Raw genomic sequence first — 54,178 nt, forward strand, 5'->3', positions numbered from 1 at the left:
GTGGGAGATCCGCTGGCCCGAGGAGATCTCCGGTCTGCGGATCGACTGTCTGGAGTCGGTCGCGGGCAGTCCGGCCGCCGGGGCCAACGCGGGCCTTGGTGACCACGGGGTGTGGATCGCCCCTCGCATCAGCGGAATCGGACGGTTCCGGCACACCGCCGGAACCGAGGAGGAGCAGGAATGACCATCCACGAAGGGCCGCACGCCGAGCACTACCGGGTCCGCGAGGGCCTGGTGTCCCGGCTCCGCCGGGAGCTGCTGGGCCCCGACGGCGGAGACTCCGCCGAGGACCGGGCCGAGGTCCTGGACCAGGACGCCCCGATCACCCGCTACCCCATCGGTGTGCTGTACCCACGCCCGGCGGACGCGGAGGCGAACCGCCGTCTCGAGGAGGACCGCGAGGAGCAGAAGGGCCTCGACGGGGAGCCGCTGCCCAGGTCGGCAGGCCTGGACGAGTCCGGTCCGACTGTCGACCGCCCCGACTCCGGTGGCCGGCGGCCGTCCAGTGTCGGCCTGACCTTCGCGGTCGACCCCACCGAGTGCCAGGAGATCGTGGTCTCGGCCCGCGCCGCCGTGTACGAGCCGGAGGACGCCGAGGGACGCAAGGTCTCGGCACGCCGCACCGAGGCCCGCACCACCTCCGAACAGCGGGAACACTGGCGCCGGGTGGAACTCGACCTGGCGGACGTCAGGATCGACCTCGCCGTCCCCGGCCGTCGCGAGGAGTACTACCCGATCGACCGCCCGGTCCGACTGGACGTACACGTCCGCCGCCCGTCGCAGGAGACCGGCACGGTCACCGTCACGGTCACGCTGGTGAACGAACAGCGGGTCGGCGAGCGGGAACTCCAGGACGCCTTCGCCCTGTTCCAGGTCGGGTTGACGGTCCGTGCGGCCGACGGGTCGAGTGCCTTCGTGGAGCGTCCGACCACCCTGGCCGCCGTGGACTCCGAGCTGGAGAGCAGTCGGCTGCTGCACCGGCACGCCCCCACCTTCGCCACCGGCCACGGCTGCGCGGCGGTATGGGACTGGACCCCGCCCCCGATCGGCCTCACCGACGTGGTGCCCGCGGGCGTGCGCGAGGTGCGCACCGAGTTCGTGCCCACCCACGAGGTGCTGCTCACCGATTCCAACCGGACGATCGACGCGAGCGCCCTCACCATGCTCGGTCTCGCCGAGGCCGAGGACGCCGAGGTGATCGCCGCGCTGGACGGGCTGGCCGACGGCTACGAGCGGTGGATCGAGCGGAAGTCGGACGAGGCCGCCGAACTCGCGGGCACCTCCTACGAGACGGCCGCCGCAGACCAGGTCCGCGCGTGCCGCGAGGCCCTGGAGCGGATCCGGGAGGGCATCGCGCTGCTGCGCGACAAACCCGACCTGATGTGGGCATTCCGTCTGGCCAACCGGGCGATGGCGACCCAGCGGGCACGCAGCGCCTGGGTCAAGGACGGCCGGACCGGCGAACCCGAACCGGCCAAGGCACGCTGGCGACCGTTCCAGATCGCCTTCGTGCTGCTGTGCCTGGCCGGGGTGAACGATCCGGAGCACGCCGACCGGGGCGTGTCCGACCTGCTGTGGTTCCCCACCGGTGGTGGCAAGACCGAGGCGTACCTCGGCCTGATCGCCCTGACCACCTTCCTGCGCCGAAAGCGGCTCGGGGCGGCCGGCGGTGGCGTCACCGTCCTGATGCGCTACACACTGCGCCTGCTGACCCTCCAGCAGTTCGAACGCGCCGCGATCCTGATCTGTGCCATGGAGCGGATGCGTTTGGAGAACCCCGAGGAACTGGGCCACGAGGAGATCTCCGTCGGCATGTGGGTCGGGCGCTCCGCCACGCCGAACACCCTGGAGGTGGCCTCCCGGCAACTCGCCACCGCCCGATCCGGCCGGGTGCTCCAGACGGAGAACCCCGTCCAGCTGCACGCCTGCCCGTGGTGCGGGACCGCCCTCGACGCCCATCACTACGCGGTGGACGAGGAGGCGAAGCGGATGGACGTGCGCTGCCCCGGCACGGACTGCGCGTTCTCCGGCGGGCTGCCCGTCCACCTGGTCGACCAGGCCGTGTACGCGGCCCGGCCCACCCTCGTGATCGCCACCGTCGACAAGTTCGCCTCGATGCCGTGGCGGGAGCAGACCGCCGCCCTCTTCAACCGGGACCGTCAGGACTCCACCCCTCCCCCGGAGTTGATCGTTCAGGACGAGCTGCACCTGATCTCCGGACCGCTCGGCACCCTGACCGGCCTGTACGAAACCGCCGTCGACGTGCTGGCGGACCGCCCCAAGGTGATCGCCTCCACCGCGACCATCCGCCGGGCCGCCGACCAGGGCAGGGCGCTGTTCTCGCGCGAGGTGAGGCAGTTCCCACCCGCCGGACTGGACGCCCGCGATTCCTGGTTCGCCGTGGAGACCCCCGCGAGCGAGAAGGCGTCCCGCCGCTACGTGGGCCTGCTCACCCCCGGAACCAGCCAGTCCACCCTGCTGATCCGCACCTACGCCACGCTGCTCCACCAGGCCCTGCGCACCGACGCGGACCGGAAGGTACGCGACGCCTACTGGACCTTGGTCGGCTATTTCAACAGCCTTCGTCTGCTGTCCGCCGCCGAACTCCAGGTCCACGACGACGTCGTGGCCTACCTGGACCACCTGGCCGAGCGCGACGGCAGCGAGCCGCGCTCCGTCGGCAACTACTCCGAGCTGACCAGCCGGGTGGACGCCAGTGACATCCCGGCCCGCCTGAAGCAGATCGAGCGCAGGCTGACGGACGGTGACCCGGCGGACGTGGTGGACGTGCTCCTGGCCACCAACATGATCGCCGTCGGCGTGGACGTGGACCGGCTCGGCCTGATGGCCGTCATGGGCCAGCCGCAGACCACCGCCGAGTACATCCAGGCGACCAGCCGGGTCGGCCGCGCCCACCCCGGCCTGGTCGCCGTGATGCTCAACTCGGGGCGCTCACGGGACCGTTCGCACTACGAGAACTTCCAGCACTTCCACTCCGCGCTCTACCGTGAGGTCGAGTCCACCTCGGTCACGCCGTTCTCTGCCCGGGCCCGCGATCGCGGGCTGCACGCGGTGATCGTCGCGCTGGCCCGCATCCTGATCCCGGCGGCCCGCAAGGACGAGGACGCGGGGAGGATCGACCTCTTCCACAAGGAACTGCGGGAACGGATCCGTCCGCTGATCCTCGACCGGGTCGCGAACGTCGCCCCGGAGGAGGTCGCCCACGTCGACGCGGCCTTCGACGAGTTCGTCGAGTGGTGGTACGACGAGGCCGAAGCGAACGACGGCCTGTGCTACGAACCGAAGCGCGGGCGCTCCACCCCCTCGCTGCTCAAGCCCTACGACGACGCCCTGGAGGACGTCGAGGCGTGGGAGACCCTGTGGTCCCTGCGCGACGTCGACGCCGAGTCCGCCCTGTTCATGGAGGCATCCCGATGACCCCGCCCCCGTCCCGCCGCCGGCGCACCGACGGCTCCGCCGCTCCGGCCCACAATCTGCCCCGCCGCGGCGCGGTCCGTCGGGCCCAGGCCATCACCACCTACGGGGTGGGTTCGTTGGTCGCCGTGGAGCAGGAGTCCTTCATCGTCTCGGGCATCGACGGTGCGGCGGAACAGTGGCCGCGCGACGAGGCCCCGGTGATCCACGAACCCCGCCTCGCCCGGGTGTTGGGAGTGACGCACTTCCGCCTGCCACCCGCTTCCGGCGACGGCAGCCGCGACGGCATCCGGGTGCGCCGCTTCCCGCTCTGGCACCACTGCCCCGAGTGCCACGCGCTGGATCACGTGCGGAAGTTCAACTCGCCGCCCGGACGCAACGAGTGCGGCGAATGCGCCGAGCCGCTGGTGCCCTCCCGTTTCGTGGTCGCCTGCGAGGACGGGCACATCTCCGACTTCCCGTACCGGGGGTGGCTGCACCGACGGCGTCGAGGCGAGGGCACGACCGTCGCCTGCGACGGCCGGATGAGCCTTCGGTCCTCGGGCCGCACCTCGTCGCTCCGCTCGGTGGTGCTCTCCTGTTCCTGCGGAGTGCCCGAGGTGTCCATGGAGGGCTCCTTCCGGGCCGGCGCCCTCCAGGAGTTGGAAATCAAATGTCTTGGCGAGCGCCCCTGGCTGAAGGGAGCCGATCGGGTTCCCTGCTCTCGGACTCCCCGTACCCTCCAGCGCGGTTCCTCCTCCGTCTGGCAGCCCGTACTGCGCTCGGCCCTGTCCATCCCGCCATGGAGTGACACCCGGGTACACGCCTTGGACGAACACTGGGACGATCTTCGTGCTTGTTCCGACCTCGCCCAGATCGAGATCCACCTGAAGTACATCTTCAAGGGGTCCACGTCCCCGGTCAGCCCTCAGCAGGTCCTGGACCTGATCGCCGCGATGGAGGCCGAGGACCCCTCCTCCGAGGACGCCCCCGATCGCGACCAGGAGCAGCGCTACCGGGCCCTGCGCGACCTGGAGTACCAGCGCCTGTGCGCCGGCAACCCGGAGGAATCCGGCCGGCACACCGAGCAGTTCGTCTGTGAGCCGCCGATCGGCGACGAGGAACCCCTTACCGACCTGGGCCTGGTCACCCCGATGCTGGTGAAGAAGCTGCGCGAGGTCCGTGCCCTCAAGGCCTTCACCCGGGTCATCGATCCCGAGACCTCCTCCGAGAGCCACGAGGCGGAGTTGTCGCTCGCTCCCACCGGCTGGCTGCCCGCCATGGAGGTCCACGGCGAGGGGGTCTTCCTCCGGTTCGACGAGGAGCGGCTGGGCGCCTGGGCCGAACTGCCCGCCGTCGTCGACCGCGTGGCACGCATGCGACACCGCCACCAACAGGTCCTCACCGAGCGGGCCTCAGACCCGGCTCGGGTCCCGGAGTCTCCCGCCACCCCCCGCATGGCCCTGCTGCACACCTTCGCGCACGTGATGATCAACGAGTGGAGCCTGGAATCGGGCTACCCGGCCGCCTCGCTGCGCGAACGGATCTACTCGGGCGAGGAGATGGCCGGCGTGTTGATCTACACGGCCACCAGCGACTCGGCCGGCAGCCTCGGCGGCCTGGTCGCCCAGGGTGAGATCGACCGCCTCGCCCAGGCCGTGCGCTCGGCGGTCCACCGGGCCGAGTGGTGCTCCGCCGACCCGCTCTGCATCGAGACCGACATCTCCGGCGCGGGAGGCACCAACCTGGCCGCCTGTCACGCCTGCGTGATGCTCCCGGAGACCAGTTGCGAGCACAACAACGGCCTGTTGGATCGGGCCATGCTCGTCGGCACACCGGAGGACCCGTCGATCGGTTTCCTCTCGCACCTGCTCACCCGCTGAGCGCCGGGAGGTGACGTGGCGGGCGGGACGACACAGCCGGTGCCGTCCCGCCCGGCGCGGGGCTCAGTTCACTTCACCCCGGTCCCGCGGCACCGGTGCGGGGTGGCCCAGCGCGGACCGGATCGCGAGCCCGAAGGCCCGGGCCACCGGGGGCGGCGACGCGTGGCCCACCTGTCGGTAGCGGTCCGTCTTGCCGCCGGCGAAGGACCAATCCTCGGGAAAGCCCTGCAGTCGGGCCGCCTGCTCGACCGTCAGCTTCACCATGTCGGTGCCGTCCGGTGACGGGTCCCAGCGGTCCTCGGGCCCGGGCACCTCATTGGCGACGGTGCCGCCGTTGACGCGCATGCGGGCCCAGGATCGCTTCGTTCCGGTCGGCCCCAGATCCGGCCCGCCACGCTTCCAGGAACCCCCGACCAGGGTCGGGGCGACCTCGTCGGCCTGTGCGGCCCAAGCCGCGGCGTGCGGCCACCCGCGGGTGGCCATCGAGGCACCCAAAGCCTCCCCCACCGTCAGCGGGGGCTCGGCGTCCGGCGCCGGGGGCACGAAGTCACGCATGGAGCCGTCCTTCAGCGCCACCAGGATCCCCTGCTTGCGGTCCTGGGGCACACCGTGCCACTTCGCGTTGACGACGAACCACGCGTACTCGTACCCGAGGTGTTCGAGCTCGGTCCCGACCTCCGAACGGATGGATTCGTACGCGGGCTTGGAGGCCAACTCGGAGAGGTTCTCGATGAGCAGGGCACGCGGCTGTACGCCGTGCAGGAGCATGACCGTCGCATCGAGCAGCCGGAGTTCCTCCGCGCTGTCCTCGCGCCGCACCGCGGCGTTCGCCTTCACCCGGGGCAGACCGGCGGCCAGGAGATCCACGTCGTAACACTCCCGGTGCTCCTCCGGGACGAAGTCGAGGAGGTCGGCCTCGAGGACGTGCCAATCCGGGCGATTCAGCCGCAGCGTCGCGCAGGCCACCGGGCGGTTGTCCAGGAGCAGCACGGGATCGAAACCCGCCTGTTCGAGACCGAGCGCGAGGCCGCCCGCACCGGCACACACGGCAAGGGAGGTCAGACGGTCGGGACGGGACACTTCCATGATCACCATTCGTGCTCGTCGGAGAACTCGGCAACGGCCGGGGCCCTGGGCACCGATGGCCGCGGGGGCCGGGGGGTCAGAGCTCGTCGAGGGGGTCGTCGAGGACGCCCTGGCGGGCGATGATGTAGCCGAGGTGGCCGCGGCTGCGGCTGCCGAGGAGTTCGCTGGCCTTCTGGATGTGGCTGGAGACGGTACGGGTGCTCATGCCGAGGCGGGAGGCGATGGCCTCGTCGGTGTAGCCGTTGACCATCAGGCGCAGGACGTTCTGCCGGGTGCGGGTGGTCAGCAGCCGGGGGCGGTGGTGGCCCGCCTGGTAGATGACGGGCTCGGCGCGCTCCCACATCAGCTCGAAGATCTTGAGCAGGTACTCGACCAGCGGCGGGAGTTGGACGAGCATCGCCGCGGCCTCGCGGTCGGCGCCGGCCGGGATGAAGGCGGTGGTGCGGTCGCAGATGATGACCCGGTCGAAGACCTCGTTCAGGGTGCGCACCTGGGCGCCCTGCGCGGTGACCTGCTCGATGTAGGCGAGCGTCGGGCCGTGCGAGCGCACGGTGTGCTGGTAGAGGGTGCGCTGGCGCACGCCGCGGCCGGCCAGGGCGAGGTCGCGCGGGAGCGCGTCGGCCAGCTGGTCGGGGCCGCGTCCGCCGCCCGGCTGGGCGGTGAGCAGTTCCTCGGAGCAGTCGGCGACGGCCTTCTCCAGCGCCGGATTGATCTCGTCGCCCGCCAGCAGGCGGATCGGCAGCCTGGAGCGCCGCATGACGTCCCGGTAGGCGTGCTCGGCGACGGTGAAGGAGGTGTGCAGTTCGGCGAGCCGCTCCTGGTGGGCCAGTACGGCGAGTTCGAGCGGCCGGGCCAGTCCGGTGGCCGCGACGTCCGGGGGGACGGCGGCCAGCCGGTCGCCGGAGCCGGGCAGCGGGCGCAGCAGGCCCATCGCCAGCAGGCACTCGGGGGCCTCCCCCCGTGCCTCGCCGTCGGCCAGCGCCGAACGGTAGAACTCGATGCCCAGGTCGCAGAGCCGGGGTGTCCCCGTTTCCGCGCAGTTGTCCTGGGTTGGGCACATCTGGGCATCCTTCCGGCTTCGGCATTGCGGCTTCACGAATGCCCGTACCGGTCACAGCCGGGCATCCGGACCGGCAAGATGGTGGTGACTGCCGTTCAGAAGCCGCCCCCCGGGCTCCGACAGCCGTGAGTGTACGCCCAATGGGCGCGGAAATCACCGGCTGACGGTAGTCGAACGAACACGGGTACGGGGGCGTCGGCGGTGACGGTCCCGGACACGACCGCACCCGGCGACGGCGACCGGGGAACCGCCGGGAAGCCGCGCCCGCCGCCCCGCCGGGGCGTCCGGAGCGGGGGATCGGCGGGGCGGAACGGCCTACAGACGGAGGGCATCCCCAGTTGCGAGCTGAGTCCGACCCGGCGGCACCGTCCGCCACCCCCGCCGGTCTGGTGGACCAGCGCCTGGTACGGCAGTTGGCGGAGGCCGCCGCCGCACAGGTCGGCTCCGGCGCGGTACGGCTGCTGGGCGAGGGCGGGCTGCTCCAGGCCTACGCCAAGCAGCTGATCGAGGGCGCCCTGGAGCTCGAACTCCGGGAGCACCTGCGCGGCTCCGGCGCGGGTGCGGGAGCGGGTGCGGGAGCAGGAGTCGGTGCGGGGAGCGGCGGCAACGGCCGCAACGGGAGCCGGGCCAGACGGCTGCTCACCGAGGTCGGCCCGGTCGAGGTGAGGGTGCCCAGGGACCGCGAGGGCACCTTCTCCCCCAAGGCCCTGCTCCCCCGGGCACGCCGGCTGCCCGGGCTCGACCGGCTGGTGATCTCGCTGACCGCGCGCGGCCTCAGCTCGGGCGAACTGGTGGCGCACCTGGCCGAGGTGTACGGCGTCGAGCTCAGCCGGGAGACCGTCTCGGCCATCACCGACCAGGTGCTCGACGAGCTCTCCGAGCGGCGCGCGCGGCGGCTCGACCCGGTCTACCCGGTGGTCTTCGTGGACTCGGTGCGCAGCGGCCGCTCGGGCGGGCCGCTGGTGCACCTGGCGCTCGGGGTCTCCGTCGAGGGCCGGCGCGAGGTGCTGGGCCTGTGGCCGGCCGCGGACGGGGAGCAGTGGCCGCGGGTGCTGGCCGGGCTCGCCGGGCGCGGGGTGCGGGAGGTCTGGGTGCTGGTCGGCGGCACCGGCGCGGTCCTGGCCGAGGCGGCGGCCGCGCAGTGGCCGCGCACCGTGGTGCACGGGTCGGTGGCCCACCTGCTGCACGCCGCGCTGCGGCACGCCCCCGGCGAGGACTGGGGGGCGCTCGCGCGGGCGTTGCGCGAGACCTGTACGGCGCCGACCGAGCGGGCCGCGCTGGAGGGGCTGTCCCGGGCCGAGCGGGAGTGGGGGCCGGGCCACCGCGAGGTGTTCCGGGTCTGGCGGTCGGCCTGGCCACTGCTGTCCCCCGGTTTCCGGTTCGGGCCCGAGGCGCGGCGCCTGCTGACGGGCGGGGGCGCGCTGGAGCGGTTGCACGCCCGGCTGCGCCGGATCGAGCAGGCCTCGGGCCGGGTGCAGGACGAGCGGGCCGCGCTCAAGCGCGCCTACCTGGCGACCCTCGCCCTGGAGTCGCCGGCCGGAGCCGGACGGCCGTGGGTGGAGGACTGGCCCGCCGTCCGGGAGGACCTGCGCCGGGGCTCGGATCCCGGCGCGGCGGAGTGACCGCCTCCCCCGTCCGCGGTCGCGGCTCCGCGCTGGTCCCCCACCACTGATCTGACAGAGCCAGGTGTGCTTTGGATCGCTTCTGTCTGCGTTTGACATCATCTGCCCGGGCTTCCGGTTCCCGCATTGCGTGTTCACGATCACAACCAGAGCTTCCAAGCCCGTTTGGGCCTTCGGCAGGATGCGGGGCAGAGCGAAGAGGGCAGACCGCCCTCCTCAGGAAGAGGATTCGCGATGACCAACCCTGCCGTTCGCATTCACAAGATGCTCGGGATTCTCGCCGTTCTGCTGACCGCCGTGGTGGGCCTCCAACTCCAGCTCCACACCCAGCCGCACCCGGCCGCGGGCTTCGTCACCGCCGTCGCCGGGCCGCAGGCCGACTCCGGCTGGGGTCCGTGAGCCGAGGCTCCTGCCCGCTCCTCCGCTCCGTCTCGCCACCATGCCGCCGCTCAGCCCCGTCCCGCAGTGCTCCGAACAGAACAGTGCTCCGAACAGAGAGGAATCCCGACCATGGCGAACCCGTTCGAGGATGCCGAGGCCAGTTACCTCGTCCTGGTGAACGACGAGGGACAGCACTCGCTCTGGCCGGCCTTCAGCCCGGTGCCCGCCGGCTGGCAGCAGGTCTTCGGCACCGCCGGACGGCAGGACTGTCTCGACTACGTCGAGCGGAACTGGCAGGACCTGCGGCCGAAGAGCCTGATCGCGCACCTGGCCGAGAGCTGATCCCGGCCGCCGCACACCGCCCACCGGTCCGCCGGCACCACCGCGCTTCCGTCCCCCGGCCCTGAGCCGCGAGGCCGCTCACCCGGCCGTCCCCGCTCCGGCACGGCACGGAACGGCACGACGCTGCACGGCACGGCACGACGCGGCGCAGCCCCGCCCTCCCGAGCCGCCGCTCACCCGGAGCCCGCCGGCACCGGCACGCCACCGCAGCACCCACACCTCCGCAGCACCCACACCACCGCAGCACCCACGCCACCGCAGTGCCCACACCTCCGCAGCACCCCACGCCGCGCGGCCGCACCGTCACGCCGCCGGCGTCGTCCCGTGCCCCGCGTCTACGCGCGTGTATCGGCCGACACCGTCGCGCCCCGCCGCCACCCGGCACCGTCGGCACCGTCCTGCCCGCACCACCCCAGCACCGGCACCACCGCACATCACAGCACAACGCAGCACACCACCGCACCACGACCAGAACATCGCTCCGCCGACCACCGGGCCGACCGCCCGAGGTCAACCCAGCCAGCCCCTCCCGCCACCGCGGGGGCCAGCCGCACGAGGGAGAGAGTCACATGTCCGGGGTCCAGCAGACGCACAGAACCGACCAGCGGCCGAATCCGGCCGAGGTGCTGTGCCGACTGTTCGCGGAGGTGCTCGGCCGCGAGTCGGTCGACCCCGCGGCGGACTTCCACGGCCTGGGCGGTGACCGGGCCGCCGCCGAGCGGCTGCTGGACCGCGTGCACGCCGGGTTCGGCGTCCGCCTGACGCCGTCCGCCCTGCTGGACGCGCCCTCCCCAGCCGCCCTGGCCGCCCGCCTGGCCGAGGCACGGACACCCCGTCCCGACACCCGTCCGACCCTCACCGAGCTGATCGACGCCCAGGTCGCCCGCACCCCGGACGCCCCCGCGCTGTACGCCGAGGACACCACCCTCGGCTACGCCGGACTGGACGCCCGCGCCAACCGGCTGGCCCGGGTGCTGGCCGCCCGCGGCCTGGGCGCCGAGGACGTCGTCGCGCTGGCCCTGCCCAAGTCCCCCGAGGCGATAGCCGCGATCCTCGCCGTCGCCAAGACCGGCGCCGCCTGGCTGCCCGCCGACCCGGCCTACCCGGCCGAGCGGCTGCGCCACATGCTGACCGACTCCGGGGCCGCCCTGGTGCTCACCACCGCCGAGGCCGCCGGGCAGCTGCCCGGGACCGGCACCCCCCGGCTGCTGCTGGACTCCGCCGAGCACCGCGCCGAGCTCGAAGCCCGCCCCGGCACGCCCTTCACCGCCGCCGAGCGGGTCCGGCCGGTGAGCGCCCTGAACACCGCGTACGTCATCTACACCTCCGGCTCCACCGGCCGGCCCAAGGGGGTGGCCGTCACTCACACCGGGCTGCCCGGCATGGTCGCCACCCAGGTCGCCGCGACCGGGGTCGGCCCCGGCAGCCGGGTGCTCCAGGCCTCCTCGCTCAGCTTCGACGTCTCGGTCTCCGACCTGTCCGTGGCGCTCACCACCGGCGCCGCGCTCGTCCTGCCGCGCGAGCAGAGCGAGCTGGTCGGCGAGCCGCTGGCCGCCCTGATCGACCGGTACGGCGTCACCCACGCCGACATCGCCACCGCGATGATCTCCACCCTGCCCGACCTGCCGATGCCCTCGCTGCGCACCCTGATCGGCGGCGGCGAGGCGGTCTCCCGCGAGCTGGCCGCCCGCTGCGGCCGCGGCCGGCTGATGCTCAACAGCTACGGGCCGACCGAGGCCACCGTCATCGTCAGCATGAGCGAGCCGCTCACCGGTGCCGAGCAGCCTCCGATCGGCCACCCCTGCCGGGACGTACGCATCCACCTGCTGGACGAGCGGCTGCGCCCGGTCGAACCGGGCACCGCCGGCGAGCTGTACGTGTCGGGACCGCACCTGGCGCGCGGCTACCTGGGCCGGCCCGGCCTGACCGCCGAGCGCTTCGTGGCCTGCCCGTTCGGCGAGCCCGGGAGCCGGATGTACCGCACCGGCGACCTCGGCCGCCTCCGCCCGGACGGCCAGCTGGACTTCCTCGGCCGGGCCGACGACCAGGTGAAGATCCGCGGCTTCCGGGTGGAGCCCGGCGAGATCGAGCAGACCCTCTCCGCCCACCCCGGGGTGCGCCAGGCCGTGGTGCTGGTGCGCGAGGACCGCCCGGGCGAGCGCCGGCTGGTCGGCTACACGGTGGGCGCCACCGATCCGGCCGAGCTGCGGGCGCACTGCGCCGAGCGGCTGCCCGACCACATGGTGCCGGCCGTCGTGGTGCTCGACCGGCTGCCGCTCACGCCCAACGGCAAGGTGGACAGGCGCGCCCTGCCCGCGCCGGCGTTCGGCGCCGGCGAGGAGGGCGGCCGGGCCCCCGCCGGGGAGCGGGAGCACACCCTGGTCCGGCTGTTCGCCGAGGTGCTGGGCCTGCCCAGGGTCGGCGTCACGGACTCCTTCTTCGAGCTGGGCGGCGACTCCATCGTGGCCATCCAGCTGGTCTCCCGGGCCCGGCGGGCGGGCCTGCGGCTGACCCCGCGCGAGGTGTTCCTCGCCCCGACCGTCGAGGCGCTGGCACGGATCGCCCGGCCGCTGGAGGGGCCGGCGGCCGCCGAGCCCGCCGGGGCCGGCCTGGGCGAGGTGCCGCCGACGCCGATCGTGCACTGGCTGGCCGCCCAGCACGGCGCGGTGGAGAGCTTCTACCAGTCCACCCTGCTCACCCTGCCCGCCGGCACGCCCGGGGAGCACCTGACCACCGCCGTCCAGGCGCTGCTCGACCACCACGACCTGTTCCGCGCCCGCACCTCCCCGCTCGCCGAGCGTCCCTGGACGCTGCACGTGCCCGGGCCCGGCGCCGTCCTGGCCGCCGACGTGCTGAGCCGGGTCGACGGCCCGGCCACCGCCGAGGCGCTGCGCGCCGAGACCGCGGCCGCCCGCGAGCGCCTGTCGCCCGAGGACGGCCGGATGGTCCGGGCCGTACACTTCGACGCCGGCCCCGGACTGCCCTCGCGGCTGCTGCTGGTGATCCACCACCTGGTGGTGGACGGCGTCACCTGGCGCATCGTCGAGGAGGACCTGCTCGGCGCGCTCGCCGCCCTGCGCGAGGGCCGCGCCGTCGGACTCGCGCCGGTGCCCACCTCCTTCCGCCGCTGGGCCCAGCGGCTCACCGCCGAGGCGCGGAGCGGCCGCCGGGACGTCGAACTCCCGCTCTGGGAAGCCGCGTTGGCCACCCCGGACCCGCTGCTCGGCGACCGCCCGCTGGACGCGGCGCGGGACACCTACGCCACCGAGGGCGTGCTGCGCCTCGTGCTGCCCGCCGAGACCACCGGGGCGCTGCTCACCAAGGTCACCGCCGCCTACCACGCCCAGGTCAACGACGTGCTGCTGACCGGCCTGGCGCTGGCCCTCGGCCACTGGCGCGGCCTGGAGACCACCGGCCCCGACGGCGCCGTGCTGGTCACCGTGGAGGGCCACGGCCGCGAGGAGGTCGTCGACGGCGTCGACCTGCACCGCACCGCGGGCTGGTTCACCTCCGTCCACCCCGTCCGGCTCGCCCCCGGGGCGCCTGCCTGGTCCGAGGTCACCGCGGCCGGCCCCGAGCTGGGCCGGGCCCTCGGCCGGGTGAAGGAGCAGTTGCGCGCCGTCCCGGACAACGGCATCGGCTTCGGCCTGCTGCGCCACCTCAACCCGGACACCGCCGCCGTCCTCGCCGGATACGCCGACCCGCAGGTCGAGTTCAACTACCTGGGCCGCTTCGCGCCCGAGGGCGTCACCGCCGAGGACGTGCTCGCCGGCAGCGAGGCGATGACCGAGGGCGCCGCGACCGGCCTCGCGCTCGGCCGGGTGCTCGGCCTGGACGCCACCACCGTGGACACCCCGCAGGGCCCGCTGCTGGTCGCCCAGTGGTCGTACGCGGGCGGGCTGCTCTCCGAGGAGCGGGTGCGCGCCCTCGCCGAGGCCTGGTTCGCCGCGCTGGGCGCGCTCGCCGAGCACGCCGAACGGCCGGACGCCGGCGGGCACACCCCCTCCGACTTCCCGCTGGCCGCCCTCACCCAGGGCGAGCTGGACGAGCTGGCCGCCCACCACGCCCCCGCCCGCCTGGCCGACGTCTGGCCGACCTCGCCGCTCCAGCAGGGCATGGCCTTCCACGCGGCGTACGACGCCGACGGCGCGGACGTCTACACCTCGGTCGTCACCTTCGACCTCACCGGCCCGGTGGACGCCGACCGGCTGCGCGCCGCCGCCGAGGCGCTGCTGGTGCGCCAGCCGAACCTCAGGGCCGCGTTCCACCAGCGGCCCGACGGCCCTCCGGTGCAGGCCGTCCCGGACGGCGTCGACCTGCCCTTCACCGTCGTCGACCTGAGCGCCCACGCCGACCCGGAGGCGGAGGCCGCCCGGATCGCCGCCGCCGAGTACGGCCGCCGCTTCGACCTGGCCCGGCCACCGCTGCTGCGCTACGCCCTGCTCCGGCTCGCCCCCGGACGCCACCGGCTGATCGCCTCCGCGCACCACATCCTGCTGGACGGCTGGTCCACCCCGCTGTTCGCCGAGGAGCTGTGGGGCCTGTACTTCGAGCGGCCGATGGCCCCGGCGGCCCCGTACCGCGACTACCTGCACTGGCTCACCCGGCGCGACGGCACGGCCGCCCGCACCGCCTGGGCGCGGGCGCTGGCCGGCGCCGACGAACCCACCCTGCTCGCCCCCGCCCGCTCCGCCGCTGCCCCGCAGCTGCCGCTGCGCCTGCACACCGGCCTCTCCCCGGAGGCCACCGAGGCGCTCGCCCGCACCGCCCGCCGGTACGGCGTCACCCTCAACACCCTGGTCCAGGCGGCCTGGGGCGTGCTGCTGGCCCGGCTGACCGGGCGCGAGGACGTGCTGTTCGGCACCACCGTCTCCGGCCGGCCGCACGACCTGCCCGGTGTGGAGCGGATGATGGGCCTGCTGATCAACACCGTGCCGGTGCGGGTGCGCCTGGACTCGGCGGAGAGCTGGGGGCAGCTGCTGCTGCGCCTCCAGCACGAGCAGTCAGCGCTGTTGGACCACCAGCACCTCAGCCTCACCGAGATCCAGCAACTCGCCGGGATGGGCAGCCTGTTCGACACCGTCACGGTGTACGGCAACTACCCGGACCCGTCCGCCCTGGACGACGCCGACCCGAGCGGCGCCACCCGCGTCACCCTGGTCGAGGACGTCGACAGCGCCCACTACCCGCTGGTGCTGGCCCTCACCCCCGGCGACGGCCTCCAGCTGCGCCTGGACCACCGGCCGGACGCCTTCACCGCCGACGAGGCCCGCGCCCTGCTGGACCGCTTCCTCGCCCTGCTCGACCGGATCGTCGCCGACCCGGCCGAACTCGTCGGCACCGTCGAGGTGTTGACCGCGGCCGAGCGCACCCGGCTGATCGGGTGGAGCGGCACCAGCGCCCCCCTGCCGGCCGGCTCACTGCCCGGGCTGTTCGAGGCTCGGGCCGCCGAGACCCCGAACGCGCCCGCGCTCACCGCCGAGGACGCCGAGCTGACGTACGCCCGGCTCAACGCCCACGCCAACGGGCTGGCGCTGCGGCTGGTCGAGGCCGGGGCCGGCCCCGAGACGCCGGTCGCGCTGATGATCGGCCGCTCGGCCGCCCAGGTGGTGGCGATCCTGGCCGTGCTCAAGGCCGGCGGCTGCTACGTGCCGCTGGACGACGCCCAGCCCGCCGACCGGCTGCGGACCGTCCTCGCGGACACCGGCGCCCGGCTGGTACTGGCCGACGCCGCGCACCGCGACCACCCCGCGCTGGCCGGGCTGTCGGTGCTCGACCCGCACGCGGACGAGCACCCCGAGAACCTCGGACTGCCGCTGGACGCCGAGCAGTTGGCGTACGTGATGCACACCTCGGGATCGACCGGCAGACCCAAGGGCATCGCCGTCACCCACCGCTCCGTGGTGGACCTCGCTCTCGGCGGCACCTTCACCGGGGGCGGCCACGAGCGGCTGCCGGTGCACGCCCCCTCCGCCTTCGACGCCTCCACCTACGAGATCTGGACGCCGCTGCTCTCCGGCGGCCAACTGGTGATCGCCCCGGCCGGCCGGCTCGGGATCGCCGAGCTGGCGGCGGTGATCGGCCAGGAACGGACCACCTCCGCCTGGATCAGCGTCGGCCTCTTCAACGTGCTGGCCGCCGAGGCCCCGGAGACCTTCGCCGGGCTCCGGGAGGTGTGGACCGGCGGCGACATCGCCTCACCGGCCGCCATGCGGCGGGTGCTGGACAGCTGCCCCGGGCTGCGGCTGGTCAACGTCTACGGGCCGACCGAGACCACCACCTTCGCGACCCGCTTCCCGATGGCCTCCGCCGCCGAGGTGCCCGACGTGGTGCCGATCGGCCGCCCGCTGCCCAACACCCGGCTGTACGTGCTGGACGCCGGGCTGCGCCCGGTGCCGGCCGGCGTGACCGGTGAGCTGTACATCGGCGGGTCCGGCCTGGCCCGCGGCTACGTCGGCCGCCCCGGCCTGACCGCCGAACGCTTCGTGGCCTGCCCGTTCGGCGAGAGCGGCGGCAGGATGTACCGCACCGGCGACGTGGTGCGCTGGACCCCCACGGGCGAACTGGAGTTCGTCGGGCGGGCGGACGACCAGGTCAAGCTGCGCGGCTTCCGGATCGAACTCGGCGAGGTGGAGGCGGCGTTCAGCGCCCACCCGGCGGTCGGCCAGGTCTGCGCGGCGGTCCGCCAGGACCAGCCGGGCGACAGGCGCCTGGTCGCGTACGTCACCGGCGAGGTGGGGGCCGGCGAACTGCGCGCCTTCGTCACCGACCGGCTGCCCGGCTACATGCTGCCGGCCGCGATCGTCGTCCTCGACGCGCTGCCGGTGAACCCCAACGGCAAGGTGGACCGCAAGGCCCTGCCCGCGCCCGACTACCACGGCGCCGACGGCGGACGCGAGCCGCGCGACGCCACCGAGCGGGCCCTGTGCGAGCTGTTCGCCGAGGTCCTCGGGCTGGCCAGGACCGGCATCGACGACAACTTCTTCGACCGCGGCGGGCACTCACTGCTCGCCACCCGGCTGATCAGCCGCATCCGGGCCGGGCTCGGCGCCGAACTGCCGATCCGCGCGCTCTTCGACAACCCGACGGTGGCCCTGCTCGCCGCCGCGCTGCCCGACTCCGCCACGGCCCGCCCGGCCCTGCGCCGCGCCGAGCGACCCGAACGCGTACCGCTCTCCTCCGCCCAGCAACGCCTCTGGTTCATCGAGCAGTTCGAGGGGCCGAGCGCCCTCTACAACACCCCCGTCGCGGTCCGGCTGACCGGCGCCGTCGACGCCCCCGCCCTGGAGCGGGCCGTCCGGGACGTGGTGGAGCGGCACGAGGTGCTGCGCACCGTCTTCCCGACCACCGACGGGCAGCCGCGGCAACTGGTGGCCGAAGCGGGAGAGTTGGCCCTTCGGCAGGTCACGGTGGCCGACGAGGAGGAGCTGCGGACCGCGCTGCTCGCGGCCGGCGAGGAGCTCTTCGACCTCGCCCACGACCTGCCGGTGCGCGCCACCCTGGTCTCGCTGCCGCACGACGAGCACGTCCTGCTGGTGCTGATGCACCACATCGCCGGCGACGGCTGGTCCGTCGCCCCGCTGTTCCGCGACCTCGCCGAGGCCTACCGGGCCCGATCCGCCGGCACCGCACCGCGGTGGGAACCGCTGCCGGTGCAGTACGCCGACTACACCCTCTGGCAGCGCGAACTGCTCGGCGCCGACGAGCGGCCCAGTGCCCTGCTGAGCGAGCAACTCGCCTACTGGCGGCAGACCCTGGCCGACGCCCCGGAGGAACTGGCGCTCCCGTACGACCGTCCGCGCCCGGCCGTGCCGGGGCACCGGGGCGGCCTGGTGGAGGTCACCGTCGACGCCGGACTGCACGGCGCGCTCACCACGTTGGCGACCGCACGGAACGCCAGCCTGTTCATGGCCCTCCAGGCCGCCGTCGCCACCCTCTACACCCGCCTCGGCGCCGGCACCGACCTCCCCCTCGGCACCCCCGTCGCCGGCCGCACCGACGAAGCCCTCGACGACCTCGTCGGCTTCTTCGTCAACACCCTCCCCCTACGCACCGACACCAGCGGCGACCCCACCTTCCACCAACTCCTCGACCGGATCCGCCGCACCGACCTGGACGCCTACGACCACCAGGACATCCCCTTCGAACGCCTCGTCGAACACCTCAACCCCACCCGCACCCCCGCCCGCCACCCCCTCTTCCAGACCCTGGTCGCGCTGGAGAGCCGGGCCACGGTGCCCACCGAGTTCGGCGACCTGGGCTGCTCGGAGCACCCCTTCGAACTGGACGTGGCCAAGTTCGACCTGTCGTTCCGCTTCACCGAGCAGGGCCCCGGGGCGGGCCTGACGGTGGCGGTCGAGTACGCCGTCGACCTCTTCGACCACGCCACCGCGACCGCCCTCGGCGAGCGGCTGCTGCGGGTCCTGCGCGCCGCCGCGGCCGCCCCGGACGCGCCGATCGGCGCCATCGACATCCTCGGCCCGGCCGAGCGCGAACAGCTGCTCACCGGCTGGCAGGGACCGGTGGCGCCCGTCACCGAGCAGAGCCTGCCCCGGCTGTTCGAGGCCCAGGCCGCCGCAACCCCCGACGCACCGGCGGTGGTCTCCGAGGACGGCACCCTCAGCTACGCCGAACTGGACTCCAGGGCCGAGCACCTGGCCGCCCGCCTGGCCGCCGCCGGGGTCGGCGCCGAGGCGCCGGTGGTCCTGCTGATGGACCGCTCCGCCGACCTGCTCACCGCGATCCTCGCGGTGGCCAAGGCGGGCGGCTGCTACGTCCCGCTGGACGACCGGCACCCGGCCGAGCGGCTGCGGCGGATCACCGCCGACACCGGCGCGGCACTCGTCCTGGTCGACCCGGCGCACCGGAGCCACCCGCTGGCCGCCGACGCCCCCTGCCCCGTCCTGCCGCTCACCGCGGGCTGGTCCGACGGTCCGCGCGAACGGCGCGCCCACCGCGGCGCACCGCACCCGGAGCAGCTCGCGTACGTGATGTTCACCTCCGGCTCCACCGGGGAGCCCAAGGGCATCGCGATCAGCCACCGGGACGTGGTGCAGCTCGCCACCGACCCGTGCTGGCGGCACGACGAGGGCCTGCGGGTGCTGTTCCACGCGCCGCACGCCTTCGACGCCTCCACCTACGAGATCTGGGTGCCGCTGCTCTCCGGCGGCCAGGTGGTCGTGGCACCGCGGGGCGACCTGGACGCGGCCTCGATCCGCGAGCTGGTCCTGGTCCACGCGCTCACCCATGTGCACGTCACCGCCGGCCTGTTCCGGGTCGTCGCGGAGGAGGACCCGGGCATCTTCGCCGGCGTGCGCGAGGTGCTGACCGGTGGTGACGTGGTCTCCGCCCCGGCCGTGCGCCGGGTGCTGGAGGCCGTCCCCGGCATCGCGGTGCGGGCCCTGTACGGGCCGACCGAGACCACCCTGTGCGCGACCCAGTACCCGATGCCGCTCGCCGCGGCGGTGCCGGGCACGGTGCCGATCGGCCGCCCGCTCGCGAACACCAGGCTGTACGTGCTGGACGCCGGGCTGCGCCCGGTGCCGGCCGGCGTGACGGGCGAGCTGTACATCGCCGGAGCCGGCCTGGCCCGCGGCTACGTCGGCCGCCCCGACCTGACCGCCGAACGCTTCGTCGCCTGCCCGTTCGGCGAGAGCGGCGGCAGGATGTACCGCACCGGAGACCTCGCCCGCTGGACCGCCGACGGCGTGCTGGAGTTCCTCGGCCGCGCCGACGACCAGGTCAAGATCCGCGGCTTCCGGATCGAACTCGGCGAGGTGGAGGCCGCGTTCACCGCCCTGCCCACCGTCGGCCAGGCCTTCGCGATGGTCCGCGAGGACCAGCCGGGCGACAAGCGCCTCGTGGTGTACGCCACCGGCAAGGCCATGCCCGGCGAACTGCGCGCCGCCGTCGCCGACAGCCTGCCCGGCTACATGCTCCCGGCCGCCGTGGTCGTCCTCGACGCCCTGCCGGTCACCGCCAACGGCAAGGTCGACCGCCGCACCCTGCCCGCCCCCGACTACACCGGGACGGCCGAGCGCCGGGCCCCGCGCACCGACACCGAGCGCGTGCTCTGCGAACTCTTCGCCGACGTCCTCGGGTCGGCCGGGGTCGGGATCGACGACAGCTTCTTCGACCTCGGCGGCCACTCCCTGCTCGCCACCAAGCTGGTCAGCCGCATCCGCGCCACCCTCGGCGCGGAGCTGCCGATCCGCACGCTGTTCGACGCGCCCACGGTCGCGGCCCTCGCGGCCGTGCTGCCCGGCGGCGAGCGGGCGCCCGCGCCGAAGAAGGCCCGCCCGGCCCTGCGGCCGATGCGCCGCCCCGGCGGCGGGGCCTGACCGGCCGCGGCGCGCGGGACCGCCCACCGGTGGCGGCCCGCGCCCGCCGCGCGCCCGCCTCACCGCCCGCCACAGAGCAGCCACCCGCCACAGAGCAGCCACCCGTCACAGAGCAGCCACCCGCCACAGCAGCCGTACGTCGCCAGTCGGAGGCAGACCTTGATCCCGTTGTCGTTCGCCCAGCAGCGGCTCTGGTTCATCGAGCAGTTCGAGGGCCCGAGCGCCCTCTACAACACCCCGTTCGCCCTCCGGCTGACCGGTGCGCTCGACGCCGCCGCCCTCGAAGGCGCACTGGGGGACGTGGTGGACCGGCACGAGGTGCTGCGCACCGTCTTCCCGACCACCGACGGCCGGCCCCACCAGCACATCCTCGCCGAGGGCCGCCCGCCGCTGCACCGGGTGCCGGTGGCCGACGAGGCCGAGCTGCCCCGGCTGCTGCGCGAGGCGGCCGGGCAGGTCTTCGACCTCGCCGCCGACCTCCCGGTCCGGGCCTGGCTGTACGCCCTGCCCGCACCGGACGAGCACGTCCTGCTGCTGCTCACCCACCACATCGCCAGCGACGGCTGGTCGGTCACCCCGCTGTTCCGCGACCTCGCCGAGGCCTACCGGGCCCGATCCGCCGGCACCGCGCCGCAGTGGGAACCGCTGCCCGTGCAGTACGCCGACTACACCCTCTGGCAGCGCGAACTGCTCGGCGAGGAGGACGACCCGGAGAGCGTTGTCTCCACCCAACTTGCCTACTGGCAGCATGAGTTGTCCGGCCTACCGGAGGAGCTGGCGCTCCCGTACGACCGCCCGCGCCCGGCCCTGCCGAGCCGCCGCGGCGGCGCCGCCGACTTCGGGATCGACGCCGGACTGCACGGCGCGCTCACCACGTTGGCGACAGCACGGAACGCCAGCCTGTTCATGGCCCTCCAGGCCGCCGTCGCCACCCTCTACACCCGCCTCGGCGCCGGCACCGACCTGCCCCTCGGCACCCCCGTCGCCGGCCGCACCGACGAAGCCCTCGACGACCTCGTCGGCTTCTTCGTCAACACCCTCCCCCTACGCACCGACACCAGCGGCGACCCCACCTTCCACCAACTCCTCGACCGGATCCGCCGCACCGACCTGGACGCCTACGACCACCAGGACATCCCCTTCGAACGCCTCGTCGAACACCTCAACCCCACCCGCACCCCCGCCCGCCACCCCCTCTTCCAGACCGTCGTCACCCTGAACGCGGAACAGGCCGGCGACCTCGCCTTCGGCGCCGCGGTCGGCACCCCGCTCGAAGTCGGCGAGGCCCAGGCCCAGTTCGACCTCAACTTCAACTTCGTCGAACGCCTCGCCGCCGACGGCAGCTGCCTCGGGGTGCGCGCCGCCGTCGACTACGCGGCCGACCTGTTCGACCACGCCACCGCGACCGCCCTCGGCGAGCGGCTGCTGCGGGTCCTGCGCGCCGCCGTGGCCGCCCCGGACGCGCCGATCGGTGCCATCGACATCCTCGACCCGGCCGAGCGCGAACAGCTGCTCACCGGCTGGCAGGGACCGGTGGCGCCCGTCACCGAGCAGAGCCTGCCCCGGCTGTTCGAGGCCCAGGCCGCCGCAACCCCCGACGCACCGGCCGTCGTCTCCGACACCGAACGGCTCGACTACGCCGAACTGAACGACCGCGCCAACCGGCTCGCCGCACTGCTGCTGGAGCGCGGCCTGACCACCGAACAGCCGGTCGCGGTGCTGACGGAACGCTCCGCCGCCCTGCTCACCGCCGTCCTGGCGATCGCCAAGGCGGGCGGCACCTACGTCCCGCTGGACGACCGCTACCCGCTGGACCGGCTGCGGCACATCCTCGCCGACACCCGTACCGCCCTCATGCTCACCGACCGGGCCCACCAGGGGCATCCGGTGCTCGCCACCGAGGGCTTCGACACCGTCGAGGTCACCGAGGCGCTGCTCGCCGGGGCCCCGGCGGCGGGCAACCCCGCCACACCGGTCCTGCCCGGCCAGCTGGTCTACGTGATGTACACCTCGGGCTCGACCGGCGTGCCCAAGGGCGTCGCCGTCACCCACCGCAACGTGGTGGACCTGCTGGGCAACCCGCACTTCAGGGCCGGCCACCACGAACGCGTGCTGCTCCACTCGCCCACCGCCTTCGACGCCTCCACCACCGAGATCTGGGCGCCGCTGGTCACCGGCGGGGCGATCGTCCTCGCCGAGCCCGGCGAACTGGACATCCGCCGCCTCGCCGGGACCATCACCGCCCACGAGGTGACCCTGGTCCAGGCCCCGTCCGGGCTGCTGCGGCTGATGGCCGACGAGAACCCGGCCGCCTTCCGGCGGGTCCGGCAGGTGTGGACCGGCGGCGACGTCGTGCCGCCGGAGTCCGTCCGCCGGCTCCTGCGGGCCTGCCCGGACACCTCCGTGCTCGCGGTCTACGCGCCGACCGAGACCACCGCCATCAAGACCACCTTCACCATGGGCGCGAACGATCCCGTCCCCGCCGTGGTGCCGATCGGCCGACCGCTGGCCAACACCAGGCTGTACGTGCTGGACGCCGGGCTGCGCCCGGTGCCGGCCGGCGTCGCGGGCGAGCTGTACATCGCCGGAGCCGGCCTGGCCCGCGGCTACGTCGGCCGCCCCGACCTGACCGCCGAACGCTTCGTCGCCTGCCCGTTCGGCGAGAGCGGCGGCAGGATGTACCGCACCGGAGACCTCGCCCGCTGGACCGCCGACGGCGTGCTGGAGTTCCTCGGCCGCGCCGACGACCAGGTCAAGATCCGCGGCTTCCGGATCGAACTCGGCGAGGTGGAGGCCGCGTTCACCGCCCTGCCCACCGTCGGCCAGGCCTTCGCGATGGTCCGCGAGGACCAGCCGGGCGACAAGCGCCTCGTGGTGTACGCCACCGGCAAGGCCACGCCCGGCGAACTGCGCGCCGCCGTCGCCGACAGCCTGCCCGGCTACATGCTCCCGGCCGCCGTGGTCGTCCTCGACGCCCTGCCGGTCACCGCCAACGGCAAGGTCGACCGCCGCACCCTGCCCGCCCCCGACTACACCGGGACGGCCGAGCGCCGGGCCCCGCGCACCGACACCGAGCGCGTGCTCTGCGAACTCTTCGCCGACGTCCTCGGGTCGGCCGGGGTCGGGATCGACGACAGCTTCTTCGACCTGGGCGGCCACTCCCTGCTCGCCACCAAGCTGGTCAGCCGCATCCGCACCGCGCTCGGCACCGAACTGCCCGTCCGGACCCTGTTCGACGCCCCCAGCGTGGCCGCGCTGGCCGCCGCGCTGCCCACCCCCGGCACCGCCCGCCCGGCCCTGCGGCCCACCGGGCGGCCCGCCCGCGTCCCGCTCTCCCCCGCACAGCAACGCCTCTGGTTCATCGACCAGTTCGAGGGCCCGAGTCCGCTCTACAACACCCCCTGCGCCCTGCGGCTCGCCGGCCGGATCGACACCACCGCCCTCCAGGCGGCGCTGACGGACGTGCTCGACCGCCACGAGGTGCTGCGCACCGTCTACCCGACCACCGACGGGCAGCCGCACCAGCTGCTCCTGGAGCACCCCGAACTCCCGCTGCGCACCGCGCCGGTGGCCGGCGAGGAGGAACTCGGGGCGGCCCTGGCCGAGGCCTGCGCGGAGGTCTTCGACCTCGCCCGCGACCTGCCGGTGCGCGCCACCCTGTTCTCCCTGCCGGGCGACGAGCACGTCCTGCTGGTCCTGACGCACCACATCGCCACCGACGGCTGGTCCGTCGCCCCGCTGCTGCGCGACCTCGCCGCCGCGTACCAGGCCCGCCGCGCCGGCACCGCCCCCGACTGGCCACCGCTGCCGGTGCAGTACGCCGACTACGCCCTCTGGCAGCACCGGCTGCTCGGCACCGACGAACGGCCGAGCGAGCTGCTGACCGGCCAACTCGCCTACTGGCAGCAGGCCCTGGCCGACCTCCCGGAGGAGCTGGCACTCCCCTTCGACCACCGCCGCCCCGCCGCCCCGAGCCGCCGGGGCGCCACCGTGGAACTCCGGATGGACGCCGGACTCCACACCGCGCTCGTCGAGTTGGCGCAGCGGAGCCGCGCCAGCGTGTTCATGGTGATGCAGGCCGCCCTGGCCACCACCCTGGGCCGGCTCGGCGCGGGCACCGACCTGCCGATCGGCACCGTGGTGGCCGGCCGCACCGACGAGGCGCTGGACGACCTGGTCGGCTTCTTCGTCAACACCCTGGTGCTGCGCACCGACACCAGCGGCGACCCGACCTTCCGGGAGCTGGTGGAGCGCGTCCGGGTCGCCACCCTGGACGCCTTCGCGCACCAGGACGTGCCCTTCGAGCGGCTGGTCGAGCTGCTCAACCCGGTGCGCTCGACCGCCCGGCACCCGCTCTGCCAGGTGATGCTGACCTCGGGCGGCGACGCCGGGGAGATCAGCCTCGGCGGTCTGCCCGGCCGGGTCGAGCAACCGGACTCCGGCCTCGCCAAGTTCGACCTGACCTTCGCGTTCGGCGAGAGCTTCGACGCGGCCGGCGCGCCCGCCGGGCTGGGCCTGACGCTGGAGTACGCCGTCGACCTGTTCGACCGGGCCACCGCCGAGGCGACGGCCGCCCGCTTCGAGCGCGCCCTGCGCGCGGTGCTGGCCGATCCGGACCAGCGGGTGGGCCTGGTGGAGGTGCTGGCGCCCGAGGAGCGGGAGCAGCTGGTCGACGGGTGGAACGACACCGCCCGGCCGGTCGCGCCCGCCACCTTCCCGGCGCTGTTCGAGGCGCGGGCCGCCGCCCACCCGGAGGCCGTCGCGCTCTCCTTCGGCTCCGAGCAGGTCGGTTACGGCGAGCTGAACGAGCGCGCCAACCGCTTCGCCCGGCTGCTGGTCGAGCACGGCGCGGGCCCCGAGCGGTTCGTCGCGATCGCCCTGGAGCGCTCGATCGAGCTGATCGTCGCCCAGCTCGCGGTGCTCAAGGCCGGCGCGGTCTTCCAGCCGTTGGACCCGCGGTACCCGGCCGACCGGCTCGCCCACATGCTGGACGACGCCCGGCCCGCGCTCGTCCTCACCAGCAGGGCGCTGACCGGCTGCCTGCCGGCCGGCAGCACCGTCCCCCGGCTGCTGATCGAGGACCTGGACGCCTCCGGCCACCCGGCGCACGACCTCACCGGAACCGCGATCACCCCGGACTCGGCCGCGTACGTCATCCACACCTCGGGGTCCACCGGCCGTCCCAAGGGCGTGCTGGTCACCCACTCCGGCCTCGCGAGCATGGTGGAGAGCCAGCGCGAGGGCCTGGCCGTCACCCCGGACAGCCGGGTGCTGCTGTTCGCCTCGCCGTCCTTCGACGCGGCCGTCTGGGAGCTGGGCATGGCCCTGCTCACCGGCGCCCGCGCCGTCCTCGCCGACGCCGACCGGCTCCTGCCCGGCCCCGCCCTGGTGGAGCTGATCGCCGACCAGGGCGTCACCCACCTCACCCTGCCGCCCACCGCCCTCGCCGTGCTGCCCCCGGACGCGCTGCCCCTGGGCACCACCCTGGTGGTGGCCGGCGAGGCCTGCCCGCCCGACCTGGTCGGGCAGTGGTCGGCCCGGGTGCGGATGGTCAACGCCTACGGCCCCACCGAGTCCACCGTGTGCGCCAGCATGAGCGGCCCGCTGCACGGCCGGACCACCCCGCCGATGGGCCGTCCCGTGGCCGACACCCGTCTGTACGTGCTCGATCCGGGCCTCCAGCCGGTCCCCGCCGGGGTGGTCGGCGAGCTGTACATCGCCGGCGCCGGCCTCGCCCGCGGCTACCTCGGCCGCCCCGGCCTCACCGCCGAGCGCTTCACCGCCGACCCGTACGGGGCCCCCGGCAGCCGGATGTACCGCACCGGGGACCTCGCCCGCCGGACCGCCGACGGTGTGCTGGACTACCTCGGCCGCACCGACCACCAGGTCAAGGTCCGGGGCTTCCGGATCGAACCCGGCGAGATCGAGGCCGTACTCGCCCGGCACCCCGACCTGGCACAGGCGTTCGCGCTGGTCCGCGAGGACCGCCCCGGCGACCGCCGGCTCGTCGCCTACGCCGTCCCCCGCCCCGGCCGGACGCTCGACCCGGCCGCCCTGCGCCGCCACGTCGGCGGGACCCTGCCCGACTACATGGTCCCCTCCGCCGTCGTCGCCCTCGACGCCCTGCCGCTGACCGCCAACGGCAAGGTCGACCGCACCGCCCTGCCCGCCCCCGACACCGCCTGGCCCGGCTCCGGCCGGATACCCGCCACGCCCCGGGAGGAACTGCTCTGCGGCCTGTTCGCCGACGTCCTCGGGCTGGACAGGGTCGGCGTGGACGACAACTTCTTCGAGCTGGGCGGGCACTCGCTGCTGGCCGGCCGGCTGGTCGCGGGCCTGCGCGAACTGCTCGGCGAGGGCGAGGGGATCGGCGTCCGCGCGCTGTTCGAGGCACCGACCGTCGCCCTGCTGGCCGAGCGGCTCGCCCTGGGACCGGCCGCCGAGAGCTTCCCCGTCCTGCTGCCGATCCGCACCCGGGGCTCGCGCCCGCCGCTGTTCTGCGTCCACCCGGCCGCCGGCATCAGCTGGGTGTACACCGGGCTGCTGCGCCACCTCGACGCCGAGCAGCCGATCTACGGCCTCCAGGCCCCCGGCCTGGCCGATCCGGCCGCCCGCCCGGCCTCGGTGGAGGAGCTGGCCAGGACCCACCTCGCGCAGATCCGCGCCGTCCGCCCCGAGGGCCCGTACGCCCTGCTCGGCTGGTCCTTCGGCGGGACCGTCGCCCACGCGATCGCGGCACTGCTGCGCGAACAGGGCGAGGAGGTACGGCTGCTGGCCCTGCTGGACGCCTACCCGGGCACCGGCGAGCCGGGGCCCGAGCGGTGGCGGGACGACCCGGCGCAGCTCGCGGTGATCCTCGACTCGCTCGGCCACCCGGCCGGGGAGACCGCCGCCTGGCCCGCGGACGAGGACGGCTACGCGGCGCTCGTCCGGGACGGCGAGGGCCCGCTCGCCGGTCTCAGCGGCGCCGGGGTGGCCCGGGTGGTCGCCGTCTTCCAGGCCAACGCCGAGCTGTCCCACACGCTCCCGCTGCCCGGCTACGACGGCGGCGCGGTGTTCTTCACCGCCGCCAAGGACCGGCCGGCCGACGCCCCCGACCCCGAGAGCTGGCGCCCGCACCTGGGCGGCCGGCTCGACATCCACGAGGTGCCGAGCACCCACGGCGCGATGACCGGCTCCGAGGCGCTCGCCGTCATCGGCCCGGTGCTCGCCGCCCGCCTGACGCCCTGACCCCTCCGCCCCACCCGTCCCACCCGCTCGCCACTCCCCGCTCCCCGCTCCCCGCTCCCACCGACCGCAGGCGACCGACCCTGCGCACACCACGCGGGCCGCACCCGGCCCGCCCACGGAGAAACGGACCCCACCATGACCACTGCGGCCATCCCCGACACCTGGCGCGGCATCACCCCGGCGCCGATCACCTCGACCGACGCCTACAACGGCTTCATCGCCGCGAACGTGATCTTCGCCCTGGACCGGATCGGCCTGCTGGAGCGGATCGGCCGCGGCGAGCCGCTCTCCGCCGCCGAGGCCACCGCCGGCACCGGTGACACCGCCCGCACCGAGGCCGTACTGCGCGCCGCCACCGACTACGGCTACCTCAAGGCCGACGGCGACACCTACCTGCCCACCGAGGCGGGGACGGAGATCGCCGCCGCGCGCGGGTACTTCACCTGGGCCGTCGGCGGCTACCACGACGTGTTCGGCCGGGCCGGCCACCTGAGCACCGGCACCCACCGCTACGGCGAGGACGTCCTCCGCGACGAGGCGATGGTCGCCCTCGGCTCGGCCCAGTGCGACCAGTCGATGTTCGCCGCGCAGCTGACCGACGTGCTGAGCGGCATCGACTTCCGCACCATCGCCGACCTGGGCTCGGGCACCTCCGCCCGGGTGCGCCGGGTGGTCTCGCAGCGCCCTGGCACCCGGGGCCTGGGCATCGACATCAGCCGCCCGGCCACCGACATCGCCCGCCGCGACATCGCCGAGGCCGGGATGCTGGACCGGGTCACCGCCGTCCGCGCGGACGTGCTGGGCCTGCTCGGCACCCAGATCGACAACGACGCCGAGGCCGCCGAGGTGGCCGAGGTCGACACCGTGATGAGCTTCTTCCTGCTGCACGACCTGCTGGCCGACCCGACCACCCGCTCCTCGATCTTCACCCGGATGCGGGAGGCGTTCCCGAAGGCCCGCACCTTCGTCCTCGGCGACACCATGCTGCGCGACCCGGGCACCTCCGAGGGCGCCCAGCCGGTCTTCTCGGTCGGCTTCGAGCTGGCGCACGCGATGATGGGCGTCCCGCTGCACACCAAGGACACCTACGAGACGCTGTTCACCGACGCCGGTCTGCGGATCGAGCGCGTCGAGGCGCTGGCCACCCCGTCCTCCTGGCTCTACGTCCTCCAGGCCGACTGATGGCCGCCGCCTCCGCCGCCAGACACCTGCTGGCGCAGAACGAGCACCCGTACCCGCCGCCGCCCTCGGTGCCGGCCGCCCTCGCCGAGGCCACCGCCGACCTGCACCGCTACCCGGACTTCCGTCCGGAGCGGATCGCCGGGATCGTCGCCGACTGGCAGGGCGTCCCGGCCGGGCAGGTCGTGGTCGGCCACGGCTCGGCGGGCGTGGCGCTGGACCTCTTCCACACCGTGGTCGAGCCCGGCGACAACGTGGTGCACTCGGCGCCCTGCTTCGACGCGTACCCGCTGTTCTGCGGGATCACCAGGGCCGAGGCCCGGCCGGTCCCGCTCGGCCCCGACGCCAGGCACGACCTGGCGGCGATGGCCGGGCGGACGGACGGGCGCACCCGGATCGTCGTGCTGTGCAACCCGCACAACCCGACCGGCACGGTCTACTCCTGGGCCGAGCTGACGGACTTCTTCCGCCGGGTGCCGGCCACCGCGCTGATCCTGCTGGACGAGGCGTACGTCGACTTCGCCCTGGGCTGGGAGGCCCCGGACGTGCCGGCCAGGATCGCCGAGTGGCCGAACCTGGTGGTGCTGCGCACCCTGTCCAAGTCGCACGGGATCGCCGCGCTGCGGATCGGCTACGCGCTGGCGGCGGAGTCCGTGGCCCGGCGGGTGCGGGAGCACCAGGTGCCGTACGCGGTGAACCGGCTCCAGGAGGCGGGCCTGCTCGCCGCCGTCGCCGCCCGGGACGAGGTGGAGCGGCGGATCGCCGCCATCGCCGCGGAGCGGGAGCGCACCGGGGCCGAACTGCTGCGGCTCGGCTGGACGGTGGCGCCCAGCGTCACCAACTTCCTGTGGGTGGACGCCCCCGGCGACCACGCCCCGCTGCGCGCCGAGCTGGAGCGCCTGGGCGTGGCCGTCCGCTACTACCCCGGCCAGGGCGTCCGGATCGCCGTCGGCGAGAAGGACGCCAACGACGCGGTGATCGAGGGCTTCGCGGCCGTCGCGCCGCTCGCCCCGGCCCACCCCGCCGCGCCCTGACCGTCCGGCGCCCCGAGCGCTCCGAGCACCCCGAGTGCCCCGGCGCTCCGAGCACCCCCGCACACCCCGAAGCGCCGTCGGCGCAGCGAAGGAACCGCCATGCACCCGCTGTTGGCCCGCCCGGAGTTCCGGCGCTACCTCGTCGGGCAGACCCTGTCCGTCCTCGGCGACAGCGCCCTCTCCATCGCCCTCGGCATCTGGGCCAAGGTGCTGACCGGCAGCAACTCCGCCGCCGGCCTGGTGCTGTTCTGCTTCTCCGCGCCCCTGCTGCTGCTTCCGCTGGGCGGTCTGCTCGCCGACCGGGTCCGCCGCAAGCCGCTGCTGGTCGGGGTGAACCTGGCGGTGGCGGTGTCGCTGCTGCCGCTGCTGCTGGTCGACGGCCCGGGCACGGTCTGGATCATCTACGGCACCGCCACGGTCTGCGGTCTGGCCGGGGCCGTCCTGGCCCCGGCGCAGAGTGCGCTGCTGCGCGGCATTCTGACGGAACGTCAGGATTTCGGGGCGGCGGCCGGGCTGACCCAGAGCGCCCGGGCCGGCACCACCCTGGTGGCGCCGCTGCTCGGATCCGGGCTCTACGGCTGGTTCGGCGGGCACGTGGTCGCGATGGCCGACCTCGGCGTGCTGCTGCTGGCGGCCCTGAGCTTCCTCACCCTGCGGGTGGAGGAGGCCGAACCGGAGCCCTCGGGCCTGCGGTGGCGGACCGAGGTGCTGGCCGGCTTCGTCCACCTGCGCGGCTCGGTGGGCCTGCGCCCGCTGGTGGTGGCCACCGCCGCCGCCGGTTTCGCGCTGAGCCTGCTCCAGCCGGTGCTGTTCGCGCTGACCCAGCACGGACTGCACCGCTCACCGCAGTTCCTCGGCGTGCTGGAGACCACCGAGGCCGTCGGCGCGCTGGGCGGTTCGGTGGCCGGCGGACTGCTGATCGGCCGGCTCGGGCCGCGCCGGACGGTCATGGCGGGGTCGGCGGTGTTCGGCCTCGGGACCGTCCTGCTGCTCGCCCCGTCGCTGTACGCGGTGTCGGCCGGCCTGGTGATCGCGGGCGCGGGCATCCCGGCCGCCCTGGTCGGGCTCGCCACCGCCGCCCAGGCGTCCACCCCGCCGCGGTTGATGGGGCGCGCCCAGGCGGCCGTCAACCTCTCGCTCACCGCGCCGCAGGCGCTGGCCGTCGGCGTCGGCTCCGCCCTGGTGGCCGCCCTGGACTTCCGGGTGGTGCTGGGCGTGATGGTGGCCGGCGCGCTGCTCGCCGCCGTCCACCTGATCGGCAAGCCGGAGGCCCCGACGGAGCCCCCGGAGGCCGCGGCCGGCGCCGGCGCCGGGCCCGGGGACCAGGCCGAGCCGAAGGACGCCAGGGACCTCCAGCCCAGCTGAACCGGCTCCGGCCCGCCCGGCCCGCCCTCACGTCCCCGTCCCGCCCGCACACCCTCCCGTTCACCTGAACACCCTCAGCCCCTCCCGTCTCCTCACGAGAGAGCTCCTCAGATGACCGACCGTTCCTCTCCCCCCGCCAACCCGATCCCCGCCAACCCGATCCCCGTCGAGCTGGACCACGTCGAGTTCCACGTCGCCGACGTCACCGCCGAGACCACCCGGCTGACCGCGGAGTACGGCTTCGAGCTGCTCGTCCCGCCCACCGAGCGCGGCGGGCCCGCCGAGCGCTGCCTCTCCGCGCTGGTCGGCCAGGCCGGCATCCGGCTGCTGGTCACCCAGCCGCTGGCGGCCGGCCACCCGGCCACCGACTACCTGGAGCGGCACGGCGACGGCGTGGCCGCCCTCGGCCTGCGGGTGCCGGACGCCGCCGGGGCGTTCCGGACCCTGACCGACCGCGGCGCCGCCGCGCTGCGCCCGCCGCAGGCCGAGGACGGCTGCGTCACCGCCGTGGTCGACGCGTTCGGCGACGTCGTGCACACCCTGATCGAGCGCGGCCCCGGGGTCTGCGCCGGCCGCATCCCCGGCCTGCCGGACCCGGCCCCGCTGACCGGCGCCGGCGAGGTCGGCCTGCGCTCCGTCGACCACTTCGCGGTCCTGGTCCCGTTCGGTGAACTGCGCTCCACCGAGCGCCGCTACCGCGAGGTCTTCGGCTTCCGGACGATCTTCGAGGAGCGGGTCGAGGTCGGCGCGCTCGGCATGGACTCGGCGGTCGTGCAGAGCGCCGACCACAGCGTCACGCTCACCCTGATCGAGCCGCTCGGCGCGGACGCGGGCGGTCAGATCGCCTCCTTCCTGGCCGGCCACGGCGGCGCCGGGGTGCAGCACGTCGCCTTCGCCGCCGGGGACGCGGTGCACTCGGTCTCCACCATGGCCGAGCGCGGCGTACCGTTCCTGCACACCCCGCAGACCTACTACGACGCGCTGCCCGGCCGGCTGACCCCGCTGCGGCACTCCACCGACCGGCTGCGCGAGCTGAGCCTGCTGGTCGACCAGGACCACGACGGCCAGCTGTTCCAGATCTTCACCCGCTCCCGGCACCCGCGGAACACCTTCTTCTTCGAGGTGATCGAGCGCATCCGGGCCCGCAACTTCGGCAGCAACAACATCCGCGCCCTCTACGAGGCCGTGGAACTCCAGCGCAACGCCAGCGAAGTGGCCGGATGAGCGCGTCCGTCCGCAGCGTTCCACCGGCCGCCCCGGCCACTCCGACCGGCCCGGACAGCCCGGACAGCCCGGACAGCCCGCCCGACGGACGCCCGGCACTGTGCGTCACGGAGTACGCCGAGCGCGCCAGGGCCGTCCTCGCACCCGAGGTCTGGGAGTGGCTGGAGGGCGGCGCCGAGCGCGAACTGACCCTCGCCGCCAACCGGACCGCCTTCGACCGGGTGGCCCTGGTGCCCCGGGTGCTGGCCGACGTCACCACCAGGGACACCGCCGCCACCCTGGTGCGCAGCCGGGCCGCCCTGCCGGTGGCGGTGGCGCCCGTCGCCTACCACCGGCTGTTCCACCCCGAGGGCGAGCTGGCCTCGGCCCGCGCCGCGGCCGCCGCGGGCGTGCCGTTCACCGTCGGCACGCTCAGCAGCGTCGGCTTCGGGGAACTGGCGAAGACCGGGGCCACGCTCTGGTTCCAGCTGTACTGGCTGCGCGACCGCGGCCGGCTGCTCGACCTGGTCGGGGCCGCCGAGGAGGCCGGCAGCGAGGCCCTGGTGGTCACCGCCGACGTGCCGTACATGGGCCGCCGGCTGCGCGACGCCAGGAACGCCTTCGCGCTGCCCGAGGACGTCCGCGCCGTGCTGCTGGAGGGCGGCGCCGCCGGGCGGGCGCACCGGGCCACCGCCGCCGTCTCGGCGGTGGCCGCCCACACCGCCGAACTGCTCTCCCCCGGCGTCACCTGGGCCGACCTGGAATGGCTGCGCGACCGGACCGACCTGCCGCTGGTGGTCAAGGGCGTGCTCGACCCGGCGGACGCCGTACGGGCCGCCGGGCTCGGCGCCGCCGCCGTGGTGGTCTCCAACCACGGCGGCCGCCAGCTCGACCGGGCGGTGCCCGCGCTGACGGTCCTGCCCGCGGTCGCCGAGGCACTGGCCGGCCGGGACTGCCAGGTGCTGATGGACAGCGGGATCCGCGGCGGCTCGGACGTGCTCACCGCGCTGGCCCTCGGCGCGTCCGGGGTGCTGCTCGGCCGCCCGCTGATCTGGGGCCTGGCGGCCGGCGGCGAGGCGGGCTGCACCGAGGTCCTCGACCTGCTCGCCGCCGAACTGCGGCACGCGCTCGGCCTCGCCGGCTGCGCCGGCCTGCGGGCCGCCGCCGACCTGCGCACCACCACCCTCGCCTGCCCCACCTGGAGCACCCCGTGACCACCGCCGCCGCACCGCACGACCTGCTGCTGACCGGCCTGCACCCGTCCCTCGCCGATCCTGCGATGACCTCGATGAACCTGCTCAACGAGATCTCCATCCGCTACCCGGAGGCGGTCTCCTTCGCGGCCGGCCGCCCGGCCGAGCAGTACTTCGAGCTGGCCGCCGTCCACCGCCACCTGGACCGCTACGTCGAGCACCTGCGCACCGAGCGCGGGCTCACCGAGGAGGCGGCCCGGCGCCTGGTGCTCCAGTACGGGCGGACCAAGGGGATCATCCACGACCTGATCGCCGCCCACCTCGCGGTGGACGAGGGCATCGCGGTGCCCGCCGAGTCGATCGTGGTGACGGTGGGCTGCCAGGAGGCGATGTTCCTGGTGCTGCGGGCGCTGCGCCGCGGCCCCGAGGACGTGGTGCTGGCCGTCTCCCCCACCTACGTCGGGCTGACCGGCGCGGCACTGCTGGCCGACCTCCCGGTCCTGGCGGTGGCCGACGGCCCGGACGGCGTCGATCTCGCCGACCTGCGCCGCCGGCTGGCCGCCGCGAGGGCCGAGGGGCTGCGCCCGCGGGCGCTCTACCTGGTGCCGGACGTGGCCAACCCGAGCGGGGCCAGCCTGCCGCTGGAACTGCGCCGGGAACTGCTGGAGTTGGCCGCCGAGGAGGACTTCCTGCTGCTGGAGGACAACCCGTACGGCGTCTTCGCGGGCGACGAGCGGCTGCCCTCGCTCAAGGCGCTGGACACCGGACGCCGGGTGGTGCACCTCGGCTCCTTCGCCAAGACCGCCCTGCCGGGCGCCCGGGTCGGGTACGTGGTGGCGGACCAGCTGGTGGCGGACGGCCGGGGCGGCACCGCGCTGTTCGCGGACCTGCTCGGCATGGTCAAGAGCATGACCACGGTGAACACCTCGCCGATCGCCCAGGCCGTGATCGGCGGCGCGCTGCTGGAGCACGGCCACAGCCTGCGGGCCGCCAACACCGGGGCGGCCGCGCTCTACCGGCGCAACCTCGCACTGGTGCTGGAGGGCCTGGCCCGGCGCTTCCCGCCCGGCGGCGGGGTGACCTGGAACGAGCCGCGCGGCGGGTTCTTCCTGGTGCTCACGGTGCCGTGCGTGGTGGACGACGCGCTGCTGGAGCGCTCGGCCTCCGAGTACGGGGTGATCTGGACCCCGATGTCGCACTTCTATCCGGGCGCGGGCGGGGAGCACCGACTCCGGCTCTCCGTCAGCCAGGTCGACCCGGCCACCCTCGACCGGGGCCTGGACGGGCTGGCCGCCCTGCTCGCGGCGGAGGGCCTGCGCGGCTCCGACAATGCTGTCCTTGGTCGGGGCGGTCCCGGCTTGACGCGCGGTCAGCTCCCGGGGTAGCAAGCACTGTCGGGCCCCTCCGGCCGGCCCAGGACTCCCGAGGATGCCCATGAACGAGCGTTTCGCCCCGCTGGACGGGCTGGTCGCGCAGCGCGGCCTGAGCGGCCTTGAACTCGTCGGCAAGGGGCTGGAGTTCACCGTCTTCCGGGCCGTGGGGCCGGACGGCGGGCCGGTCGCCGTCCGGCTCGCGCACCGCCGGTTCGACACGAACGCCAACGACCCGCACGTGGACACCCGGGCCCTGCTCGTCCAGGAGTACGCCGTCCTGCGGCACCTGGCCGAGCACGGCCTGCCGGTCGCCCGGGCCCGGGAGCTGGTCCTCGCCGACGACCCCGGCGCCCCGGACGTGCTGCTCAGCGACTTCGTCCCGGACGACGGGTCCCCGCTCGACCCGCACGGCCTGGGGCGGCTGCTCGCCCGGCTGCACCGGGTGCCGCCGCCCCGGCTGCGGCCGGTCGCCGCGGAGGGCGGCGGCACGGCCGGGGTGATCGCCGCCCGGATGGCCCGCCGCTGGGCCGGGATCGCCCGCCGCGCGGAGGGCTGGCCCGAGGCCCCGGACGCCGCGCTGTTCGCCCGGCACCTGGCCGGCCTCACCGAGGACAGCCTGCTCCACCTCGACGTCCGCGACGCCAACATCCGCCGCGACCGGGGACGGACCACCGCACTGCTGGACTGGTCGAACGCCCTGCTCGGCTCCCCGGCCGTGGAGTTCGGCCGGCTCGCCGAGTACGCCCGCCATCCGGAGAACGGGATCGACCTGGCGGCGGTCCGCGCCGGTTACGCGAGCCTCGCCCCCGTCCCGGACGAGGACGACCCGTGCCTGCTGGTCTGCCGGCTGGACGCCGCGCTGATGCTGGCGCTGGTGTTCCTCTCCGAGGCCGCCGATCCGGCCCGCGGACCGGCCGCCGCCGACCACGCCCGCGCGCTGGCCCGCCGACTCAGCGCCGAGCTGTCGTAACGCTCCGCACAGGCCACCGGGCCGGGCGCCGCGCCGCCGAGGCCGGCCCGCCGGCCCGGCCCGGGCCTGCCCGGACCCCGCCGACCCGCGTCTGTCCTGCACATTCTTGTCGGGTCCGCGGCGGTCAGAGCGGATCCCACGTGCCGGAATCCACCGCCGGCACAAGAAGGCCACCCGGCGAATTCCGTTACCAAGCGTGACGAAATCACGGTACAGTGCCCAGGGCGGTTTACCCGGAGGGCGGTGACCGGCTCGCGATTGCGCCCCCGGTGACGGGAGTGGTCCCGGCCGGGTGGAATCCCGGCGGGTTCCGTGGCCCCCACCCCTTCTCCGCAAACCGGTGGCGCGGTTTTCGTGAAGAACGGCAATTCCCGAATGCGGTGATCGTTTCCGGCCAACTTGATGGCCGGGAATTGCGCCCGCGTGGCACTCCCCGCGACGGCGCCCGACAGGCCCGGCCGCGGAGCCGGGGCACCGGACGGTTCCCGGTTCACCGGGAGCGCACCCGCGACAGGGCCGCCGCCCCCCTCCCACCGGACCACACCGCACGGCGGCACCGAGAACACCGCCCAGCGCCGACCGCCGACCCGGGCGCACCACCCGGCGGCCGTCCGGCACGCCCCGCCTCCGCCGGCTGCGGCGCCCGCACGGCTCCCCGCGCCCGCCTCCGCCGCCTCCGCCGGACGCCCCCCGCCGACCCGCCCGCACCGCGCGCCACGCCGGCGGCCGGCCACCTCCACCGAACCTCGACAGAACCCCCGACGCCAGGCCACACGACCTCTGCACGACAGCGCCGACGTCCGCTCACCGCCCGGCGGCGAAGGGGAAAGCCGCCGGTCCGGCCGGGTGCGGGCGGCCGCAGGGACGCGCCGGGAGCCGCGCACAGGGGGAGGTGACTTTCCCCACAGCCGGACGCCGATGCCGGTCACCCGCGGTCACCAGCGGGCCCCACCGGCCCCATCCGGCCCATCCACCTCGCGGGACCACCGGAGTCACTTCCGCACCACCGCCACCCGCGACCCGCCCCGATTGGCATGATCGGGACCGCCATCGGGCGGGGACCTCAGGCGACGAGGGCGGGAGGGGGTCGGGTGCCGCGGTGCGAGCACCAAGCGGAATGGAACTTTCCGTTAAACCTGCAACAAAAAGCGGCTGGACGGAGCCTGTCGGGACAGGGGCTCATCAGGGTCATTCGGCACCGATTGAACCGGTGCAGACCGGGCAGTTCCGACACGGAGCGAGATCGGCGCGTGTCACGCACAGCACAAAAAGTAAGGGGTACCCCCTACTTTCCCCCCACTGTCTAACATGCCACAGCAGAGACCCCTAGTAGCGTCTCGACTACTGTCGAGCCCCATGACCGGGGGATCTCCACGAATCAGGCGGATGGCCATGCATGAACCGTGCACGACTTGAAGGCGGCGTGTAAGTATGATTGAACAGACAACAAATAGCCCGTGGCTGATCCGATTCCACCCCACTCAGGGCGCCGAGGCACGGTTGGTGTGTCTCCCGCACGCGGGTGGATCCGCTTCGTACTACTTCCCGATGTCCCGGACACTAACCCCGCGTGCCGATGTGATCGCCGTCCAGTACCCGGGCCGACAGGACCGCCGGGCCGAACCCTGCATCACCGACGTCGGTGAGCTGGCGGACGCGATCGCGGCCGAGCTGAAGGGCCACCTGGACCTTCCGCTGGTGCTGTTCGGCCACAGCTTCGGCGCGATGCTCGCCTTCGAGGTGGCCAGGCGGCTGGAGCAGGACGGCCACACCGGCCCGCTGCACGTCGTAGCCTCCGGCCGGCGGGCGCCGTCCACGCACCGCGAGGAGTCCGTGCACACCCGCGACGACGACGGGGTCATCGCGGAGATGCGGCTGCTGAGCGGCACCGACGCCCGCCTGCTGGCGGACGAGGAACTGATGCGGATGGCCCTGCCGGCGATCCGCGGCGACTACACGGCGGTGGAGACCTACCGGGCGGAGCCGGGCGCGAGCACCCGCGCACCGATCACCGTGCTCACCGGCGACGCCGACCCGCGCACCTCCGCGACGGAGGCGGCGGCGTGGCAGGACCACACCAGCGGAGGCTTCGCCCTGCACACCTTTCCGGGCGGCCACTTCTTCCTCGGCGACCACGCCGACGACGTGGTGCGGATCGTGGCCGGCTGTCTCGGCTGACCACCGGCGCGGCACCGAATCCATAGCTCGACGACCGCCTTCGCGCGGTGTTCCACAATGCATTCCGGACGGTCTGCCAGGCGGGCGGAGGCCGGACTCTCGGGGGAGAGTGAGACATTTGGCCACTCAAATATCGGAACGTACAGAACAACTCGCGCTGTTGGGGAAGCTCCTGGCCGGCGCGCGGCAGGGCCGGGGACGCGTGGCCCTGCTCAGCGGCCCGGTGGCGAGCGGGAAGACCGCGCTGCTGACGGACTTCGGCGACACGGCGCCGGCGGGTGGGGCGGTCCTGCTGGACTGCACGGGAGACCCGGCCGAGAGCGCCCTGCCGTTCGCCCTGGCGCGGCGGATCTTCGAGAGCGCGCCGCTGACCTCCTCCGCCCGTGCGGAGGCGACCCGGCTGCTGGACGAGGCCGGGGCCGAACCCGAGGCCCACGAGCAGATGCTGGCGATGCCGAAGCTGGTCACGCTGCTGCTCGGCACGGCGAAGGAGCAGCCGCTCGTCATCGCCGTCGACGACGTCCACGCCAGTGATCCGGCGTCACTGCGCTTCCTGCTCTACCTGATCCGGCGGATCAGGCACGCCCGCGTCCTGGTCGTGCTCAGCGAGCCGGCCCGGCCCGGGCCCGAGCAGCGCAACCTGCACGCCGAGCTCGCACACCTGCCGCACTGCACCCGGCTGCGGATCAGGCTGCTGTCGCCGGCCGGCACCGCCGAACTGCTGGAGGAGTTCCTCCCGCCGGCGGCCGCGGCCGCGCACGCGGCCGGGTTCCACGACCTCACCGGCGGCAGCCCGCTGCTGCTGCGGGGGCTGATCGAGGACCACCTGACGGCGGTCGAGGCCGGCGAGTCCACGCCGTCCGTCGTACGCGGCGAGCACTACGCCCAGGCCGTCATCGACTGCCTGCGCCGGCTCGGGCCCGAGGCTCCGGCCGTCGCCCGGGGCATGGCGGTGCTCGGCGAGGCCGGCACCCCGAAGTTCGTGGCGCAGCTGCTCGACATCCCCGGCAAGACCGTCGAGAAGGCGGCGGCTGACCTCTCCCGCAGCGGTCTGCTGCACCAGGGCGCCTTCCGCGACCCGCGGGCCGGCGCCCTGGTCCTGGACGCCATGCCCGCCGCGGCCGTGACCGCGCTGCGCACCCGGGCCGCCGAGATGTTCTACGCGTACGGCTTCGCGGCGCCCGAGGTGGCCCGCCACCTGGTGGCGGCGGGCGGGCCCGGCGCGGCGTGGACGGTGCCGGTGCTCCAGGAGGCGGCCGAGTACGCGCTCGCCGACGGCGACACGGAGTTCGCCCGGCACGCCCTGGCCCTGGCCCAGGAGTCCTCGCAGGACGACCAGCTGCGTGCCTCGCTCAAGGTGAAGCTGGCCGGGGTGACCTGGCGGGCCAATCCGGCGGACGTCGACGTGCAGGTCGCGCAGCTCCTGCCGGGCACGGCCGCGGAGGCGGACGCGACGGCCGGGCAGCTGTCCACCAGCGACCTCGTCGTCACCGTCGCCTACCTGGCCTGGTCCGGCCGGCTGGGCAAGGCGGCCGGGCTGCTGGACACCCTGGAGCAGCACCCCGACTGGTCCGGCGACGAGGAGCGCACCGCGCTCACCACCGCCCGGCACTGGCTGGCCATGCTCAGCCCGTCGCTGCGCATGCCGGACGGCCTGCGGACCCCGGCGGGCGCCGGCGACGCCATCGCCGGCGCCGCGGACACCGCGCACCGGCACACCGCCTGGGCGGTCACCGCGGCACTGTCCGCGCAGGGCCGGCGCGCCGACGCGGTGTCCGAGGCGACCCGGGTGCTCCAGCGCTACCAGCTCAACGACGGCTTCATCCAGCCGCTGGTCTTCGCGCTGTGGGCGCTGGTCTACACGGACCGCCTCGACCTCGCCCAGCCCTGGTGCGAGCGGCTGCTGACCGAGTCGGCGGACCGTCACGCACCGGTCTGGCAGGCCCTGCTGATGTCGGTGCGGGCCGAGATCGCGCTGCGCCAGGGCGACCTGCCCGCGGCGCGGCGGCACGCCGAGTGGGCGCTGTCCCGGATGAGCCCGAAGAGCTGGGGCCTCGGCTCCTGCCTGCCGCTGGCCACCCTGGTCCAGGCGCACACCGGCATGGGCGGGTACGAGGAGGCGCGCACCCTGCTCGGCTGGGCCATGCCCAAGTCCTTCGACCGGACGCTGCCCGGCCTGCACTACCGCCGTGCCCGGGGCCGCTGGAACCTCGCGATGGGCCGCTACCACGTGGCGCTGGAGGACTTCCTCGGCTGCGGGCAGCTGATGGAGGAGTGGGGCTGCGACGTCCCCGAGCTGGTGCCGTGGCGGCTGGACGCGGCGGAGACCTGGCTGGCGCTCGGCCGGGCCGACAAGGCCCGCGAACTGGCCGAGGAGCAGCTCGCCCGCAGCCCCGAGCAGCTGCGCGGGGTCACCCTGCGGGTGCTCGGCTCGGCGACCGGCGGGCGGCACGGGCTCCAGCACCTGCACGACGCGGCGGAGCTGCTGGAGGACGGCGGCGACCGGGTGCAGCTGGCGCTCACGCTGGCGGAGCTGGGCCGGGCGTACCGCTCGCTCGACAACGTCAACCGGGCCCGGATGCTGGTGCGCAAGGCCTGGCACGTGGCCAAGGCCTCCGGCGCGGAGCCGCTGTACCGTCAGCTGATCCCGGGCTACGCGGACGGGGACGGCGAGTTCGACGTGCCGGTCCACGAGCCCGTGCCGCAGCAGGACACCGCCTCGCTGACCGAGGCGGAGAGCCGGGTGGCGATGCTCGCCGCGCACGGCCACACCAACCGGGAGATCGCCGCCAAGCTGTACGTCACGGTGAGCACGGTCGAGCAGCACCTCACCCGCATCTACCGGAAGTTGAACGTGAAGCGGCGCCGTGACCTGCCCACCAAGCTGTCCGCGAGCGACCTCCAGCCGGAGGCGATCCCGGGGCCGTCGGTGGGTGGGCCGGTGGCGGTGCTGGCCTCCCACCCCGTCGGTGCCGGTCTATACAATTAGCTCCTGTCACATCAGCATCACGCGTCACACGGACCGCACTCGGCGGAGGTGCCGGTCCGATCGCAGGACACGGCGCTCCGGGGAACCGCCTCCCGGACGTCACACCACTCGGCGGGAACTTCACGGGGCGCGCGGCCACAGCCGCACTCGGGGCCAGGCCCCGCGGTGGGCGGTCTTCGGGCTGGGACGGCGCACCACAGCGGAGCACGGACGGGCAGGGACGCGGACGACGGTCCGCCCCACCCGTCCGTCCTCGCTGTGAGCAGCGGACGAAAAGGGTACGGGCGATGGTGAGGAACGGAAGCAGCCGCTCGACTGGGCTCCACGCATTTCTGGAAGGGGGCCTCCTGGGGGTCGGCGACGACCCCTGGCCGAGGATCGCGAGCATCGACGGCGCGGCCGGCACCGGCAAGACCACACTGCTCTGCGAGCTCACGGAGCACGCCGCCGAACGCGGGTGCACCGTCGTCGGCGCGGTGGCCTCGCCGGCCGAGCAGAGCCTGCCGTACGAGGTGCTCGAACAGCTCCGGCAGGGCCTGCCGGGCGACGGCGGACCACGGCCCCGGTGGCCGGATTCCGACGGGCCCGTCCCGCCGCAGGTACTGGAGGAGGTCCGCCGGGAGTTCACCGGGCCGGCCGCCGGGCGTCGGTTGCTGATCACCGTGGACGACGCCCAGTTCGCCGACCGGCACTCCCTGCGGTGTCTGCTGCACCTGGTGCGGCACTCCCCCGCCAACACACTGGCCGTCATCCTCACCCGGGGCGACCGGGCCGGCGGTCCCGACTCGCCGCTGGACGAACTGCTCGCCGACGAGGACGTCCTGGAGGTCCGGCTCGACCCGCTGACCGTCGAGGAGGTCGCCCGGGTGCTCACCGGGCAGCTGCCCGCCGCCGACGCGAGGCGCCTGGCCCCCGTCCTCCACGAGGCCGGCGGCGGAAATCCGCTGCTGGTCAAGGCCCTGCTGGCCGACCACCTCACCCACCAGGCGCCGGGCGAGACGTTCCGGCAGGCCGCGCTGCGCTGCATCCACCGCAGCGGCGACGAGGCCCTGGCCGCCGCCCGCGGCCTGGCCCTGCTCGGCGGCGCCGACGGCACCCCGCACCTGGGCGCGCTGGTCGGCCTCGACGACCGGCGGGCCCGGGGCGCGGTGGCCGCGCTGCGCGTCGCCGGCATCCTCAAGGGCTCGCGCTTCCGGCACGAGGCCGTCCTCTCCGCCGTCCTGGACGACCTGCCCGCCGAGGAGGGCACCCGGCTGCGCCGCCGGGCCGCCGAACTGCTGCACCACGGCGGCGCCGACCCGATGCGCGTCGCCGACCAGCTGCTCGGCCTCGACCACACCGAACGGCCCGCCGACCAGGACTGGGTCTACCGGGTGCTCCAGGAGGCGGCGCACCGGGCGCTGGTGCGCGACGACATCCACTACGCCATGCGCTGCCTGCAACTCGCCGAGCGGCACTGCCCGAACGAGGCCGCCCGGCTCGCCGTCAAGTCCGTGCTGGCCCACCTCACCTGGAGCATGCGGCCCGCCGCCGCGCCCCAGCAGCTCCGCTCCCTCACCGAGCCGGCCTGCGACGGCCTGCTCCCGCCGGACTACACCCTGCGCCTGGTCACCCAGCTCATGTGGTACGGGCACCTGGACGACGCCGCCGCCGTCTTCCGGGGCATCAGTTCCTGCCTGGACGAGGACGACGACGCCCCGCGCCTGGACGCCGAACTCCAGGCCACCCGGCTGCTGATGGCCGCCACCTACCCCGGCGCGCTGGACGGCGCCGGGCAGCCGCCGTCCGCCTGCCCGGCCCCCGAGCCGGTCGCCGGCCGGGTTCCCGACCGGGCCCCGGACACCTCCGGGCTCACCGCGTTCCGTGAGCTGACCAGCGTGCTGGTGCCGACCTGCGGTCCCGGCCCGGGCTCCGTCTCCGACGCCGAACAGGTGCTCCAGTCCACCCGGCTCACCGACCACAGCCTGGAGCCGCTCAGGGCCGCCCTGCTCACCCTGGTCCTGCACGACCGGCTCGACGCCGCCGCCCGCGCCTGCGACCGGCTGCTCGGCCAGGTCTCCGGCGAGCACGCCCCGACCACGCTCGCGGTGCTGACCGCGATGCGCGGGCTGATCTCGCTGCGCCGCGGCCGGCTCACCGAGGCCGCCGGGCTCGCCGAGTCCGCGCTGCGTCAACTGCCGCCGCGGGCCTGGGGTGTGGGCATCGGCCTGCCGCTCGCGGTGCTGGTCGAGGCCCGCAGCCACATGGGCGAGTACGAGGCCGCCGCCGACGCCCTCGACCAGCCGGTGCCGGACGCGATGTACCGGACCCGATTCGCGCTGGGCTTCATCTACGCGCGTGGTCGCTTCCACCTCGCCACCGGCCGCCACCACGCCGCCCTCGCCGACTTCCTGGAGTGCGGACGGCTGATGGCCGAGTGGGGCCTGGACTGCCCCGCGCTCGCCCCCTGGCGGCTCGGCGCGGCCGAGGCGTGGCTGCGGCTGGACCAGCGCGAGCGGGCCGTCACCCTGCTCGACGAACACCTCGAACGCGTCTACCCCGCCCAGGACCGCACCCGCGGCCAGGCGCTGCGGGTGCTCGCGTCCACCAGGCCGGCCGTCGAACAGGTCGAACTCCTGGAAACCGCCGTGGAGTTACTGCGTGGCACGGACGACTGGTACACGCTGGCCCTGGCCACGGCCGACCTCGGCCGGGCCCACAAGCGCCTCGGCGACCGGGCCAAGGGCCGGGTGCTGATGCGCCGCGCCCTGTGCCTCGCCGGCAGCTGCGGCGCGCACGAGCTCTTCCAGGCGCTCCAGCCTTCGGCGGCGGGCAGTGCCGCCGACGGCTCGGTGCGTCCGCTGCGCCCGGCCCCGGCGGCCGAGGGCGCGCTGACGGCGGCCGAACGCCGGGTCGCGGCACTCGCCGCGCACGGCCACACCAACCGGGAGATCGCCGACAAGCTGTTCATCACCGTCAGCACCGTCGAGCAGCACCTCACCCGGGTGTACCGGAAGATCAACATCAGCCAGCGCCAGGACCTGCCGACCAGTTTGGACTCCCATGTCGCCCACTCCGCCTGACCGCGCCGCCCCCGGCCCCCGCCTGCTCGCCGTCAGCGACCTGCACGTGGGGATGGCCGACAACTGGCCCCTGGTCGAGCAGCTGCGCCCCGGCCACGACGAGGACTGGCTCATCGTGGCCGGGGACGTCGGCGAACTGACCGCCGACATCGAGAAGGCGCTGCGGCTGCTGGCCGACCGCTTCGCCAAGGTCATCTGGTCCCCGGGCAACCACGAACTGTGGACGCCCCGCGAGGACTCCGTCCAGCTGAAGGGCGTCGAGCGCTACCGGCACCTGGTCGCCCGCTGCGCGAAGCTCGGCGTGGTGACGCCGGAGGACCCGTGGCCGGTGTGGACGGGGCCCGGCGGCCCGCTCGCGGTGGCGCCGCTGTTCACCCTGTACGACTACACGTTCCGGGTGCCGGGCGCGGCGACGGCCGAGGAGTCGCTCCGGCTCGCCCACGAGTCCGGCGTGGTCTGCACCGACGAGTTCCTGCTCCACCCCGACCCCTACCCGGGGCGGGCCGAGTGGTGCCGGGCGCTGGTCGCCGCGGCCGAGGAGCGGCTGCGCGCGCACGACCCGGCCGTCCCGCTCGTCCTGGTCAACCACTGGCCGCTGGTGCGCCGGCCCACCGACGTGCTCATGTACCCGGAGTTCGCGCAGTGGTGCGGCACCGTGCTGACCGCCGACTGGCACACCCGCTTCAACGTCGCCGCCGCCGTCTACGGGCACCTGCACATCCCCCGCACCACCTGGTACGAGGGCGTGCGCTTCGAGGAGGTGTCCATCGGCTACCCGCGCGAGTGGCGCCGGCGCGGACACCCGCGCGGACTGCTGCGCACCATCGCGCCGTTCGACGGCGCGGAGCCGGCCGCGACGGCCGGCTGAGGCGCGGCGCGGCCTGCTGAGGCACAGCGCGGTGGCCCCGCCGCGGACAGTGGTCCGCGGCGGGGCCTTCGCGTTCGCCGGGCCGCCCTCCGCCGCCCTCCGCCGTCCTCCGCCGCGCTCCGGCCCCGGAACGCGGAGAAAGGCGGGCGCCGGTCCGAGGTGTCTCGGACCGGCGCCCGCCCTGACGCTGCCGGACGGGGGACCGGCAACGGGCTCTGGGGGTTCGGGTCAGACGGCGGCGTTCTCGGCGACCACGCGCTCCAGGTAGGCCACCACGTCGTCGATGTCCGGCAGGCCGAGCATCTGGCGGTGCGCGGTGCGGACGCCGGCCGCGATCCGCTCGTCGGACAGCACCTGGCGGCAGGCCTCGGCGACACCCTCGGGGGTGACCTCCGTGACGTGCACGCCGAGGTTCAGCTCGGCGAGGCGCTGCGCGTTGTGCAGGTGGTCGCCGAACTGCGGCAGGGCGACCATCGGCACGCCCTGACGGATCGCCTCCCGGACGCCGCCGTAGCCGCCGTGGGTGACGAACAGCTGGGCGCACTCCAGCAGGAGCTGCTGCGGCAGCCACTCCATGACGACCACGTTGTCGCCGATCTCGATGCCGTCCAGCGGGAAGCCCGCCGTGCCGACCACCGCGTGCACGTCGAGGGCGGACAGGCCCTCGATGATGGCGCGCAGCGTCTCGGTCGGGTCGAGCATGCCCTCCGGCGGCTCGATGCCCTGGGACTTCATCCCCATCACGGTCGGCAGCGCGCTGCCGACCGAGGCGACCACCAGCGGGCGGTCCCCGGAGAGCCCGGCCAGCTCAACCGGCAGGCTGGAGCCGCCGCCCAGCGCGGCCGGCTGCTGGTAGGCGAAGGCCGGCGGCACGTCGTAGCGGACGAAGGAGAAGTCACCGGGCACGCAGTCGATCCGGCCGTGCGGGTAGATCGACCACGGCGCGTCCTTCGCGACCAGCCCGACCTCGCTGCGCCGCTCGTTGAGGAACGGCAGCAGACCCTCCGGGTCGGTGACGTTCGTCGGGCCGGACGGGCAGGACACGTGCGGAATTCCGAGCGCCTCGGCGATCAGGACTCCGGTGAGTTCACCGCCGTCCCGCAGGACCAGGTCGGGGGCGAATTCCTTGGCGATCGGAAGAATGCGCTCGAAGGTCGTCGTGATGTGCGGACCACCGCCCCAGAGAATCATCTGGAGCCGGTTGTCGACGACGATCTCCTCGGAATCCCCGCGCGCCTCCCGACGGTCCCGCATCGAGAAGATGGCCTGCATGATCTCGGGAATGGTCGGCATCACCGGCTCGATCGCCACCGGGGATCCGGCGAAGACCGGTGCGAGGTGCTCGGGCACCGTGGCCAGGACGTCGTGACCCGCCGCGGCGAGCGCCCGGGCGAGCGGCAGCACCTCGTTGGCGTGCCCCTGCGTCCCGGTCACCGTACAGAAAACTCGCATGGCCCGACTCTCCCTACCCCGATGCATTTCGCATTCCTCCGCACTGCTGTCTCCGATGGTTCCGCCGGGGGGCAGAGGCGAACAACCCCTACCCACCCCACGCCCCACCGGGACCCGGAGCCGGGCCTACCTGACGGCGGCGGGGGCGGCCACGGAGGACCGGCGCAGCCAGCGGATCGCGACGCCGAGGGTCCGCGAGAGGACCATCGCCATGGCCATCAGGACGAAGAACGCGGCGACCCCGTCGGGGTCGATCTGCTGCTCGACCGTCCACTTGCCGAAATCGGCGCGGAAGGACTCGTTGTTCTCCAGCGTCCAGATGAATCCGAGCCGGCCGGCCAGTACCACGAGCCAGATCGCCAGATAGGCGATTCCCGCCCTGGTGTAGGTCTTTCCGGACGCCGGGTCGTGCTCGATCCGCATCGTGTAGAGCAGGCCGATACCGATGGCGACGCCGATCGCGATCCCGACCCCGGCGGACGTCATGTTGGGCGTCGTCGCCTTCATGTTGTGCAGCATGTCGTAGGCGAACCAGGCCACCAGGCCCAGTGGCATCAGCAGCTTGATGAGGCCGAATCGGTGTCGCCCCACCTGCGTGAAGAGAACGATGGTGATGAGAATGCCGCTCAGGAAGAGCGCGTCTCGCATCCCGTCAGTCACTGGGAACCCTCCGATGTCGTTCAGAACTGATGACGACACTAGGCGTTTCGAGGCTTCCGGTCCTGAGGCCAGGGGTGGACAAAAGGGGGTGGAGAACGCGGTCCGTTCTCCACCCCCGGCCGGTGAACCGTCAGGTGCGGCGGCTCAGCCGAGCCGCTCCGTCAGCCAGCCGTGCACCGCGCGGGCGGTGCTCTCGGCGTGCTCCTCCATCATCGAGAAGTGGTCGCCCGCGGTGTCCACCGCGCTGTGCTCCGGCGCCCAGGTGGAGCGCCAGTCCTCCCGGTGGCGCCAGTTCGGCAGCGGCTCGGTGGCGCGCACCAGCAGGGTGGGCGTGCCGACCGGCTGCGGCCGCCACTCGGCGAACAGCCGGAAGTAGCCGGCCATCGCGGTGAGCCGGACGTCGCCGAGCGCCCCGAAGCCGCCCGCGGCGGCGCCGGCACCGTCGGCGCCGTCCTGCGCCCCGGACTCCGGTGCGCCGCCCCCGAGACGGGCCTGCACGCCGTTGAAGGCGTTGGTGTCCAGCGGGTAGATGTCGATCAGGACCAGCGCCTCGGGCCGCACGCCGCGCCGCTCCAGGTGGCTGACCAGGGAGTGCGCCAGCATGCCGCCGGAGGAGTGCGCGGCGAGCACGAACGGCCGGTCGCCGGTGTGCGCGAGCAGCGCCCGGGCGTGCGCCTCGGCCAGCACCTCGACGGCGGCCGGCAGCGGCTCCCCCGGCACGAAGCCCGGTGCGGGCAGCACCGAGACGTCGCGCACGTCGCGCAGCGCGGCGGCGAAGCGCGCGTACTCGTGCGGGCCCGACATCGGCAGGATCGACGGGATGCAGACCAGCTCGGGGCCGCCGTCGCCCTTCGCCAGCCGGACCACGTCCAGCTCACCTTCGAGCTGCTCGGGCGACTCGAAGGACGGCCGGAACTCCGAGGCGCTGGTGAGGAGTTGGATGAACTCCTGGAGCCGGCCGAGTTCGCCCGCCCGGCGCGCCATGGCGCCGAACACGCTCTCCGGCTCCCGGACCCGCGCCGTCTCCTCGGCGCGCGCGGAGGCCGCCCCGAGGGAGCGGGTGAGGTAGGCCGCCAGCGCCTCCGGCGTGGGGTTCTCGAAGGCCACCGTGGCGGGCAGTCGCACCCCCGCCGCCGCACCGAGCCGGTTGCGCAGCTCGACGGCGCTGAGCGAGTCGAAGCCCATCTCCAGGAACCGGCGGGTGGGCGGCACCGCCTCGGCGTCGGTGTAGCCGAGCACCAGCGCCGCCTGGGTGCGGACGTACTCCAGCACGATCGCCCCGCGGTCCTGCTCGGCGGCCCCGGCCAGCCGCTCGGTCAGCGAGGGCCCGTCCCCGCCCTGGCCGCCCTCCGTACGGCGGGCGACCGGCTTGACCAGGCCGCGCAGCAGCGGCGGCAGTGCCTCGGGCCCGGCCTGGCGCAGCGCCGGGAGGTCGAGCCGCATCGGCACCAGCACCGCCTGGCCGGCGCCGAGCGCCACGTCGAACAGCCCGAGACCCTCCTCCGAGGTGAGGCCGGGGATGCGGTTGCCGGTACGGGCCGCGGCCAGCTCGCCGTTGGCCTCGCCGATGGCGCCGAGGCTGTCCAGCCACAGGCCCCAGGCGAGCGAGGAGGCCGGCAGGCCGGCCGCCCTGCGCCGCTGGGCGAGCGCGTCGACGAAGGCGTTGGCGGCCGCGTAGTTGGCCTGGCCCGGGTTGCCCATGATGCCCGCGGCCGAGGAGAACAGCACGAAGGCCCTGAGGTCCAGGCCCTCGGTCAGCTCGTGCAGGTGCAGCGCAGCGTCGACCTTGGGGCGCAGCACCTTCGCCAGCCGCTCCGGGGTGAGCCCGTCGACGGTGCCGTCGTCCAGCACGCCGGCGCTGTGCACCACCGCGGTGAGCGGGCGGTCGGCGGGCACGGACGCCAGCAGTGCCGCCAGCGCCTCCCGGTCGGAGGTGTCGCAGGCGGCGATCTCGACGCGGTCCGCGCCGAGGCCGGTCAGCGCGTCGGCGAGTTCCCGGGCGCCCTCGGCGGCGAGGCCGCGCCGGCTGGTGAGGACCAGGCTGCGCACCCCGTGGACGGTGACCAGGTGACGGGCCACCAGGGCGCCGAGGGTGCCGGTGCCGCCGGTGATCAGGACGGTGCCGTCCCGGTCGAGCGGCGGCCCGGCGGTCTCCTGCCCGGCCTGCCCGGCTTCCTCGGCCTGCTCAGAATGCTTTGCCTGCTCGGCCTGCTCCGCGGCCACCGGCATCCGGACCAGCCGCGGGGTCAGCGCGGTGCCCGCGCGCAGCGCCAGCTCCGGCTCGCCGGAGGCGACCGCGGCGAGCAGCGCCCCCTCGGAGGCCTCGTCGGAGTCGACCAGCACGAACCGCTCCGGGTTCTCGGTGCGCGCGGAGCGCAGCAGGCCCCACACCGGAGCGGCGGCCAGGCCGGGGACGTCCTCGTCCGCGCCGGTCGGGACGGCGTTGCGGGTCACCGCGACCAGCCGGGTGTCGGCCAGCCGCTCGTCGGTGAGCCAGGCCTGCACGGCGGCCAGCGCGTCCAGCGCGGCCCGGTGCGCGGCCTCACTCAGGGCGTCCGCACCGGCCGGGGCGACCGCGGGGCCGAAGGAGGCGAACACCAGCTCGGGAGCACGCTCCCCGGCGTCCAGGGCGGCGGTCAGCGCCGCCAGGTCGGCGAACCGGGCCGGCGCGACGCCGTCCAGGCCCGCGCCGAGCACCGCCGCCGACGGCCGGGCGCCGCCCGCCGCCAGGGCCTGCGGCACCCACTCCAGCCGGAACAGGGACTCGTGGTGCCGGGCACCGGCCGCGTTCAGCCGCTCCGCCGACACCTGCCGCACCACCAGGCCCTCGGCCGCCACCACCGGGCGCCCGGAGGCGTCGGCCACCTGCAACGACAGCGCCTCCTCGCCCGGAACCGGCGCGAAGCGCACCCGCAGCGCGGTCGCCCCGGTCCCGTACCGGCTGACGCCGCGCCAGGAGAACGGCATCCACAGCCCGCCGCCCGACTCTCCACCGGGCTCCACCGAGCCCGCCGCGACGGCGTGCATGGCCGCGTCGAGCAGCGCCGGGTGGACGCCGAAGCGGCCCGCCTCGGTGTGCAGCTCCTCCGGCAGGGCGATCTCGGCGAAGATCTCCTCGCCGCGCCGCCACACCGCGCGCAGGCCCTGGAACGCCGGGCCGTAGCCGATGCCCGCGGCGTGGAAGTCGTCGTACAGGCCGTCGACGGGCAGCCGCTCGCCGCCCCGCGGCGGCCAGGCCGTGAAGTCGAACCCGGCGGCCGCGGGCGCCCCGGCCAGCCAGCCGGTCGCGTGCCTGGTCCACACCTGCTCGTCCTCGTCGCCCTCGACGCGCCCGTACACGTCGATGCCGCGCCGGCCCGCCCCGTCGGGCACTCCGACGGCGATCTGCACCGCGACGCCGCCCTGCTCCGGCAGGATCAGCGGGGCCTCGAAGGTCAGCTCCTCCAGCGCCCCGCAGCCGACCAGGGCGCCCGCGTACAGCGCGTACTCGACGAAGGCGGTGCCGGGCAGCAGCACCGTGTCGAGCGCCGCGTGGTCGGCCAGCCAGCCGTGCGCCTGCAACGAGAGCCGGCCCGTCAGCAGCAGCCCGTCCCCGTCCGCGCGCTCGATCGCGGCGGACAGCAGCGGGTGGTCGGCGGGCACCAGGCCGGCCGACGCGACGTCACCGGTGTACGGGCCTGGCTCCAGCCAGTAGCGGCGGCGCTGGAACGCGTACGTCGGCAGCTCCACCGGACGGCCCGGCGCGATCACCGCGGACCAGTCCGGCTCGGCCCCGTGCGCGTGGGCGGTGGCCAGGGCCGCCGCGAAGCGCGGCGCCGAACCCTCGCCGCGGCGCAGCGTGCCGAGGACGGCGGCGTCACCGCCGACGTCCTCCAGGATGCCGCCCAGCGGGACGGTCAGCACCGGGTGCGGGCTGACCTCGACGAACAGCCGGTGCCCGGTGGCCAGCAGCTTCCGGACCGTCTTGTCGAACTCCACCGTCCGACGCATGTTCAGGTACCAGTACTCGGCGTCCATCGCGGCCGTGTCGAACAGCTCGCCGGTGACCGTCGAGTACAGCGGCACCGTCGCCGCCCGCGGCGCGACCGGGGCGAGGTCCGCGAGGATCCGCTCCCGCAGCGGCTCCACCTGCGCGGAGTGGCCGGCGCCGAGCGCCCCGGGCACCCGGCGGACCCGGATCTCCGCCGCCTCCATCGCGGCCACGAACTCGTCCACGGCGTCCGGTGCCCCGGCCACCACGCAGGCGCCGGGACCGTTCACCACCGCGACCGACAGCCGGTCGCCGTACGGGGCGATGTGCGCGCGGACCTGCTCCACCGGCGCCAGCACGGAGGCCATCGCGCCCTTGCCGATCAGCGCGAGGAGCGCCTTGCTGCGCAGCGCGACGATCCTGGCCGCGTCCCGCAGCGAGAGCGCGCCCGCCACGTACGCGGCCGCGACCTCGCCCTGCGAGTGGCCCACCACCGCGGCCGGCTCGATGCCGCAGGCCCGCCACAGCGCGGCCAGCGACACCATGGTGGTGAACAGCATCGGCTGGAGCACGTCCAGGAGTTCGGCGTCCGGCGCGCCCTCGGCGCCGCGCAGCGCGTCGGCCACCGACCAGTCGAGGAACTCGGCGAAGGCCGCGTCGCACTCGGCGACCGCGTCCGCGAAGACCGGCGAGGACCCGAGCAGCCCGGCCGCCATGCCGAGCCACTGGGAGCCCTGGCCGGGGAAGACGAAGACGGCCTTGCGGTCCGGGCGGGCCATGCCCCGCACGACCGCCGAGCCCTCGCCCGCGTCCCGCCCCTCGGCGACGGCCGCGAGACCGGCCAGCAGTCCGTCCCGGCCGGCCGAGACCACCGCGGCCCGGTAGTCGAAGACGGTGCGGTCGGCGATCAGCGCGTGCGCCACGTCCGCCGGGTCCAGCTCCGGCCGGGCCGCGACGTACGCCCGCAGCCGCTCGGCCTGGTCGCGCAGGGCCTGCTCGGACGCCCCGGACAGCAGCCACGGCGCGGCCTGCGCCGGGAGCACCCGGGCCGGCACCGCGCCCGGCTCGGCGGGCTCCTCGGTGCCCGGCTCGGCCGGCTGTTCCGCGTCCGGCGCCTGCTCCAGGACGACGTGCGCGTTGGTGCCGCTCACGCCGAAGGAGGACACGCCCGCGCGGCGCGGCTCGCCGGTCTCCGGCCACGGACGGGACTCGGTGAGCACCGCGACCGTGCCGTCCGACCAGTCGACCTTCGTGGTCACCTCGTCGGCGTGCAGCGTCTTCGGCAGCACACCGTGGCGCATCGCCAGCACCGTCTTGATGACGCCGCCGACGCCGGCCGCCGCCTGGGTGTGGCCCACGTTCGACTTGAACGAGCCCAGCCACAGCGGGTTCGCCCGGTCGCGGCCCTGCCCGTAGGTGGCGATCACGGCCTGCGCCTCGATCGGGTCGCCCAGCGAGGTGCCGGTGCCGTGCGCCTCCACCGCGTCCACCTGCTCGGGCGCGAGCCTGGCGTCGGCCAGCGCCTCCAGGATGACCCGCTGCTGGGACGGACCGTGCGGGGAGGTCAGCCCGTTGGAGGCGCCGTCCTGGTTCACCGCCGTACCGCGCACCAGGCCGAGGATCCGCCGGCCGGCCCGCCGCGCGTCGGACAGCCGCTCCAGCAGCAGCATCCCGGCGCCCTCGGAGAAGCCCGCGCCGTCCGCGTCCTCGGCGAACGCCTTGCAGCGCCCGTCCGCCGCCAGCCCCTGCTGCTTGCTCACCTCGATGAACGTGCCCGGCGCGCACATCACCGTCGCACCGCCGGCCAGCGCCATCGAGCACTCGCCCTTGCGCAGCGCCTGCACCGCCAGGTGGAGCGTCACCAGCGAGGACGAGCAGGCGGTGTCGACGGTCATCGACGGACCGACCAGCCCGAAGGTGTACGAGATCCGGCCGGAGGCGACACTGCCGGACGTCCCCGTGGAGAGGAAACCGCCGACGCCCTCCGGCAGGGCCGGGGCCTGGGCGAGGTAGTCGGTGTTGTTCATCAGCCCGGCGAACACGCCCGTCCGGCTGCCGCGCAGCTCGGCGGGCCGGATCCCGGCGTTCTCGAAGGCCTCCCAGGACGCCTCCAGCAGCAGCCGCTGCTGCGGCTCCATGGCGAGCGCCTCACGCGGAGAGATGCCGAAGAACGCCGGGTCGAACTCCCCCGCGTCGTGCAGGAACCCGCCGAAGACCGTGTCGGAGCCGTAGCCGTCGTCGTCCGAGCCCTGGAGCCCGGCGATGTCCCAGCCGCGGTCGGTCGGGAACGCCGTCACCCCGTCGACGCCGTCGCGCACCATCTCCCACAGCCCGTCGGGGTCCTGCACCCCGCCCGGGAAGCGGCAGGCCATGCCGACGATCGCGATCGGCTCGTGGGCGTTCGACTCCAGCTCGCCGAGCCGTTGGCGGGTCTGGTGCAGATCGGCCGTGACCTGCTTGAGGAAGTGACGGAGCTTCTCCTCGTTGGACATGGTGATGTCTCTTCTCCTAGCGGATCTGGCGGTCCGGCGTTCTGGTGATGTGGCGCTCTTGCGCTCGGATGGTCTTGAACCCTCGGCGCCCTGGCTCTTCCGGGTGACGGGTCACCGGCGCCGAGGGAGGGGAGGCCGGCCTCGGTGGGGGTCGAGGCCGGCCTCGGGTGGGGGAAGCGGGGAATCAGGAGATGCCGAACTCCCGGCCGATGAAGTCGAACAGGTCGTCGTCGGCGGCGTCGTCGATCACGTCCGTGACCGCGCCGGCGCCGTCGGCCGGCTCAGCGCCCCGGCCGTCGCCCAGCCGGGCCAGCAGCGCCTGGAGCCGGGTGACCACCCGGAGCCGGTCACCGCCCTCCGGCTCGGACTCGGCGATCAGCGACTCCAGGACGTCCAGTTCCTCGGCCACGCTGCGCCCGGCGTCGTCGCCGCCGGGCAGGGTGGTCAGCAGGTGGTCGGCCAGGTCCGCGGAGTTCGGGTGGTCGAACACCACGGTCGCGGGCAGCCGCTGCCCCACCGCCGCACCGAGCTGGTTGCGGAACTCCACGGCGGTCAGCGAGTCGAAGCCCAGCTCCCGGAACGCCCGGTCGGCCGGCACCTCGGCGATGCCCGCGAACCCGAGCACCGCGGCCACCTGCCCACGGACCAGCTCCAGCATCGCCGGCCTGCGCTCCTCGCGCGGCAGCGCCAGCAGACCGTCGAGGACGGTGCTCTGCGCGCCGCCGCTCGCGGCCTGGGCGGCGCGGCGGGCGGGGGTGCGGACCAGGGCCCGCAGCAGCGGCGGGACACCGGCCGTCGCTGCCTGCCGGCGGACGCCGGCCAGGTCCAGGCG

Annotated in this window: 23 protein-coding genes and 2 pseudogenes (1 of these 25 only partly in view); 19 read left to right on the plus strand and 6 right to left on the minus strand. The window is 74.7% G+C overall.

Going from position 1 to position 54,178, the window contains the following annotated elements:
- The 3 genes in view from ACZ7C5_RS06035 to drmB are tightly spaced (each overlapping or abutting the next) and all read left to right on the plus strand, a layout consistent with a single transcriptional unit that may run on beyond the window.
- Positions 1–184, plus strand: the end of a protein-coding gene (locus tag ACZ7C5_RS06035; RefSeq protein WP_401085209.1) for a UvrD-helicase domain-containing protein. 1,733 nt of this gene lie to the left of the window's left edge; only the last 184 of its 1,917 coding nucleotides appear in the window; its start codon lies off the left edge, out of view; it ends in the stop codon at positions 182–184.
- Positions 181–3,438, plus strand: a complete 3,258-nt coding sequence (locus ACZ7C5_RS06040; protein ID WP_401085211.1) for a helicase-related protein — start codon at positions 181–183, stop codon at positions 3,436–3,438. Before ACZ7C5_RS06035 ends, ACZ7C5_RS06040 begins: the two co-directional genes overlap by 4 nt.
- Positions 3,435–5,297, plus strand: coding sequence for a DrmB family protein (drmB, locus tag ACZ7C5_RS06045; protein ID WP_401085213.1), 1,863 nt, complete (start codon positions 3,435–3,437; stop codon positions 5,295–5,297). Before ACZ7C5_RS06040 ends, drmB begins: the two co-directional genes overlap by 4 nt.
- Positions 5,298–5,360: 63 nt before the next feature.
- On the opposite strand, the gene ACZ7C5_RS06050 is transcribed toward drmB, so the two are convergent.
- Complete coding sequence (locus tag ACZ7C5_RS06050; RefSeq protein ID WP_401085216.1) at positions 5,361–6,392, minus strand: DNA cytosine methyltransferase; 1,032 nt, start codon at positions 6,390–6,392, stop codon at positions 5,361–5,363.
- Between the two features lie 67 nt (positions 6,393–6,459).
- Positions 6,460–7,443: a helix-turn-helix transcriptional regulator gene (locus ACZ7C5_RS06055; RefSeq protein WP_470322084.1), complete on the minus strand. Its 984-nt coding sequence runs from the start codon at positions 7,441–7,443 to the stop codon at positions 6,460–6,462.
- A gap of 338 nt (positions 7,444–7,781) precedes the next feature.
- Between ACZ7C5_RS06055 and ACZ7C5_RS06060 the strand changes: the two genes are divergently transcribed.
- From ACZ7C5_RS06060 to ACZ7C5_RS06135, 16 genes and pseudogenes are all read left to right on the plus strand, one after another.
- On the plus strand, positions 7,782–9,065 hold the full coding sequence (locus ACZ7C5_RS06060; protein ID WP_401085219.1) for an IS256 family transposase: 1,284 nt from the start codon (positions 7,782–7,784) through the stop codon (positions 9,063–9,065).
- Between the two features lie 234 nt (positions 9,066–9,299).
- Positions 9,300–9,464 carry a hypothetical protein gene (locus ACZ7C5_RS06065; protein WP_188295314.1) on the plus strand — a complete coding sequence of 55 codons (165 nt, stop codon included), beginning with the start codon at positions 9,300–9,302 and terminating at the stop codon, positions 9,462–9,464.
- Positions 9,465–9,575: 111 nt separating this feature from the next.
- Positions 9,576–9,788, plus strand: a complete 213-nt coding sequence (locus ACZ7C5_RS06070; protein ID WP_188295315.1) for an MbtH family protein — start codon at positions 9,576–9,578, stop codon at positions 9,786–9,788.
- A 569-nt stretch (positions 9,789–10,357) separates the two neighbouring features.
- Entirely contained in the window at positions 10,358–20,128 is a 9,771-nt protein-coding gene (locus ACZ7C5_RS06075) for an amino acid adenylation domain-containing protein (RefSeq protein ID WP_470322085.1), read from the plus strand.
- Positions 20,129–20,287: 159 nt separating this feature from the next.
- A pseudogene (locus ACZ7C5_RS06080) lies at positions 20,288–27,358 on the plus strand (amino acid adenylation domain-containing protein); the annotation flags it as partial.
- Between the two features lie 135 nt (positions 27,359–27,493).
- Positions 27,494–28,540 (plus strand): SAM-dependent methyltransferase, encoded by a 1,047-nt coding sequence (locus tag ACZ7C5_RS06085; RefSeq protein ID WP_401085229.1) that lies wholly within the window; start codon positions 27,494–27,496, stop codon positions 28,538–28,540.
- Complete coding sequence (locus ACZ7C5_RS06090; RefSeq protein WP_401085231.1) at positions 28,540–29,571, plus strand: pyridoxal phosphate-dependent aminotransferase; 1,032 nt, start codon at positions 28,540–28,542, stop codon at positions 29,569–29,571. The genes ACZ7C5_RS06085 and ACZ7C5_RS06090 overlap by 1 nt, the downstream gene beginning before the upstream one ends.
- Before the next feature lie 99 nt (positions 29,572–29,670).
- Complete coding sequence (locus ACZ7C5_RS06095) at positions 29,671–30,936, plus strand: MFS transporter (RefSeq protein ID WP_470322086.1); 1,266 nt, start codon at positions 29,671–29,673, stop codon at positions 30,934–30,936.
- Positions 30,937–31,047: 111 nt separating this feature from the next.
- Positions 31,048–32,160, plus strand: coding sequence for a 4-hydroxyphenylpyruvate dioxygenase (gene hppD / locus ACZ7C5_RS06100; protein WP_470322087.1), 1,113 nt, complete (start codon positions 31,048–31,050; stop codon positions 32,158–32,160).
- Positions 32,157–33,353, plus strand: a complete 1,197-nt coding sequence (locus ACZ7C5_RS06105) for an alpha-hydroxy acid oxidase (RefSeq protein WP_470322088.1) — start codon at positions 32,157–32,159, stop codon at positions 33,351–33,353. Before hppD ends, ACZ7C5_RS06105 begins: the two co-directional genes overlap by 4 nt.
- 65 nt (positions 33,354–33,418) lie before the next feature.
- Positions 33,419–34,717: an aminotransferase class I/II-fold pyridoxal phosphate-dependent enzyme gene (locus ACZ7C5_RS06110; protein ID WP_470322102.1), complete on the plus strand. Its 1,299-nt coding sequence runs from the start codon at positions 33,419–33,421 to the stop codon at positions 34,715–34,717.
- 49 nt (positions 34,718–34,766) lie between these two features.
- Positions 34,767–35,675 carry a phosphotransferase family protein gene (locus tag ACZ7C5_RS06115; protein ID WP_401085243.1) on the plus strand — a complete coding sequence of 303 codons (909 nt, stop codon included), beginning with the start codon at positions 34,767–34,769 and terminating at the stop codon, positions 35,673–35,675.
- A 1,431-nt stretch (positions 35,676–37,106) separates the two neighbouring features.
- Positions 37,107–37,853 (plus strand): thioesterase II family protein, encoded by a 747-nt coding sequence (locus ACZ7C5_RS06120; RefSeq protein WP_470322089.1) that lies wholly within the window; start codon positions 37,107–37,109, stop codon positions 37,851–37,853.
- A gap of 109 nt (positions 37,854–37,962) precedes the next feature.
- Entirely contained in the window at positions 37,963–40,842 is a 2,880-nt protein-coding gene (locus ACZ7C5_RS06125) for a helix-turn-helix transcriptional regulator (protein WP_401085248.1), read from the plus strand.
- 287 nt (positions 40,843–41,129) lie between these two features.
- Positions 41,130–43,904, plus strand: coding sequence for a LuxR C-terminal-related transcriptional regulator (locus ACZ7C5_RS06130; protein ID WP_470322090.1), 2,775 nt, complete (start codon positions 41,130–41,132; stop codon positions 43,902–43,904).
- Positions 43,885–44,772 carry a metallophosphoesterase family protein gene (locus ACZ7C5_RS06135; protein ID WP_401085254.1) on the plus strand — a complete coding sequence of 296 codons (888 nt, stop codon included), beginning with the start codon at positions 43,885–43,887 and terminating at the stop codon, positions 44,770–44,772. Before ACZ7C5_RS06130 ends, ACZ7C5_RS06135 begins: the two co-directional genes overlap by 20 nt.
- A gap of 228 nt (positions 44,773–45,000) precedes the next feature.
- Here ACZ7C5_RS06135 and ACZ7C5_RS06140 read toward each other — a convergent pair whose 3' ends face one another.
- The 4 genes and pseudogenes from ACZ7C5_RS06140 to ACZ7C5_RS06155 form a co-directional block, all read right to left on the minus strand.
- Positions 45,001–46,224 (minus strand): glycosyltransferase, encoded by a 1,224-nt coding sequence (locus tag ACZ7C5_RS06140; RefSeq protein WP_401085257.1) that lies wholly within the window; start codon positions 46,222–46,224, stop codon positions 45,001–45,003.
- Between the two features lie 126 nt (positions 46,225–46,350).
- Complete coding sequence (locus ACZ7C5_RS06145) at positions 46,351–46,872, minus strand: CcdC protein domain-containing protein (RefSeq protein WP_401085259.1); 522 nt, start codon at positions 46,870–46,872, stop codon at positions 46,351–46,353.
- A 156-nt stretch (positions 46,873–47,028) separates the two neighbouring features.
- A pseudogene (locus ACZ7C5_RS06150) lies at positions 47,029–53,346 on the minus strand (type I polyketide synthase); the annotation flags it as partial.
- A gap of 184 nt (positions 53,347–53,530) precedes the next feature.
- Positions 53,531–54,178: acyl carrier protein (locus tag ACZ7C5_RS06155; RefSeq protein WP_470322091.1), on the minus strand; the 648-nt coding region annotated here is incomplete at its 5' end.

The sequence above is a fragment of the Kitasatospora sp. NPDC036993 genome (genome assembly GCF_055607525.1).

Excerpts from the sequence above, each read along its gene's own strand:
- ACZ7C5_RS06040 (WP_401085211.1), top strand. The coding sequence starts at position 181 with ATGACCATCCACGAAGGGCCGCACGCCGAGCACTACCGGGTCCGCGAG.
- drmB (WP_401085213.1), top strand. The coding sequence starts at position 3,435 with ATGACCCCGCCCCCGTCCCGCCGCCGGCGCACCGACGGCTCCGCCGCT.
- ACZ7C5_RS06050 (WP_401085216.1), bottom strand. The coding sequence starts at position 6,392 with ATGGTGATCATGGAAGTGTCCCGTCCCGACCGTCTGACCTCCCTTGCC.
- ACZ7C5_RS06055 (WP_470322084.1), bottom strand. The coding sequence starts at position 7,443 with ATGTGCCCAACCCAGGACAACTGCGCGGAAACGGGGACACCCCGGCTC.
- ACZ7C5_RS06065 (WP_188295314.1), top strand. The coding sequence starts at position 9,300 with ATGACCAACCCTGCCGTTCGCATTCACAAGATGCTCGGGATTCTCGCC.
- ACZ7C5_RS06070 (WP_188295315.1), top strand. The coding sequence starts at position 9,576 with ATGGCGAACCCGTTCGAGGATGCCGAGGCCAGTTACCTCGTCCTGGTG.
- ACZ7C5_RS06075 (WP_470322085.1), top strand. The coding sequence starts at position 10,358 with ATGTCCGGGGTCCAGCAGACGCACAGAACCGACCAGCGGCCGAATCCG.
- ACZ7C5_RS06085 (WP_401085229.1), top strand. The coding sequence starts at position 27,494 with ATGACCACTGCGGCCATCCCCGACACCTGGCGCGGCATCACCCCGGCG.
- ACZ7C5_RS06090 (WP_401085231.1), top strand. The coding sequence starts at position 28,540 with ATGGCCGCCGCCTCCGCCGCCAGACACCTGCTGGCGCAGAACGAGCAC.
- ACZ7C5_RS06095 (WP_470322086.1), top strand. The coding sequence starts at position 29,671 with ATGCACCCGCTGTTGGCCCGCCCGGAGTTCCGGCGCTACCTCGTCGGG.
- hppD (WP_470322087.1), top strand. The coding sequence starts at position 31,048 with ATGACCGACCGTTCCTCTCCCCCCGCCAACCCGATCCCCGCCAACCCG.
- ACZ7C5_RS06105 (WP_470322088.1), top strand. The coding sequence starts at position 32,157 with ATGAGCGCGTCCGTCCGCAGCGTTCCACCGGCCGCCCCGGCCACTCCG.
- ACZ7C5_RS06110 (WP_470322102.1), top strand. The coding sequence starts at position 33,419 with ATGACCTCGATGAACCTGCTCAACGAGATCTCCATCCGCTACCCGGAG.
- ACZ7C5_RS06115 (WP_401085243.1), top strand. The coding sequence starts at position 34,767 with ATGAACGAGCGTTTCGCCCCGCTGGACGGGCTGGTCGCGCAGCGCGGC.
- ACZ7C5_RS06120 (WP_470322089.1), top strand. The coding sequence starts at position 37,107 with ATGATTGAACAGACAACAAATAGCCCGTGGCTGATCCGATTCCACCCC.
- ACZ7C5_RS06130 (WP_470322090.1), top strand. The coding sequence starts at position 41,130 with ATGGTGAGGAACGGAAGCAGCCGCTCGACTGGGCTCCACGCATTTCTG.
- ACZ7C5_RS06135 (WP_401085254.1), top strand. The coding sequence starts at position 43,885 with ATGTCGCCCACTCCGCCTGACCGCGCCGCCCCCGGCCCCCGCCTGCTC.
- ACZ7C5_RS06140 (WP_401085257.1), bottom strand. The coding sequence starts at position 46,224 with ATGCGAGTTTTCTGTACGGTGACCGGGACGCAGGGGCACGCCAACGAG.
- ACZ7C5_RS06145 (WP_401085259.1), bottom strand. The coding sequence starts at position 46,872 with ATGCGAGACGCGCTCTTCCTGAGCGGCATTCTCATCACCATCGTTCTC.